Source organism: Paenibacillus sp. FSL H7-0716 (assembly GCF_038002705.1).
GTDB lineage: Bacteria > Bacillota > Bacilli > Paenibacillales > Paenibacillaceae > Paenibacillus_AQ > Paenibacillus_AQ odorifer.
Genome location: NZ_JBBODA010000013.1, coordinates 1 through 57,671, shown reverse-complemented (window position 1 = coordinate 57,671; position 57,671 = coordinate 1). Strand labels below are relative to the sequence as shown.

Annotated in this window: 56 protein-coding genes (1 of these 56 running past the window's edge); 46 read left to right on the top strand and 10 right to left on the bottom strand. The window is 44.6% G+C overall.

All coding sequences use genetic code 11. The annotated features are described in order from the left end of the window. A protein-coding gene (locus MHH60_RS17475) for an A24 family peptidase (protein WP_076137586.1) crosses the window boundary here: on the top strand, positions 1-343 show its 3' portion. 167 nt of this gene lie to the left of the window's left edge; 343 of the gene's 510 nt are visible here — the last part of the coding sequence; its start codon lies off the left edge, out of view; its stop codon occupies positions 341-343. A gap of 18 nt (positions 344-361) precedes the next feature. Next, entirely contained in the window at positions 362-1,936 is a 1,575-nt protein-coding gene (locus MHH60_RS17470) for a DUF6382 domain-containing protein (RefSeq protein WP_076137584.1), read from the top strand. Positions 1,937-1,963: 27 nt separating this feature from the next. Here MHH60_RS17470 and MHH60_RS17465 read toward each other — a convergent pair whose 3' ends face one another. Together MHH60_RS17465 and MHH60_RS17460 are read right to left on the bottom strand one after the other, a co-directional pair. After that, positions 1,964-2,866, bottom strand: a complete 903-nt coding sequence (locus MHH60_RS17465) for a TIGR01777 family oxidoreductase (RefSeq protein WP_305953779.1) — start codon at positions 2,864-2,866, stop codon at positions 1,964-1,966. Between the two features lie 48 nt (positions 2,867-2,914). Beyond that, the gene (locus MHH60_RS17460; protein ID WP_036681700.1) at positions 2,915-3,376 is read right to left on the bottom strand and encodes a DUF2621 domain-containing protein; all 462 of its coding nucleotides are present in this window, start codon (positions 3,374-3,376) and stop codon (positions 2,915-2,917) included. Between the two features lie 172 nt (positions 3,377-3,548). Here MHH60_RS17460 and MHH60_RS17455 point away from each other — a divergent pair, with 172 nt between their 5' ends. The 14 genes from MHH60_RS17455 (at position 3,549) to MHH60_RS17390 (ending at position 19,099) form a co-directional block, all read left to right on the top strand. Further along, a complete protein-coding gene (locus MHH60_RS17455; RefSeq protein WP_076137580.1) occupies positions 3,549-4,658 on the top strand; it encodes a deoxyribonuclease IV in 1,110 nt (369 codons plus the stop codon). A 64-nt stretch (positions 4,659-4,722) separates the two neighbouring features. Beyond that, positions 4,723-5,622: a formyltetrahydrofolate deformylase gene (gene purU / locus MHH60_RS17450; protein WP_036681703.1), complete on the top strand. Its 900-nt coding sequence runs from the start codon at positions 4,723-4,725 to the stop codon at positions 5,620-5,622. 176 nt (positions 5,623-5,798) lie between these two features. Next, entirely contained in the window at positions 5,799-6,548 is a 750-nt protein-coding gene (locus tag MHH60_RS17445; RefSeq protein ID WP_076137578.1) for an SAF domain-containing protein, read from the top strand. Positions 6,549-6,560: 12 nt separating this feature from the next. Further along, a complete protein-coding gene (locus MHH60_RS17440; RefSeq protein ID WP_076137576.1) occupies positions 6,561-7,625 on the top strand; it encodes a hypothetical protein in 1,065 nt (354 codons plus the stop codon). Beyond that, a complete protein-coding gene (locus tag MHH60_RS17435) occupies positions 7,622-9,067 on the top strand; it encodes an ATPase, T2SS/T4P/T4SS family (RefSeq protein WP_076137575.1) in 1,446 nt (481 codons plus the stop codon). The genes MHH60_RS17440 and MHH60_RS17435 overlap by 4 nt, the downstream gene beginning before the upstream one ends. Positions 9,068-9,079: 12 nt before the next feature. Continuing rightward, on the top strand, positions 9,080-10,129 hold the full coding sequence (locus MHH60_RS17430; RefSeq protein ID WP_076137573.1) for a hypothetical protein: 1,050 nt from the start codon (positions 9,080-9,082) through the stop codon (positions 10,127-10,129). An 11-nt stretch (positions 10,130-10,140) separates the two neighbouring features. After that, positions 10,141-11,010, top strand: coding sequence for a hypothetical protein (locus MHH60_RS17425; RefSeq protein WP_076137571.1), 870 nt, complete (start codon positions 10,141-10,143; stop codon positions 11,008-11,010). Between the two features lie 57 nt (positions 11,011-11,067). Further along, positions 11,068-11,277 (top strand): hypothetical protein, encoded by a 210-nt coding sequence (locus MHH60_RS17420; protein ID WP_076137569.1) that lies wholly within the window; start codon positions 11,068-11,070, stop codon positions 11,275-11,277. Positions 11,278-11,282: 5 nt separating this feature from the next. Next, entirely contained in the window at positions 11,283-11,426 is a 144-nt protein-coding gene (locus MHH60_RS17415; protein WP_162636675.1) for a hypothetical protein, read from the top strand. Positions 11,427-11,441: 15 nt separating this feature from the next. Continuing rightward, positions 11,442-11,822: a hypothetical protein gene (locus tag MHH60_RS17410; RefSeq protein ID WP_076137567.1), complete on the top strand. Its 381-nt coding sequence runs from the start codon at positions 11,442-11,444 to the stop codon at positions 11,820-11,822. Between the two features lie 20 nt (positions 11,823-11,842). Further along, positions 11,843-12,340: a hypothetical protein gene (locus MHH60_RS17405; RefSeq protein ID WP_076137565.1), complete on the top strand. Its 498-nt coding sequence runs from the start codon at positions 11,843-11,845 to the stop codon at positions 12,338-12,340. A 36-nt stretch (positions 12,341-12,376) separates the two neighbouring features. Beyond that, positions 12,377-13,027, top strand: coding sequence for a hypothetical protein (locus MHH60_RS17400; protein ID WP_076137563.1), 651 nt, complete (start codon positions 12,377-12,379; stop codon positions 13,025-13,027). A gap of 6 nt (positions 13,028-13,033) precedes the next feature. Then, on the top strand, positions 13,034-15,292 hold the full coding sequence (locus MHH60_RS17395; RefSeq protein ID WP_076137561.1) for a PKD domain-containing protein: 2,259 nt from the start codon (positions 13,034-13,036) through the stop codon (positions 15,290-15,292). A gap of 12 nt (positions 15,293-15,304) precedes the next feature. Beyond that, positions 15,305-19,099, top strand: coding sequence for a hypothetical protein (locus MHH60_RS17390; RefSeq protein ID WP_076137559.1), 3,795 nt, complete (start codon positions 15,305-15,307; stop codon positions 19,097-19,099). Between the two features lie 88 nt (positions 19,100-19,187). Here the strand turns inward: MHH60_RS17390 and MHH60_RS17385 are convergent, their stop codons facing one another. After that, positions 19,188-19,820 (bottom strand): hypothetical protein, encoded by a 633-nt coding sequence (locus MHH60_RS17385; protein WP_076137557.1) that lies wholly within the window; start codon positions 19,818-19,820, stop codon positions 19,188-19,190. A gap of 303 nt (positions 19,821-20,123) precedes the next feature. Here MHH60_RS17385 and tkt point away from each other — a divergent pair, with 303 nt between their 5' ends. Continuing rightward, entirely contained in the window at positions 20,124-22,166 is a 2,043-nt protein-coding gene (tkt, locus tag MHH60_RS17380) for a transketolase (RefSeq protein WP_036681727.1), read from the top strand. Positions 22,167-22,199: 33 nt separating this feature from the next. Next, positions 22,200-22,517, top strand: a complete 318-nt coding sequence (gene ppnP / locus MHH60_RS17375) for a pyrimidine/purine nucleoside phosphorylase (protein ID WP_036681729.1) — start codon at positions 22,200-22,202, stop codon at positions 22,515-22,517. 1,486 nt (positions 22,518-24,003) lie between these two features. Here ppnP and MHH60_RS17370 read toward each other — a convergent pair. Next, a complete protein-coding gene (locus MHH60_RS17370; protein WP_076137555.1) occupies positions 24,004-24,906 on the bottom strand; it encodes an NAD(P)-dependent oxidoreductase in 903 nt (300 codons plus the stop codon). A gap of 235 nt (positions 24,907-25,141) precedes the next feature. Here MHH60_RS17370 and MHH60_RS17365 point away from each other — a divergent pair, with 235 nt between their 5' ends. From MHH60_RS17365 to MHH60_RS17355, 3 genes are all read left to right on the top strand, one after another. Continuing rightward, positions 25,142-26,497 (top strand): glucose-6-phosphate isomerase, encoded by a 1,356-nt coding sequence (locus MHH60_RS17365; protein ID WP_076137553.1) that lies wholly within the window; start codon positions 25,142-25,144, stop codon positions 26,495-26,497. 146 nt (positions 26,498-26,643) lie between these two features. Continuing rightward, the gene (locus tag MHH60_RS17360; RefSeq protein ID WP_076137551.1) at positions 26,644-27,276 is read left to right on the top strand and encodes a YigZ family protein; all 633 of its coding nucleotides are present in this window, start codon (positions 26,644-26,646) and stop codon (positions 27,274-27,276) included. A gap of 3 nt (positions 27,277-27,279) precedes the next feature. Beyond that, on the top strand, positions 27,280-27,861 hold the full coding sequence (locus tag MHH60_RS17355; RefSeq protein ID WP_036681739.1) for a TetR/AcrR family transcriptional regulator: 582 nt from the start codon (positions 27,280-27,282) through the stop codon (positions 27,859-27,861). A gap of 146 nt (positions 27,862-28,007) precedes the next feature. On the opposite strand, the gene MHH60_RS17350 is transcribed toward MHH60_RS17355, so the two are convergent. Then, positions 28,008-28,409 carry a secondary thiamine-phosphate synthase enzyme YjbQ gene (locus MHH60_RS17350; RefSeq protein WP_076137549.1) on the bottom strand — a complete coding sequence of 134 codons (402 nt, stop codon included), beginning with the start codon at positions 28,407-28,409 and terminating at the stop codon, positions 28,008-28,010. A 208-nt stretch (positions 28,410-28,617) separates the two neighbouring features. Here MHH60_RS17350 and cysT point away from each other — a divergent pair, with 208 nt between their 5' ends. From cysT to MHH60_RS17325, 5 genes are all read left to right on the top strand, one after another. Then, positions 28,618-29,433: a sulfate ABC transporter permease subunit CysT gene (gene cysT, locus MHH60_RS17345; RefSeq protein WP_038569140.1), complete on the top strand. Its 816-nt coding sequence runs from the start codon at positions 28,618-28,620 to the stop codon at positions 29,431-29,433. Next, on the top strand, positions 29,430-30,227 hold the full coding sequence (locus MHH60_RS17340; protein ID WP_076104839.1) for a sulfate ABC transporter permease subunit: 798 nt from the start codon (positions 29,430-29,432) through the stop codon (positions 30,225-30,227). The genes cysT and MHH60_RS17340 overlap by 4 nt, the downstream gene beginning before the upstream one ends. 1 nt (position 30,228) lies before the next feature. Next, complete coding sequence (locus tag MHH60_RS17335) at positions 30,229-31,293, top strand: sulfate/molybdate ABC transporter ATP-binding protein (RefSeq protein WP_076137547.1); 1,065 nt, start codon at positions 30,229-30,231, stop codon at positions 31,291-31,293. Between the two features lie 317 nt (positions 31,294-31,610). Further along, the gene (locus MHH60_RS17330; protein WP_076137545.1) at positions 31,611-32,678 is read left to right on the top strand and encodes a sulfate ABC transporter substrate-binding protein; all 1,068 of its coding nucleotides are present in this window, start codon (positions 31,611-31,613) and stop codon (positions 32,676-32,678) included. A 137-nt stretch (positions 32,679-32,815) separates the two neighbouring features. Continuing rightward, positions 32,816-33,601, top strand: a complete 786-nt coding sequence (locus MHH60_RS17325) for an MBL fold metallo-hydrolase (RefSeq protein ID WP_076137544.1) — start codon at positions 32,816-32,818, stop codon at positions 33,599-33,601. A 68-nt stretch (positions 33,602-33,669) separates the two neighbouring features. Here the strand turns inward: MHH60_RS17325 and MHH60_RS17320 are convergent, their stop codons facing one another. Continuing rightward, positions 33,670-33,819 carry a hypothetical protein gene (locus MHH60_RS17320; protein ID WP_162636677.1) on the bottom strand — a complete coding sequence of 50 codons (150 nt, stop codon included), beginning with the start codon at positions 33,817-33,819 and terminating at the stop codon, positions 33,670-33,672. 99 nt (positions 33,820-33,918) lie between these two features. Here MHH60_RS17320 and MHH60_RS17315 point away from each other — a divergent pair, with 99 nt between their 5' ends. Genes MHH60_RS17315 through MHH60_RS17305 form a run of 3 tightly spaced genes read left to right on the top strand, consistent with a single transcriptional unit; the run spans position 33,919 to position 36,162 of the window. Continuing rightward, on the top strand, positions 33,919-34,044 hold the full coding sequence (locus tag MHH60_RS17315) for a hypothetical protein (protein WP_306082285.1): 126 nt from the start codon (positions 33,919-33,921) through the stop codon (positions 34,042-34,044). Positions 34,045-34,087: 43 nt separating this feature from the next. Next, entirely contained in the window at positions 34,088-34,360 is a 273-nt protein-coding gene (locus MHH60_RS17310) for a GNAT family N-acetyltransferase (protein WP_306082284.1), read from the top strand. Between the two features lie 17 nt (positions 34,361-34,377). Then, complete coding sequence (locus tag MHH60_RS17305) at positions 34,378-36,162, top strand: ABC transporter ATP-binding protein (RefSeq protein WP_076137542.1); 1,785 nt, start codon at positions 34,378-34,380, stop codon at positions 36,160-36,162. 71 nt (positions 36,163-36,233) lie between these two features. Here MHH60_RS17305 and MHH60_RS17300 read toward each other — a convergent pair whose 3' ends face one another. Next, on the bottom strand, positions 36,234-37,037 hold the full coding sequence (locus MHH60_RS17300; RefSeq protein ID WP_038569149.1) for a Cof-type HAD-IIB family hydrolase: 804 nt from the start codon (positions 37,035-37,037) through the stop codon (positions 36,234-36,236). 12 nt (positions 37,038-37,049) lie between these two features. Next, a complete protein-coding gene (locus MHH60_RS17295) occupies positions 37,050-37,997 on the bottom strand; it encodes a DMT family transporter (RefSeq protein WP_076137540.1) in 948 nt (315 codons plus the stop codon). A 228-nt stretch (positions 37,998-38,225) separates the two neighbouring features. On the opposite strand from MHH60_RS17295, the gene MHH60_RS17290 reads away from it, so the two are divergent. From MHH60_RS17290 to MHH60_RS17265, 6 genes are all read left to right on the top strand, one after another. After that, positions 38,226-38,939, top strand: a complete 714-nt coding sequence (locus MHH60_RS17290) for a metal-dependent hydrolase (RefSeq protein WP_076128159.1) — start codon at positions 38,226-38,228, stop codon at positions 38,937-38,939. A gap of 59 nt (positions 38,940-38,998) precedes the next feature. Beyond that, on the top strand, positions 38,999-40,810 hold the full coding sequence (locus MHH60_RS17285) for a cache domain-containing sensor histidine kinase (RefSeq protein ID WP_076137538.1): 1,812 nt from the start codon (positions 38,999-39,001) through the stop codon (positions 40,808-40,810). After that, positions 40,803-42,002: a response regulator transcription factor gene (locus tag MHH60_RS17280; protein ID WP_076137536.1), complete on the top strand. Its 1,200-nt coding sequence runs from the start codon at positions 40,803-40,805 to the stop codon at positions 42,000-42,002. Before MHH60_RS17285 ends, MHH60_RS17280 begins: the two co-directional genes overlap by 8 nt. Before the next feature lie 189 nt (positions 42,003-42,191). After that, positions 42,192-43,523: an ABC transporter substrate-binding protein gene (locus tag MHH60_RS17275; protein WP_052096834.1), complete on the top strand. Its 1,332-nt coding sequence runs from the start codon at positions 42,192-42,194 to the stop codon at positions 43,521-43,523. Positions 43,524-43,630: 107 nt separating this feature from the next. Continuing rightward, complete coding sequence (locus MHH60_RS17270) at positions 43,631-44,506, top strand: carbohydrate ABC transporter permease (protein WP_076137534.1); 876 nt, start codon at positions 43,631-43,633, stop codon at positions 44,504-44,506. 30 nt (positions 44,507-44,536) lie between these two features. After that, a complete protein-coding gene (locus tag MHH60_RS17265) occupies positions 44,537-45,364 on the top strand; it encodes a carbohydrate ABC transporter permease (protein ID WP_036681776.1) in 828 nt (275 codons plus the stop codon). Positions 45,365-45,454: 90 nt separating this feature from the next. Here the strand turns inward: MHH60_RS17265 and MHH60_RS17260 are convergent, their stop codons facing one another. Beyond that, a complete protein-coding gene (locus MHH60_RS17260; protein ID WP_036681778.1) occupies positions 45,455-46,456 on the bottom strand; it encodes a lipoate--protein ligase in 1,002 nt (333 codons plus the stop codon). Positions 46,457-46,683: 227 nt separating this feature from the next. Here MHH60_RS17260 and cobD point away from each other — a divergent pair, with 227 nt between their 5' ends. From cobD to MHH60_RS17240, 4 genes are all read left to right on the top strand, one after another. Further along, the gene (cobD, locus tag MHH60_RS17255; protein ID WP_076137532.1) at positions 46,684-47,772 is read left to right on the top strand and encodes a threonine-phosphate decarboxylase CobD; all 1,089 of its coding nucleotides are present in this window, start codon (positions 46,684-46,686) and stop codon (positions 47,770-47,772) included. Between the two features lie 129 nt (positions 47,773-47,901). After that, on the top strand, positions 47,902-48,639 hold the full coding sequence (locus MHH60_RS17250) for an adenosylcobinamide amidohydrolase (protein ID WP_076137530.1): 738 nt from the start codon (positions 47,902-47,904) through the stop codon (positions 48,637-48,639). A gap of 49 nt (positions 48,640-48,688) precedes the next feature. Beyond that, positions 48,689-49,648: an adenosylcobinamide-phosphate synthase CbiB gene (cbiB, locus tag MHH60_RS17245; protein ID WP_076137528.1), complete on the top strand. Its 960-nt coding sequence runs from the start codon at positions 48,689-48,691 to the stop codon at positions 49,646-49,648. 8 nt (positions 49,649-49,656) lie between these two features. After that, positions 49,657-50,337 carry a histidine phosphatase family protein gene (locus MHH60_RS17240; RefSeq protein WP_076137526.1) on the top strand — a complete coding sequence of 227 codons (681 nt, stop codon included), beginning with the start codon at positions 49,657-49,659 and terminating at the stop codon, positions 50,335-50,337. Positions 50,338-50,434: 97 nt separating this feature from the next. On the opposite strand, the gene catA is transcribed toward MHH60_RS17240, so the two are convergent. After that, positions 50,435-51,094: a type A chloramphenicol O-acetyltransferase gene (catA, locus tag MHH60_RS17235; RefSeq protein ID WP_076137524.1), complete on the bottom strand. Its 660-nt coding sequence runs from the start codon at positions 51,092-51,094 to the stop codon at positions 50,435-50,437. 142 nt (positions 51,095-51,236) lie between these two features. Between catA and MHH60_RS17230 the strand changes: the two genes are divergently transcribed. From MHH60_RS17230 to MHH60_RS17200, 7 genes are all read left to right on the top strand, one after another. Beyond that, a complete protein-coding gene (locus MHH60_RS17230; protein ID WP_076137522.1) occupies positions 51,237-51,773 on the top strand; it encodes an AAA family ATPase in 537 nt (178 codons plus the stop codon). Positions 51,774-51,898: 125 nt separating this feature from the next. After that, positions 51,899-53,350 (top strand): MocR-like pyridoxine biosynthesis transcription factor PdxR, encoded by a 1,452-nt coding sequence (gene pdxR, locus MHH60_RS17225; RefSeq protein WP_076137520.1) that lies wholly within the window; start codon positions 51,899-51,901, stop codon positions 53,348-53,350. Between the two features lie 13 nt (positions 53,351-53,363). Next, entirely contained in the window at positions 53,364-54,296 is a 933-nt protein-coding gene (locus MHH60_RS17220) for a D-alanine--D-alanine ligase (RefSeq protein WP_076137518.1), read from the top strand. Further along, the gene (locus MHH60_RS17215) at positions 54,289-55,452 is read left to right on the top strand and encodes an aminotransferase class I/II-fold pyridoxal phosphate-dependent enzyme (RefSeq protein ID WP_076137516.1); all 1,164 of its coding nucleotides are present in this window, start codon (positions 54,289-54,291) and stop codon (positions 55,450-55,452) included. Before MHH60_RS17220 ends, MHH60_RS17215 begins: the two co-directional genes overlap by 8 nt. 95 nt (positions 55,453-55,547) lie before the next feature. Further along, entirely contained in the window at positions 55,548-56,609 is a 1,062-nt protein-coding gene (cobT, locus tag MHH60_RS17210) for a nicotinate-nucleotide--dimethylbenzimidazole phosphoribosyltransferase (RefSeq protein WP_076137514.1), read from the top strand. After that, complete coding sequence (gene cobU / locus MHH60_RS17205; RefSeq protein WP_076137512.1) at positions 56,606-57,154, top strand: bifunctional adenosylcobinamide kinase/adenosylcobinamide-phosphate guanylyltransferase; 549 nt, start codon at positions 56,606-56,608, stop codon at positions 57,152-57,154. Before cobT ends, cobU begins: the two co-directional genes overlap by 4 nt. Continuing rightward, the coding region (locus MHH60_RS17200) for an adenosylcobinamide-GDP ribazoletransferase (protein WP_341161151.1) at positions 57,151-57,671 on the top strand (521 nt) is incomplete at its 3' end. The genes cobU and MHH60_RS17200, both read left to right, overlap by 4 nt.

Below are 57,671 nucleotides of genomic sequence, written 5' to 3'. Positions count from 1 at the left end.
GGGAGCTGCTGTAGGATTTGCAGTCCTTCTGATCATGCATTTAATAGGGGCGGTTGGCGCGGGGGATGTTAAGCTTTTTGCTGGAATCGGCGCGTGGACAGGGATGTTTTTTACACTGCAAGTCGTGATGTACTCCGTACTATTTGGAGCTTTAATAGGCTGGCTAATTGTTTTAAAGAGACGGGAGGCGGTCAGTCGTTCGCGTAAGATCATCAGTAGAATTTCCGGATTTATTTTATGGAAAAGCCCGTTTCTATTAAAAAATAACGATAGTGAACTGTTGAAATTTCCCTTCATGCTGGCAGTAATCCCTGGTTCCATATGCGCTTATCTATACTTTTAGTTCGGGAGGTGATGTTTGTTGTTCGGATTAACCCGTGATTTTATACAACAGGATGGTATATATATGATCCTTGGTGAACCCGAAGGAATAGCTGCGGAGAAGCTTAATTTGATTCAGGCGCGCATGCTGATGAACACCGACATTCCTCATCATTTGAGGCTGCTACTTAGAGAAATAGATATGAAGGTTACTATGGAATACGCTGTTTTACGCAAAAAAATGCTTAGTCATCTACTCAAAGGAGAGAAGCTAAGTATGAACTCGTTTTTCGGGTTATTGCTGCAAATTGCCCAAGGCATGGAAGATGGCAGGTTATATATGCTGCGGGCGGAACAGTATGCTTTGCATGCAGATTACATTTTTATTGAAGGGTCGTTACAGAGCGGTAAAGTATACCTGACCTACATACCCATTCAGGAGAATAAGTCTAGTTCAAAGCTTGGTGAGTCACTCAAGTCGCTAATCATGGTGTTAATGGCATCTATCACAGAGCTTACTGGCAGTGGTGTGCAAAGGTTGCTGCAATATTGCAGTGAAGAGGGATTTACTCCAGCTGGCTTAAAGATTCTTTTATCAGAATTACTGACAGAAAGAGAGCCCGTTACACCAGAAAGACCGGTTCATGAATGTGTAAAGGAATATCTAGTGAAAGAGGCAGCTCTGCCATTAAGAAAAACATATGAGCACCGCGAAGCTAAGGAATTGGAGTTACAAGCGACTGCTACTCCTTGGATCAGCAGCTATCCTAATCTTAAGATAAAAGAGGAGGAGAGCGTGTCTCTAGGCTTGGAGGATGAGCAGGTAATGAATCCACAAGCCTCAAGCTCAAGAACCTATATAGCGTTAGGGTGTCTATTAGGCGATGCACTCCTGTGGAAGTTTCTATATTTGGATAGCCCAAAGCCGTTATGGCTTGCCGTCTGTGGAGTTGTGACGATTGTATTGGCTGTTTTAAGCTGGATGGTTTGGAGCGGAAGGCTGAAGGTTGGTAAAGAAGATGAGGATAGTCTGAGTGAGGATTCTGAAGATACTAACTGTAATCCGAGTCGAAAAGAATTGGAGTGGAATTTTGGCAGGAACCCTGTGGCTTCTATGCGTCCTCCAGCAACAATTCCAAAGGTAACTCCGCAATCCTCAGATTCAGCAGCTAACGTTCCGGCAACCCGTCATGAATCACTAGCAGAGGAACATTGTTCTGTTAAAGCACCAGAAGCCATAGCACCAACAACTTTATTATCACGGGAGAAAACGCCTGAGCAAGGACGACAAATCGAAAAGCTGGATCCGAGTCTTCCTTATCTCCAAAGAAGCGGTGAGGAGGGTGAAGAGGTGGAAATGATCGAGTTAAATCGAACTAGCTTCATTATCGGCCGATCGGCAGAGGTGGCTCAATATGTGGAAAGATCAGAAGGAGCCTCTAGAGTACACGCTGAGATATCTAGAAGCACCAGCGGATATATTCTGAAGGATCTTGACTCCAGAAATGGAACGCTTTTTCAAGGTGAAGCCATGGTCCCGTATAAAGAGTATCCACTAACAGAGGGGACCACATTTAAAATTATAAAAGGAAGCTACACATTCCATACAGTATGAAGGTGAGTTCTAACGATGAATGTGGCTCTACAATTTTTGTTTTTTCAAATCTTCTAAAGCGACTTGAAGTGTAGGGAAGGTAAAGTCAAAGCCATGATTTAATGCCGCTGCGGGCAGGACGCGCTGACCTTTGAGTAAGATTTCGGATAATTCTCCGACTGCTGTTTTTAACAGGAAGGCTAGCAAAGGGAACCAGTGCGGCCGTTTGTAGACTTTGCCAATCGTTCTGCCGAACTCTTCGTTCGTTACCGGATGTGGAGCAGTCGCATTAACAGGTCCGTTAATCGTGGGATTTTGCGTACAGAAATCAATTAGACGGACGATATCCGTCAGATGAATCCAAGAGACCCACTGCTTTCCGGAGCCAATGTTACCGCCAAAACCTAATAAATAAGGAAGCTTCATTTTGGGGAATGCTCCGCTCTCATTGCCGAGCACAACTCCGGTACGCAGCTTGACCACGCGGATACCATGGTAGGTTTCATCTGAAGCCTCTTCCCATGTCTTAACTACTTCTGAAGGGAAATCCATGACCTGGGCTGGTGAGGACTCACTAAAAGTATCCTCTAAAGAGGTACCGTAAATCGCCACGGCGGAAGCCTGAATGATTACGGAAGGCTTTTGCTTCATTTGATCTACTAACTTAGCTGCTGCGGAAACGGTTGCAAGTCGGGACTGCATAATCGCTTTTTTGCCACTTGGACTCCAGCGCTGGCTAAGGGAAGCTCCGGCGAGATTAATTAGGGCAGCTGCATTTTCCACTGGAGCGGGATTAGAACTTAGACTGTCCCAGGTGTGGTAACTCAGCTTATGATGAATTGTTGTTGCGTCTTTTGGTAAATTCCGACCTACAATAGCAACTTCATTACCTGCTTGCAACCAGTATTTTGCTAGTTCGCTACCTATAAAACCGGTGCCGCCACATATCACATATTTCAAAGGAGGGCCTCCGTTCTAAATCGTACAATTCATTAAAAATTACTTAAACAAATGCTGGTAAGCAGAGTAATCGATTTTATTCTTTTCGAGAAAATTGACAAGAAAACGGTTATCGCGCCGGGGTGTGGCAACTATGTAACCTTTAATGCAGTGATCGCGAGTAACTTCTTTTGCATTGCTCTCGACGGCGATCTTTCCGATCTCGGCAGCAATAGAATGCTTCGCAATATCACGAAATGGCCCAGGTACAGGTTGAACAAGCTGGTCCAAAAAGGCTTTTGTTTCGTCACTCCAGAGCGGGCGGCTGCGTTCCACCCAGTAATTTTGCCAGTCTAGCTTTGACTTTCCATCAGCTTTGGGCAGGACCTTTAGGAATTTGCGGAACATAAAAAAACCGCCGATACACATGGAACCAAGCAGCATAAATGTCCAGAAAGCGATAGAGTTCATAAACCAATTGCTCGGTGTGGATAATAAACCAAGTCCTGATTGGATAAACATGCATACACCACCTTTTGGCAATGAGGATTCTCACACGAATTATTCTCATATTAAAGTATAGCTTATTTCCAAAGTTTTGCGAAGCAGAACCCGGCATATTGGCCTCGTCTAGATTTATTTTTCCGATCACGGTAGAATAGGGGGTAATTCGTGAAGGAAAGAGGGAAGAAGTATGCTGAAAATAGGTTCACACGTGTCTTGCTCGGACAAGGGTCTTTTGACCGCAGCAAATGAAGCAAATGAGTATGGTTCCAGCTCGTTTATGATATATACAGGAGCGCCGCAGAATACGCGCCGCAAGCCGATTGATGCCATGTATCCCAACGAAGGGAAGCAGGTTATGAAAGAGAATGGTGTAGAGGAGATTGTTGTCCATGCACCGTACATTATTAATCTCGCTTCCTATAAAGAGAATACGTACCAACTGGCTGTTGATTTTCTGCAAGAGGAAATTCGCCGTACCCATGCACTTGAGGTCAAGCATATTGTATTACATCCAGGTGCGTTCACTGATAAAGATGCTGAATATGGTATTCAGCGGATTGCAGATGGCCTGAATGAGGTGCTTGGAGGCACGAACGAAACGGAAGTGCATATCGCTTTAGAAACTATGGCTGGTAAGGGAACAGAGATCGGCCGCAGCTTCGAAGAAATCGCTTCTATTATTGCTAAGGTCGAACATAACGAACGTCTATCGGTCTGTCTTGATACTTGCCACATTCATGATGCTGGCTATGATATCGTTAATGATTTGGACGGTGTTCTCAACAAATTTGATGAGACTATCGGATTGAACCGTCTTGGTGTAATCCACATTAATGACAGTAAAAATCCATGTGGCGCTCGCAAAGACCGTCACACTCCAATTGGCTCGGGTTGGATTGGCTTTGATACGATTAACAAAATCTTACACCATGAAAAGCTGGAGGGTCTGCCTTTCATTCTGGAGACCCCATGGATTGGTAAAGATGCTAAGACACAACGTCCGATGTATGAGGTAGAGATCGCTTTGCTGCGTGGTAACGTAGCTGAACGCTTTGGACCGGAGTTCGTGCAGGATGTTGAGACATTACGTGAATTTTTTGCCAAACAGGAAATCGATTCCCGTCAATATGTACTAAATGTCTGGGAGTTACTGAAAAATGATGCCAAAGCTAAAAAAGCTGATCCACGTGAACCGCTAGAGCGTCTATACGATGAAGTTGTCGCTGCTCAGCTGTTCCCGCAACTAAGCGAGGAAGCTATTAATCATCGCTTGATTGCTTGGTTAGCAGGCAAATAAGTGCTCATGAACGCTTAAGTATACTTCAGATTGTGTATGTAGATGAGAGGATGGGAAGAGGGTCATGGAATTACACGTAAAGAGAAACAATTCGTCGGGTGTCGAACATTATTCTAACCGGGCGCGTATGCTCATTTCCTGCCCTGACGGACCGGGAATTGTGGCGGCTGTATCACACTTTCTGTATCAGCATGGCGCAAATATTGTGCAGTCGGATCAGTATACGATGGATCCAGATGGTGGAATGTTCTTTATGAGAGTCGAGTTTGATCTACCTGAATTAGGCGATCGTCTGGAAGAGATTCGCTCTCAATTTGGCGGAGTGGCGGAGCGTTTTAAGATGGACTGGAAGATCTTTAATGTTCGTCATAAGAAGAAACTTGCCATATTTGTCTCTAAAGAAGACCATTGTCTTGTTGAACTGCTCTGGCAGTGGCAAGCAGGCGATCTCGATGCCGATATTGCCCTCGTCGTTAGTAACCATTTGGATATGAAATCTTATGTCGAGTCATTTGGCATTCCATTTCATCATATTCCAGTCACAGCGGATACTAAGGCTGAAGCAGAAAAACGCCAGTTAGAGGTCATCGGAGACGATATCGATGTGATTATATTGGCACGGTATATGCAAATTATCTCGCCGTCCTTTATTGAGCATTATCGCCATCAGATTATTAATATTCACCACTCTTTCCTGCCTGCCTTTATTGGCGGCAACCCATATGCCCAAGCGTACCAACGCGGAGTGAAAATTATCGGGGCAACCGCTCATTATGTTACTGAAGAACTAGACGGTGGACCGATTATTGAACAGGATGTGCAGCGGGTTAGTCACAGTGATGATGTTATTGAACTGAAGCGGATTGGACGTACCATTGAGCGTGTTGTTCTGGCTCGTGCGGTGAAATGGCATATCGAGGACCGGATTCTCGTCCATCAGAACAAAACTGTAGTATTTAAATAAAGGTTATTCTCCGGTGAAAGAAGCGGTTATGCCCAAGAGCTTTCACCGGAAACCTTTAATTTAATAGTTCACTAAATCTCTATCCGGTAAAAAAGCATTTTACCAGCAGCTTGGCTATTTATGCCAAGGTGCTTTTTGTCGTTCTCAAAAATCATGTAGTTAAGGAGGTGGAAGGTTTGGCGTTACAGCGGGGACGTTTGTTAAAACGTAATTATTTCTTCGCAAGTCTTATTTTGATTACTGGATTCGGGGGATTGCTAGGTTATGATCTCTATTTCAAGCCCTACGTGCTTTCCCAAACCGTGGTCAAAGTTAAGGTGGGAGCTGGAGAATCTCTACCTAAAAATTATGAGCTGAAAGCAAGTGATTTGTATCTGGATTCTGTTCAGACCAAGGACATACCCTCTGGTGTAATCACGCAAATCGCACAAGTGGAGCATAAAATTACGAATGTGAATCTGACTAACGGTAGTATTTTGACAGCATCACTGGTGGATATTAGTGATTTAGAGCCTTTGCAGGATGAAGGGATATTTCCTATTCCGAAGGAGGCCATCTATGCGATCAATGGTTCGTTGCGAAGCCGGGATAAGGTAGACATTTATCTTGTAGAAGGTGAACGAGAGAAGCAGCGAGAGGTGCTTGGTTCAAATACAGGTAAAAAAGAAAACGAGGAACAGGTGAAAGAACAAAGCTGGCTTAGCGATCCTGCTAAAGAGATCTTTTTATCTGGAGTCACTGTGAACTATGTACGAACAGAAGACAATAATGATGTGCAGGATTCTGAGAAAGGCAACAACAATAACCGATTCACTTCTACTGGCAAAGTGGCGACACCAGAATTGAAGCTGAAGAAAAGTGAGGGTCAAAGGCTAGGGCAATTTTTGGAGCAGGGCAAAAAGCTGTGGATCGTACGGGTAGAGTAGGGGGAGATTGCCTTGAAAATATTTAGTCTGGGCATAGATCAGTTAACGATTAATGATATCAAAAACGCGGGATTTAATGTAATTACACAAAACGTGTATCCCGATCCGGCGCATACCGAAGGTCATATGTTAATGGTTACTAGTGAACAGGTACCTGTTCAAGCGCTTAGCGAGTTGCGACACAAATATCCAAGCTCTATGATCCTGTATTTATATCTGCAAAAGGGAATTCGCGGCTATCAAGCTGTGCATATGTTATGTGAAAGCTTAGGGGTATATTTTATTCCTCCTCGTTCTACCTCGTCAGCAGTGATAGAGAAGGTTCGTTTTATCCTGGAAGAGGATGGCGAGCAACGGAGCAATTTGGTTGGCTTTTTTGGCTCAGGTCCAGGCATTGGTTGCACAAGTGTGGCGAAGCTGTTCGCAAGACGAATTGCTGCGGCAGGTCTACGTGTTCTTGTACTTGGTTTGGATTTATATGATCCCGGGTATGACCGCAAAGCGACGATCAGTCTAGACAAACTGCGTCCCAAGCTTACAGGGAAGATGATTCATGATGAAGATTTCGAACAATTGATTAGACAGGATGGCTATTTGTATCTACCGGGAAATTACGACTACTTAAGTGTACAGGATTATCTGGAGGAGGAGATCGAATATTTCTTGGCTAGAGCTGGAGCAAATGCGGATGTGGTTATTGCTGATTTCGGTTCAATTCCCGAGAGTGCTGCGTGGTATGTCGGTATGCAAAAGTCGTTGTTACGCATGATTGTCACTCATCCTAAACATGAATACAGATTAGAACCTCTACTCGAGCTTGCGGGGCATATAGATCTGCGTCCGCAGGATTTCCAGCTGATCATTAACCGCAGTAATGTGGATGAAATATCTTCGTCCAAAAATATGGCCCTTAGATTTGGCACTGAAATCTTGCTGGAGCTACCGTATTACCAGCCCTTGCAGGAAAGCTTGCCACTAGGCAAAAAAGAGCTGCAGCATGTGGATGATAAGGTACATTCTCTATTGGTGTCGTTGGGATTAGCGCCAGAGGCCAAAAAGAAAGGGATATTTCTATGATTGAAACTCTCGCGAGTCGTCCACTCTTTTCTCTAAAACAAAGCGTGTTACGCACTAGCAAACCGGGCAAGGAAGACTTTTATGCTTTTTTACAAAAAATGAAGACCGAGATGAACGAAGGATTAGAACGTGAGGATGACGCTTACTTCGAGCTAAATGCAAAGGCATTAATTGGCGATCCGCAGGCAGTTAGCTTTTTTATGAATGAAATTGAGAAGTACTTACGAAAAACACCTTTTACTGGAAAGGTTCCAGAAGCGTACCGAACGGCGGCAGAGGCCCTGTATCACGAGTGGAAGGGTTTTGGACCAGCGTATCGTTGGTTTACGGATCGTGCATACAGCGAGTCAACCGGATTACAAATGATTGGGAAGCAAATTTTTTATAGCCATAAAGGTGAGTTTATAGCTTATCCGTATGAGATGCCTTCACTGGATCGGGTCGAGCAGCTGAAGCGTTCCTTGCTAAAAAGTGATCCCAATAAAAAGCTGAACAAGGATAATCCTTCGGTGGAGTTCAAAATGGATGATCCGCTTTGGCCAGGTAGATTTATTCGGCTTGCGATTTGGGTATCACCTAGGGTCTGGGAGGGTTTTACTACGATATCACTGCGGCGACAGGTTGTGGAATTTCTGGATTTGGAGGATCAAGCGGGTACGGAATGTATCCCTGTGGAGGCGGTTGAGTTCATTCGGGCGTTATCGTCCACGTTTCGCAATACCATTATTGCGGGTGCTGTAGGGTCAGGGAAAACAACCTTTGCCAATACGATCGTTGGTGAGCAACTGCTTGGCTCTTCCTCCTGCATGGGAGTAGTGATGATAGAGAAACATCCGGAATCCATTTTACCGTATCAGATTAAAGGCCATCGGATTATTCCAATTCAAGCTGCGAATGAGGAACTGATGGAGGTGGGAGTAGAGTCGCTGCGGCATGACCCGAATATTTTGTATATGACAGAGATGCGTTATAACGAGTGGGAATTTTATTTGTGGAGTGGGGAAAAAGGATACGACGGGATTACCGGAACCTTCCACACTGTGGATTCGGAGGACATTCCTTATCAAGGTGCGTTTGCTGTGTCGACAAGAATTGGCGGGAGTCTTAAGGGGCATTTGATCTCTGCGCTGAAATCATGCGAGCTAGTGTTTATTTTGGAGAGTGTTCCGAACGGGAAGAAGCGGCTGGCGCGAATATCAGAAATCTTTTACGAAGAGGATAGAAATTCAGTGTTTGCTAATGATCTTATGCGCTGGGAGCCGGAGAAAATGTGTTGGTCTTACAATGACAAGCTGACGAAAAATCTGATGCTGAAAATGACTAAGAAAAATGCGCAGGCTACGCAGATTGTCCAAAAAGAGCTGGGACGACTTGCTTCAACAAAGCCGATGGATCAGCCGCTTAAAGAAAGCTTGAAATCTAAGATAGTACTTAATGAGTGAGGAGGTGCTGCTATGGATTTACTATTGTATATTTTTCGTTTTGTCCTTCATTTATGGGTTGTGTGGGGACTGTGGTTACTCACCAAACTGCTCATCGAAAGGCATTTACGGCAGGTAGTCCAGAAAGTCGATTTTCGAATTAAACATAAGATGAGTATTTTTGGCAAAAGAGTTAGTTCGGTAAAAAAAAGGCTGTGGCTCTACCGCCATCTGGACAAGCTTCTCTATTTCGTACACCGAAAGTATGAGCCGGGCATTAGCGTAATGCGTTTTGTTATGCATACAGCTATTTTATTTATTGCGGTTTTCTTATCAGGACTACTGACACTTAGTGAGCTCCCTGGAAGGTTGAGTTTTAACAATCCCTTTTTGGAGGGGATTACTTTTAATGAAGGACAGCCGATTCAGGGGGCGTGGAGATTTCCGCTTTTTATAGCTGCAATATCTGCGACGATTCCTTATTTTCGTATGAGATACATCTATGTACAGCGGAAGGTACATGGAAGCTACGATCTCCTCGATGTAGTCAAAATCTCCACCAAATTCACTCATTTGTCGGTAGATTCGATTCTTGATCGTACAGCGGATTTTCTAACAGATAAAAATGTACTAAAGAATCCTCTGAAGCTGCTTGGTGCCGCATTTTCTAATTATAGTAATGAGAAGGAGCTTGTTGAGGAGGCAGGGAGATTCTCCAGTGCGATTGGCACCACCTTCGCTTTAGAGTTTATATCAGATTTGCTCTATGCCGAGAAGGAGGGAACCCGTTATTTAAAAAGCTCGCTAATGCTGTTGAATCGTTCTATGGAGCAGCAGAGAGAGACGATTTTAACTGTAAAAGCAGGAAGCAGAGATGCGATCAGCCTTGGCTTATATGGGAATCTTTTGGTGCTGGTATCTACAGTTGGAACCTTTATGTATATGCTGAAGCCCGATGTCTATTTTCAACTGCAGTTCGAAACTACGGTAGGCCTTTCCTTTTTGATGGTGATCGTCTCCGGTCTTTTTATCTCTTTTGTGATCAGTACTATTCTTGCCAGGCCCAAACTGGACTACCACTAAGGTGATGAACTATGGATAGATTATTACTACTAATTACAGTGATCGGGATCGTGTATATCGCATTACTTGTGTTTGTGAGCAGCAGCAGTAAGCAGGAACGATATCTTGTCCGACTGGGCATCCGGTGGAATTCGCTGGGTGAACACGTGCAGAGTGATAGATTTCAGCAATTGTTGAATGAATGCGGTTTATCAATTTCGGCTCGAAAAGTTACGCTATTTCGTTATTCAGCGGCAATCATCTATTTATTTAGCCAAGTCGTCAGCGATTTCATTCGATCTGTTCCATTTTCATTCTATGACCCTCTAATTGCTCTACTTATTCTCGTAATCAGCAGTCCGATGCGTTATCTTCCGCTTGGTTGGGTGTTGGCGTGGCTTCACCAAAAGACGAATATTCAAAAAGATGGCGAGTTGATCTCCTTCATTCGTCTCTATGAGAATAATCGCCTACGTAAGCGCGGATATGTGCAGTTTGGTGCTTTTTGTGGGAGTACAGCGGGACATTTTCAATATATACGTCAGGACTTGTATGAGCTGTCAGAACGGGCAGTAGATGAGGGAGTGGAGGGGGCGATTGAATGGTTTTGTGCCAAATTTCCGGATAACCATCATTTTATTAATGACATCCGGTCCATTTTACTGGCTACAGAAGGCATGGATGATGACACGGAAGCTGCAAACTATTTACGTGAACAAGGCAAGATTATCTCCAAAATCTCCAGCGATCAGTATTTTAAAAAATGGTCTTTCATCGGTGAACTATCGACGATTATTAATGTTATTCCATCGATTGCTACTTTTTTGATGATCGTTGCCATGGCGATGCAGTACATTTTGCTAATCAAAGGAAATTTTAATGGAGTCGGCATGTTCCAGTGAAAAATTGTATATTCAACCTTATTTTTAAAACCTAAAATAAAAAGGGAGAAATTAACAATGAAAAAAGACGCTATTTCTACAGGTTTATTTATCGCTATCGGTTTTTTGTGTGTGGCCATCGTAATTGCCATTTTGATTCCTCTGGTGCGTGACGTGATTAATGCTGCCGATGATAATAGACCGACGATCCCGGGGGTATCTCTAACTCAACCGCTGGATTCCAGCCAGACTGCACTAACTATGTCCATGACTCACGTTTCGGTATAAGTCTGATGAAAAAAGACTCTATTTCCGTCGCTATGTTTTTGGCTATTGGCTTTGTAATTGCGGGGATGTTTGTCACGGTAGCTACGCATATGATCGGCAGCAGTCAGGACGACATCATCTCACATACTAAGCAAGTGGAACAGTATTAGAAGGAGGCGTGTCTAATGAAGGAGACCGTCCTCCGGGCATTGTTCATGTGGCTAGTCCTGTTTATTATCCTGCAGCCTATCTTCTCCTACATAGATTATCTGCTAGATTTACAGGTCAAAGCTAATACGTCCTATATCACACAAAAAGCAGCAACAGAGGGGATGGTTACAGCTTCTATGCGGAATGAAGTGATTTCAAATCTGAAGGCGATTGGATTTTCTGAAGCTTCGATAGAAATTACGAGTAGTACAGAAACCGTTCAAGAGCGAAAGCAACGAATGGATGTGTATGTAACCGCGCCGCGGATAAAACTGTTTCCTTATAATTTTTCTACGGTTTCGCAGCCGACTCGATATTATGGGCACGGATCAATTATGAGTGAGTATCTCGATTGACTAAGGGATGAGCGTAATTTATGGATTACATTATTAAGCTGGCATTTGTGCTACTGATCTTTATCTACTCCTGGTTCTTTCAGATCCAGAATCAGGAGTGGGACCAGCTGCGCAGCATGTTAAAAGACGCAAATAATATCGCTGTTCACGATGCCGCACAGGAATTAGATGAGACCGAATTGACTCGTGGTCGTCTGATTATAGATCCTACAGATGCGTACGATACTTTTCAGCAAACCCTACAGAACAATCTAGGCCTTGATAGCGGCCTTTCCCCCCAAGCGGGCAGCCGTTTTAAGACACAAGTAAAGATTGTAAAGTTCGATATTATTGATGATTCCGATGGCGTGACGTTTCCACTTTTATACGAGGATAGCGAATATGGCATAACCAAATACATCGCAGGTCCTTCGGTTATTGCCGTCATTGAGACGGAGCACCCGGTTCTGATCTCCCGATCCAAAACACAACAGCCCATCAGGGTGCCAGCAGTTCAAGAGTATAAGATCAATAAGTAGTGAAAATCCAATTAAAGAAAAGGGAGAGATTCAGTGATGAAGAAGACCATTGTAAGGGCAGTTTTGACTACGACAATGTTATTTAGCATGGTATTGGGGCAGAACGTGATTACTAACGCAGCAGCGGTTACACCAGTAGTTACAGCTACATCAACAGCTACAGTAAAACCTGCTGCTACACCAGTACCTATTATGAGGGATAACTTAAGTAAATATGGTTTGAAAAAGGATTTGGAGTTGCCGGTTACGGTTACGGCGGGTGGGCTTAGTTATACGCTGGAGAAGTTTATGATTTATGATTTCAAGTCAAAAGATGCACAAAATCTAGTGAAGAAATATGATTATGATTCTTTTGGAGTAATGGTTAGCAAACCTAAATATTTAATCTGGACTAAGATTACGATTAAGAATAACAGCAATAAAATTGTTAAAAGATCCTTAAATGATCAAAAAGAAAAATGGATTTTAAGTTTACAAGGTAAGGGACAATTAGACCAAATTTGGCCAAAAGTAAATGTGGAAAAATTAAATAATAAAGAAGCGTTTTATTATTACACTCTTAAGCCAAGTGAGCAATTAACTACTTATCAAGCATATTTATATGATCAGGATTTCAACTATTTTGCCATCCGCTTGTTCCATGATGGCGGATTCGACGAAAAATTTATAGTTAATTCTACGGAGTAAGTATAAATGAAAAAAATAATCATCTCATGTCTATGTTTTTTATTGCTCATTCAGCTTATGACAGCTATTTCAGTAAAAGCAGCCGAGACGAAATTGACCTCGGTTGGTGTCCCAATTACTACAGGTTTACAAGGATCAAACAATGCTGCTAAAGACTTCTATTTGGAACTTCCTAGTGGAGTATCTAGTTCTTCAGTTAAGACAGGTACTTTAAAATATAGTGGATCTAACGAAAAAACTAGCCTCTCTCTTGAGAACGGGAAAATTAAAGTGACATTACAAGGAGTTGCAAATCAAAAATATATAAAAGAGGTTCAGGGTTATAGAGCATCCTTTGAGTTGCTATATAGGACCGATATTTATAATTCAATATGGTTATACTCTGACGGAAGAAGATGGCAAATAAATCAGTATGATGAAAAAAGAGATAGTTTGGTGACAGATGATAAAGTTGCAACTGATAGTTATCCTTCTAAGAATCCACCAATAACGGTAGTAACTGCAGGACCTTATCAAGATAAAGATTACCTAAAATGGTATAACGGATCTAAAACTGAGGTTATCGATTCTCAAAATATCATTGAGTCTACTATAAAACCTCAAGTAGTTAAGAAATCTTCTTATGCTCAAGATCCAAAGTTTAAAAATGGAAGAATTATTTTGAACTATACGATTCCTGCAGGAGTACCTTGGGATCCTGAAGATAATACGGATTTAACTGGAAAAGCAGAGGGACGAAGATATAAAGCATTCGCATCCTATTATTACACCGCAGACGCTAAAGTCACCACCTACAGCTACGGGGGAACAGTCAGCTTTGAATATGGTCTCCCAGATGAAGCTACTCTTACAGGTTCTGCAATTCTAGAACAACCTAATCCAAACCCAATTAAGTTTGATAATAAGAATGTGCCAGTTAAAATTGCTTTGAAGGGCGAACTCGTATCCTATAAAGATACTTCGAACATTTCAGAATGGATTTTTTATGCCAAAGAGAAAGGTAATGAAGGCTCACTCCAGACAAAAAAGGTGTATACCAAAACTCTAACGGCAAACGAAACTTTCAGGTTTGAAATTCCGAAGGAGAAAGTGGCAGTTAAAAGTAACTACAGTCAAGAGTACGAACTAAGTATAGTAGTGAGATTTAAGAATGAAGTCGTGACCAAAAGAAGTAAGTTCGATTCGTTAAAAGAATCTTTTACAGTCAAAGCAGGAGCGTATACAACCTCAGGTCCTCCGGGAGGAGGGTTTCCAGGTCCTACATCACCGCCAGAACTACCGAGAGAGTTAAAACCTCCAGTAGCCCTTATAAATGCACCGAAAACTGTAAAAGCAGGACAAGAGTTTGTAGCCAGTGCAGCAGGATCGTATGACCCCGATGGTTATATTACGGATTACTTTTGGGATACGCCTAATGCTAAGGGAGAATTGAGCACTTTGCCAAGGGGAACGCTTTGGTATGATAAAGACCATTTGGGGGAACAAACCCTTGCTTTGACTGTGATGGACGATGACAAAATGACTGGAAGTACTAGCACTGAGATCAACGTCATCGAACCAAAACCAGATGCATCTATCAGGGTAGATGGTACATTAAAGCAAAATCGAAAGGTTATCATACAAAGTTATGTTAGTAGCCCGACCCACTATCCGTTAGTGGATGCTAAGACTAAAATCAGCATCACAGCCGTATCAGGTGGAACGAATTCTGATATTAAATATAGCGGATCGCTGAACGGGGTATATAGTAAAGATGTGCTATTCAAGAAGCCTGGGAAATATAAAGCAACCATTTATGTGGTGAATACATTAGGGCTAACTGCGAGTAACGAAGCAACTTTTGATATAGCACCAGACCAGAAACCTTTTGCGTATTTTACGATGGCTGGAACAGCGTATCGCAATCCTTCAGATGGTAATCAAGCGACCCTATCAATAGATGATATGTCGTACTCACCAGACCAAGATATTGTGGCTCGAAGGCTTTGGGAGTACCGCTACGATTCTGATAACAACGGAAATTTTACGGATGAACCATGGGTTGTTTTTAATAATGAGAATTTAGATCGTTTGAATCTCAAGGTAAAGGAAGTCGGAAAATACGAAGTAAGACTAACTGTATTTGAAGAGTTTGGCCAGCCGACCATCGAGGAGTTTGTGACGCAGGCTGATCGGCAATCCATTGATTCAGAAGCTACACAAAATGTGATCGAACGGATCTTCACGGTTAAAAATCAGGCACCTGATGTCGATTGGTCATGGTAGAGAGGAATAGAGATGCAGAAATTTAAAAAAACAATTTCAACGTTTATGGCCCTTGTATTACTACTTCTTTCATTCCCTGAATTTTATTCGGGGAGTGCAAAGGTAGAGGCGACAGGTGACCCAAATATCATCAATTTTATGGATATCCGTCTTGAAGGATTTAATAAAACAACTCCTTGGGAGCCGGCTATGGGGAATATAGGATCTTTAAGTTTGAATATGCCTGCTATGACCCTAACCAATATTACTTTTGATCTAACAACAAGAATACTGCGCTACGATTATGTACCTGATGCACCTGTAGTTTTAACATCAGGTTATATTAATTGGTACTATGATACGCAGCGTACTAGATTTCTTAATATTTACAGTTATATGTACAGGACAGATGGAAGTGGTAATACTGATTATGCTACTGATGCCTCATGGAGAATTGAAGAAATGCCACCTGTGAAAAGTTCGGATAGTCTTCAGTTTAACCTTGACAGAAATACAACCGCTTTTTATGAAAGTTATGCTTATCCAGCGAAGTATGGCATTCCAAAAGCCCTTAGAGTCGCGCTAAGAGCAAGTGATGCGCAACACCAACCTAACGAATGGATGAATGGTTGGCATAACAACGTATATTATGATTGGGAGAACATACCTCTAGTAATAAATTCGGCACCTACTCTTACAGTGACTACACCAAGTGAGCAGCAGCTACTAAATGAGCCAGGATTCAGTGGTATGAACCTTGAGGGATATGTTCGAGATGTAGACAATAATGATCTAGTCGTTAGTGCTGAAATCCCTAATGTGTTCTATAAACAAGTCAATGTCCAACAGGCACTAAATAATAAATGGTTTTCCATCCCAATAGATGTTTTGGCAGACGGAATTCCTCCCGGACGCCACAATATCATTATCAAGGTTGTGGATCCCTATAATTATAAGGATGAGAAATCGTTGGTCGTTAATGTATCCTATAGGCTTAGGAATAAATCCTATATATTGATTAACACTCCTATAGACGTATCAACCATATACAAGGACTATGAAGGAGATTCTAAATATCAAGAACGCTATAGATACGATCATAACCCGTATTTCTTCGATAATTCGATGGGTATCATTTCGGATAGTGGGTTATGGCGTTCAGAAAGGTATACCTCCTTTCCATATAGCGGACTCTATAACGCAACCTTTCAAGCACGAGATAATCCTAAAAACGATGACAGATTCGATGTCTATCGTTTATGGAGCCGAGATAATTTATCTTCAATGACCTATCATGTTCATCGGAAGCCCATTGCATTGTTTGCTGCCAAACTGGCGTGGGGATCTCTTCTGCTAACAGATAGTTCCTACGATTTGGACCACATCACGGCTGTTAATAAGGGACTTATAGCTTGGCAATGGCAGTATAAAAAAACTGATTCTGAAATATGGACAGATGGTCAACCGCCAGCTCAATTACCGAGTTCTGGACAATATGACATACGCCTTAGAGTACGTGATGTCGATGGCGAAAAAGGGTTAGGGGTCTGGAGCGACTGGTGTGTAAGGACGGTGGGGGCTGCAGGTAATCTACCTCCCGTAGCGTTATTTAGTGTTGATCCTAATATTGTTTCCTATCGTAAAGCTACTACCATAACAGACAAATCGTTTGATCCGGATAATGATCCATTAGATGTGTATTACTGGACGGTTATCAAAGACGGTTGGAACAAAGTTTGGGAGCATTGGGGTGGAGCTACAACGCCACCTAATATCGCAGCTTTTGGGATCGGTAATTATCAAATTAGTTTACAAGTGCATGACAACCGAGGTTTATGGTCAGATTGGTATCGCCAAAATGTCCAAGTGATTAATCACCCACCCGCAGCAGCATTTAACATGCCAGCTGAAGTATATCGAGATACTGTAATTACAATGGATAATCTAACACCAGATCCTGATGAAGATGGAGATTCGCTTGCTTATTTATGGTACACCAAACTCAGCAATAGTCCTTATTATTATGCTGGCAGTAACCGCAACCAATCTTTGACGATACGAGATCTTATTGCTGGAAACGGAATTTCACCGCAGCAGGCTATATCAGAAGGATGGGAAATGCGCCTTAAGGCAACAGACGTACCTAATCCCTCGAGTATTGGAGCTTTAAGTTCCAATGCAACACGTGTATTTACTGTTAAAAATCATGTTCCAACAGCTGCTATTAGTCGCCCATCGGCAGTATTCCAATATGATACCCGACAATATACATCTTTTGATGAGGATGGAGATCCCTCAGATCTCGCTAGTCTGCAATACTTCTGGAAAGTAACAGATAGTGATGGCATTACGCAATGGTTTCGAACTCCTAATATTGATGTTAATTTTCCTGAGTCCGGTATCTATACATTGGAACACTGGGTTATCGATCAGATCGGTGATAAGTCTAATATAGCTACGTTGAAGGTGAATGTTACTAAAAATCTAGCGCCCTCAATGACATTGATAACCCCGGTGGGAACCGTAACCAATCCATCCGTAATAGATGCCGAAATACAAGGAGATCCATTAATAAAATGGAATTATACAGACCCAGAGAGTGATCCGCAGGAGAAGTACCGTTTAGAATTTTTTTCAAAAGACGGACTGTTAGTTAAGACAGTTGAGAACCTTGACACCACAGGTCAGCTGCGGCAGTATCAACTCCCTAACCATACATTCAATCGATTTGAATACTTCACTGTATATGGTCGGGCTTATTCCAAGTTATCCTGGTCAGAAATATCTAACGAAAAAACGTTTATCATCGACAATCCGCCGCAGCCTGGATTCACAGTAATCACGGATACAGGTAGAGATGCTGCCAAAGAGCCAATTTATCGCACGGATCTTCTAAATATCAAGAGCAAAGCGACGGATCTAGACCTTCCAAAAGGAGATACGATCAGCCATAAGTATGATTTGAAATCATCTAACGGGACGGAAGGATTGGCTAGTACTCAAGCTGAATTTACGAAGAAATTCACCTCAAATGGCGTCTTTACCTTTAAACAAACCGTTACGGATTCTCTAGGACTGTATCGAGAGCTATCTCTGAGTATCACTGTAGCCAACCGTAAACCGACCGTAACGATAACGTACCCAACAAGTACTGACTCAAGTAAGCCTATGATCGCAAGTACGCTTACACCAATCATCAAGTGGGATTATCAAGATAAGGATGGAGATGAACAACAGCGGTATAAGGTACAAATTATCAACTTGGCGACAGGGGGAGTTAAGGCTGAGTCTGGCGAACAAAACTCAAGTGTCAAACAGTGGCAAGTGCCCGCGGGAATATTGGTTGAGAACGAAAAATATGCCGTGGAAGTGGAAGCTTTTGATGGTTATAACTGGAGTAATATCTCAGCGCGTAAATATTTTATGGTTAATCTGCTGAGTATTAAAGGTGGGGTCCAGCACACAGAGGAATGGAATAACAACCGTAAAGGCTACAATTTGAACAAGAGCGGTAATGAGGAGAGTCCAAGAGGCTACAATGTGTTTTGGGCGGGCGAACGGTTTATTTTGGAAGGGACAGCAACCGGCTTGCCCGATACTGTTGAGGTGGCAATGACGGGAGGTTATTCTACGCAACTAATTCCAACGAACAGTGACAAAACCTTGTGGACAGGCGAATTATATGATCCGGCATTTGTGAAACTTCCCGATGGTCCAGTGACCTTTACCTTCACAGCTAAGAATGAGTACAATACCAAAATAGATACAGTTACTGTTGTGATTGCTGGCGATTGGTCTGAATATTTTCGGAACCATCGTGTGAAGTAATGAGATTTTTACGGCTGTATCCTTATTCCATTTAAAAAGGGCTACGCGGAAATACGATCCGCATAGCCCTTTTTTTACGAGCAACAACTTATATAACTCCTTCAGTCCGTTCTTCATTCATTCTCATCATTCTTGTCGCAACGGAAGGTGTATGTAAAGGTATATTCGTCGAACGTGTAGAGGCTCTTTGAGCTCTACGCACATAATAGGATAACTTGCCGCTGAATATTTTATGGGAACAGAGTGAAAGAGCGAAATCCTCCGGGGTAACAAAGCAGGAAGGCTTATTCACAGGCTGAACTGCGGTATTTTCAAATAAGGAAGCAACAAAATGAGAGCAGAAATAAGCGTTCTCTCGATCTATTTTAACATTTAGAAGTACGCCGATCAGGCCTAAAAGATGGTATTTATAACGTTCCTGATTTTTCATCATCCCTTGGACATGATTGTACATAGCATCGTATTCCGCGGCACTAACACGTAACTGATAAATAGAGCAATTTGCGCTGCTATAGAAAGGGTGAATGAAATTTTCTTGAATCAGACCCGCGACGAATGGATTGTGCATTTTTTTTCTTCCGAAGCTGTACACCTCACGTAGTTCACTATCAAAGGCGATCGAAGCATGGTTCAGATCAGCTTTTGTAAACCACTTAATGAAACCACTGAAGGCTGTACCTGTACCGGTAAGCACAATATAAACATCCTTTTTCGAAGTCATGTTCAGAATTCCTTTCCACTTGGAGATATTGGATAATGAATGAAAATTTTACTTGAGTAACTCCATCTTACTTTATATTCGAGCATTGTAAAACAAACTTTAGTCGCAATAGAAAACTAGACCATAGGCTAAGTAAAAACCCGTCTCATGACATAGTTACTTTTGCGTATATAAATGCGTAGATATTGCAAAACATAAGCTGTAAAACAAAGAGTTTTTAAAAACAATTGGAATTGCTTCCACACTAGTGATACAATAAGAGTCAAAATGACATTCTTGAGATTTCAGAGGAGGAACTATTAAATGAGTGAACAAGAACAAGCGATCCAGAAGGAAGAAAACTCAACAGTAGATAACCTGTCTATCACAACAATTCGTACGTTGGCTATTGATGCTATCGAAAAAGCGAATTCCGGCCATCCAGGTATGCCAATGGGTTCTGCACCAATGGGCTACCAACTGTTTGCAAAAACAATGAATCATAACCCTGATCATCCAACATGGGTAAACCGCGATCGTTTTGTATTGTCCGCTGGTCATGGTTCCATGCTTCTGTACAGCTTGCTGCACCTTAGCGGCTATGATCTTCCTATGGAAGAATTGAAACAATTCCGTCAATGGGGTAGCTTGACTCCTGGTCACCCGGAAGTTGGTCACACAGCTGGTGTTGATGCAACTACAGGTCCGCTTGGACAAGGTATTGGTATGGCCGTTGGTATGGCTATGGCCGAAGCTCAATTGGGCGCAACCTACAACAAAGAAGGACATAACGTAGTTGACCACTATACTTATGCTATTTGTGGTGATGGTGACCTTATGGAAGGGATCTCTTCTGAGTCCGCTTCTCTTGCTGGTCATTTGAAACTCGGAAAATTGGTTGTATTGTATGATTCAAATGATATTTCCCTTGATGGTAAATTGAATCTTTCTTTCTCCGAAAATGTAGCTCAACGTTTTGATGCTTATGGTTGGCAAGTTCTGCGTGTAGAAGACGGAAATGACCTTCCGGCTATTGAAAAAGCTATTGCTGAGGCGCAAGCTGAGACTAGCAAACCAACTTTGATCGAAGTGAAAACAGTTATTGGTTATGGTAGCCCTAACAAACAAGGTAAAGGCGGCCATGGCGGTACTCACGGTTCTCCGCTTGGAGCAGAAGAAGCTAAGCTGACCAAAGATTTCTACAAATGGGTTTACGAAGAAGATTTCTATGTGCCTGATGAAGTTCGTGCACATTTTGCAGAAGTGAAGAAAAACGGAATCGCAGCTAACAAAGCTTGGGACGACAAATTTGCGGCTTACAAAAAAGCATATCCAGAGCTGGCTGCACAATTCGAAACAGTAATCAATGGCGATCTTCCAGAAGGCTGGGATGCTAACCTTCCAACTTACACTACTGAAGATAAAGCAGTATCGACTCGTGTCGCTTCCGGTAGTGCGCTTAACGGTCTGACTGCTGGCGTTCCTCAGCTAGTGGGTGGTTCCGCTGACTTGGAAAGCTCCACTATGACGCATTTGAATGGTTTGACATCCTTCACACCAGAATCTTATGATGGCCGCAACATTTATTTCGGCGTACGTGAGTTTGGTATGGCTGCTGCAATGAACGGTATTGCCCTGCACACTGGTCTTAAAGTATTCGGAGGAACATTCTTCGTATTCACAGACTACCTGCGTCCAGCAATTCGTTTGGCTTCGATCATGAAATTGCCAGTAACCTATGTACTGACACATGACAGTATTGCAGTTGGTGAAGATGGTCCTACGCATGAACCAATCGAACAATTGGCTTCCCTGCGTATCATCCCAGGTCTGACTGTTATTCGTCCGGCTGATGCTAACGAAACTTCTGCAGCATGGGCTTATGCTATGGAAAACAAAGAGAATCCGGTTGCTTTGGTTCTGACCCGTCAAAACCTGCCAATTCTTGCTGGAACCGTAGATGGCGTTCGTGAAAACATCAAACGTGGTGGTTATGTTGTCTCTGATTCCAAAAATGGCACTCCACAAGCACAACTTATTGCAACTGGTTCTGAAGTACAGTTGGCAGTTAAAGCGCAAGCTGCTTTGGCAGAAGAAGGCATCGATGTTCGTGTAATCAGCTTGCCAAGCTGGGATCTGTTCGAAAAACAAGACAAAGAATATCGTGATTCCGTAATTCTTCCAGGAGTCAAAGCCCGTCTTGCTATCGAAATGGCACAAACCTTCGGATGGGAACGTTACACTGGTGACCAAGGCGATATCCTAGGCATCACTACTTTCGGAGCTTCCGCGCCTGGCGATAGAGTTATGAAAGAATATGGCTTTACTGTAGAGAACGTAGTTAGCCGTGTGAAAGCACTTCTGTAATTAACTGAATAATCATTAGGGGGAGAACAAGTAATGAGTCAGTTTAACAACGCAACGATCGAAAAAGCAGCCAATGTATATTATGGCGGACAAGTAACCAGCCGTACGGTAATTTTGCAAGATGGATCTAAGGTGACACTGGGCATCATGTTGCCGGGTGTGTATGAATTTGGTACAGATGGTCCTGAAATTATGGAGATTCTGTCCGGCGATCTTAAAGTGCTGCTTCCCGGCACTGAGGTATGGCAGGAGATTAAGGGAGCGTCAACGTTCAATGTTCCTGGCAACTCTAAATTTGCGTTGGAAGTATTTGAAGTAACTGATTATTGCTGTTCTTACCCGGTTCTATAGAAAACAGACTTTTCTAAGGGCTGTCCTATAAGTAGCTTTTTTCTATGAGTGAGACGACCCGGATTCGATTTAAAAATCGTAAAGTCAGCAAGGCAGCGGTTCTCCCGTTATTGGAGGATCGCTGCTTTTTGTTGTGGCTGGTGATTGCTTGATGTTCAATTATGTATTCACCATTCTCTTTGGAGGCTTAAGGACTCAAATGACGTTAGGGCTGGATCGGATCATTAACAAATTAGCACTGGGACACCACCATCCTCACTGCGTTCGGACTCAGATGACGCTATTAGCAAATTTATAGTCTTTTGAGCAAGTTTTCGGACACCAGTGCAGCTATTCCATAGAAATAGCCTCATAATTGGCGCTTTTTATGCCAATAGTGACTATGGAGTCCGATAGCATGCCGAATGTGGGATTATGCTGCAAATAAGGTCAGCTGAGTCCGAAGGCGCTGTGTCATCACCAGCTTAGCATCGGATCCGCACCAACCCACTGCGTAGGGACACAGCTGACATTAACACTGCATCAACACCAATGTAGCCTCGAATCAACCCCAATCCTACCGCTAAGGACCCAGATGACGCTATTAGCAAATTTATAGTCTTTTGAGCAAGTTTTCGGACACCAGTGCAATTATTCTATGGAAATAGGCTCATAATTGGCGCTTTTTATGCCAATAGCGACTATGGAGTCCGATAGCATGCCAAATGTGGGATTATGCTGCAAATAAGGTCAGCTGAGTCCGATGGCGCTGTGTCATTACTAACTTGTGCACCGGTTAGCGCCAACCCACTGCGTACGGACCCAGATGACGCTATTAGCAAATTTATAGTCTTTTGAGCAAGTTTTCGGACACCAGTCAACTATTCCATGGAAATAGGCTCATAATTGACGCTTTTTATGCCAATAGCGACTATGGAGTCCGATATCATGCCAAATGTGGGATTATACTGCGAATAAGGTCAGCTGAGTCCGATAGAGATAGCTGTGTAACGCAGAGGTTACTTAGTTAAAGGAGCTTGAGGTTTGGAGCGAGCGAGGGAGAGGTTCCAGAAAATACGGGATATACCGTAGTCATCAAGCAATCAACTTGGTAACCATGTTGCAACCATCCAGTAACTTCTCAAGTACCTACCCAACATTTCAGCACTCATTCAGTAACTTTTTTCGAATATTTAGCAACTCATCAGTAACTCCACCAGCAACTATCAACCATTTCATCATTAATACAGTAACTTTTGCGACTAACCAGTACTTCGCGACCTCCTTAGTAACTATCCCACCAACACCGCCACAACGTTCGGAGTAACTCCACAGCAACCAATATTTTCTTGCACTACAACTGCTAATTTGGTATTATAAATACACAAACAAACGTTCGTATATTTAATTTCAAAATGGGATTGTCCATAAAAAAAAGACCGCATCGCAATAGCATGTGCGAGGCGGTCGTAAATGTTCTTATGAAGAAGGTTTTGAGCTCTTGAATTTATTTATTGGATACATTTGCACCCATCTTTTGGCCGATCCACTCTTCGTAACATTTCACTACGGCAGAGAGATCTTCTTCACCATAACCTTGGGTGAAGCCAGCTTGGAACATGCTTTTAGCCAAGCCCAGCATAGGAGAAGGAACGCCTGTTGAATCGCTGTGGGCAGAGGCAAGCTTCAAATCCTTAAGCATTAGAGCAAGGGAGAATTGATTGCTGAAATCATCTTCTATGATTTTACGGCCTTTAAGCTCAGCTTGTTTGCTGCCCGCAGAACCAAGTTGTACCAGTTCCAAGAACTTGTCTGCTGGTACGCCTGATTTAACAGCAATGGCGAATCCTTCGGCTAGGGCAACATTATGAATACCAACCATAGCATTGTGAGCCAGCTTAGCCACAGCGCCGCTGCCGTTCTCACCCATATGTAGCAGCTTCTTACCCAAAGTATCAAAGATATCACGATGTTGTTCTATGACCTCAGCACTACCGCCGACCATGAACACTAAGGTTCCTTCAATCGCTGCTGGTTTGCTTCCAGTTACTGGCGCATCTAGAAAATGCCCACCGCGAGCTTCTACAGCAGCGGCAATCTCACGAACTAGTCCTGGTGAAATTGTGCTGGAATCAATAATTAGCCCACCAGGCTTCACAGCATCAAGAATACCATCTTGACCATAAAACACTTCACGAACCGAATCATCATTGCTGATCATGGTAATAATAACATCCTTACCCTCAGCCGCTTCGCGGGGCGTGAGAGCAGTCTGGGCACCTTCTGCTTCAAGAGGTTTACATTTGGCTGCCGTACGGTTGTATACCGTAACCTGAAAGCCGCCAAGTAGTAAATTGGAGGCCATAGGCGCACCCATTGTGCCGAGTCCGATAAAACCGATTTGTTTCATTTATATAGCCACCTTCCGTTTTCTTTATTCTATCACGGCACTTTGTCCAGCACCACAGCACACCTATGTCTTTTGATACAGGAAACGCTTCCAAGGAACTTTGGAAAACTTGGTTCTAATGCCCTCTATGTGCCCTAAGACCTTGCCAGTCAAGGCAAATTAAAGTATCCTAATTATAAAGTTGTAACAAACGGTTTTAAATTTAAAGAGATAAAACAGGAGGTTACCATTACCGATGTCTAAGAAGATTAATTTTGACTACACAAAAGCTCTTTCGTTTTTTAACCAACAAGAAATCGACAACCTTGCCGCCCCAGTTAAGCTAGCACACGAACAGTTGCATAACAAAACTGGTGTAGGCTCTGACTACCTTGGATGGATCGATCTGCCGACAGCTTATGATAAGGATGAATTTGCTCGCATTCAACAAGCTGCTAAGAAGATCCAAAGCGATTCCGAGGTACTGATTGTAATTGGTATCGGAGGTTCTTATCTGGGAGCACGCGCAGCTATTGAGGCGCTATCGCATTCTTTCTACAATAACCTTTCTAAAGATAAACGCAAAACTCCAGAAGTTTATTTCGCTGGTAATAACATTAGCTCTACATACATCACGCATCTGCTTGATCTAGTAGAAGGCAAAGACTTCTCCGTGAACGTAATCTCCAAATCAGGAACTACTACTGAGCCAGCAATTGCTTTCCGCATTTTCCGTGCTGCTCTGGAGAAGAAATACGGCAAGGAAGAAGCTCGTAAACGCATTTACGCTACTACAGACAAGGAAAAAGGTGCCCTTAAGAAATTGGCAACTGAAGAAGGTTATGAATCCTTCATCATTCCAGATGATGTAGGCGGACGTTACTCCGTATTGACACCTGTAGGCTTGCTGCCGATTGCTGTAGCTGGCATTAACATTGAAGAAATGATGCAAGGTGCTGCTGCCGCTGCGGATGAGTTCAACAATCCAGATGTAGCTACTAACCAAGCTTATCAATATGCTGCAGTTCGTAACGCTTTATACCGTAAAGGTAAAACAACTGAAATCCTCGTCAACTATGAACCTTCCTTACACTTTGTATCTGAGTGGTGGAAACAATTGTTTGGCGAAAGTGAAGGTAAGGACTTCAAAGGAATTTATCCTTCTTCCGTAGATTTCTCTACAGATCTACACTCCATGGGTCAATTTATCCAAGAAGGTAACCGCAACATTTTTGAAACGGTTATCCAAGTAGATCAAGTAGCTCATCATGTTACGATTGAGAATGATCCGGATGATCTGGACGGCTTGAACTTCTTAACAGGAAAGACTATGGATTTCGTGAATAAGAAAGCTTTCCAAGGTACAATGCTTGCACATACAGATGGTCAAGTACCTAACCTTATCGTTACTATTCCTGATCAAACACCATACACCTTTGGATATTTGGTGTACTTCTTTGAAAAAGCCTGCGGTATCAGCGGATACTTGCTCGGTGTTAACCCATTTGACCAACCAGGCGTAGAAGCATACAAGAAAAACATGTTCGCATTGCTTGGCAAACCAGGTTACGAAAAAGAAAAAGCAGAGCTGGAAGCAAGACTTACTGAATAGTATTGCAGTAGGTTTTACAATGGCTATTAATCACAGAACATTCATACTAATGTAAGTCACCAGGAGCAGTCCATAGGTAATCCAATACCGGGACTGCTCCTGACATTATATGAAGACATCATATGTAAATAAGGACTGGAATAATTATGTTAGAACAATATCAAACGGTCCGCTCTTCCGGCTCAAAAGAAGTTGTGATCCGTAAATCTCGCTTCATTGGTCATGTTATGCCAGTGGAGAATGAAGAAGAAGCTTTGTTGTTTATCGAGGACATCAAGAAGAAACATTGGAACGCAACGCATAACTGTTCTGCTTATGTGATTGGGGAGAGAGACGAAATCCAGAGGCAATCGGACGACGGGGAGCCGAGTGGTACAGCCGGCAAACCGATTTTGGAAGTAATCCGCAATCAGGGAGTTAAAAATGTCGCAATCGTAGTTACCCGTTATTTCGGAGGCATTATGCTGGGTGCCGGTGGGCTGATTAGAGCTTATACGGATGGAGCAGTGCTTGCGCTTGAAGCAGGAGAAGTAATCACCCGTGTACTGAGACGAGAGGTATTCGTAGAGATCGAGTACACTTGGCTGGGCAAGGTTGAGAACGAACTTCGAGGAAGAGGGATTCAGACTGGCGAGACTTTGTTCACCGACAAAGTAACGCTGTTATGTTTGCCGCGAAATGATGAGGGTGAGACTTTTATGGCATGGATGACAGATCTAACCCAAGGGCAAGCCCTGATAACAGAAGGGCGGCGGATTTACTACAGCGAAGGGGATTAGTATATGGCAAGGAGAGCAGTGGAGCAGGAGTTGTCGAGGGAAAGGATTCTAGAGGCCGCTAGGCATCTGTTTATAACCAAAGGGTATCGGGCAATTTCAATGCGAAGTATTGGTCAGCATTTGGGATATAGCCACGGCTCTCTCTATTATCATTTCAAGGAAAAGGCGGAGTTGTTCTACGCTATTGTTGTAGAGGATTTTAATCATGTGGCTGCTTTACTCAGCCAAGTAATGAATAAACCGCCTGAAGAAGGAATGACAAGGGTAGAACAGCTGATTATGGAATTTATTAGATTTGGAATAGATCACCCCTATCAATATGAAATTATGTTCATGATTCGCGATGAGGAATTGCTAGCTTATTGTAGAGCAGAACAGGGACGATGTTTTGATTTATTCTCAAGTATTGTGCGCCGTCATATGAAGGAAGAGGGATATGTGTCTGAGGACTGGCAGAATGTGCCGTTAACAATGTTCTTGTCTGCACACGGATTCATTTCTTATTATATCCAGGATAAAGTATCATTTGACGATGTGAAAGAGGCAGCGTTAGCTCATATAAAGGTTTTATGTCGCAGCCTTTAACATGCTGTTTTTTTTATAGATCTTCACTTTAAAGCTGTGCATTGGTATAACACTGCTTCTCTGCTTGATGAAAGTATTACTAGACTCTAGTTATTATCAAAATGGCCGCTCCGCAGCGATAACGGAAGCGGCCATTTGTATGTTTATTATCCCTCTACTATTTTTAAGAAACATTGCCGGCGTCTAGGGCCATCGAACTCACAGAAATAAATACCTTGCCAACGACCGAGAATTAATTCACCTTCGTGGATGATCAGGGTCTGGGAAGGCCCGGTCGTAATAGATTTAAGATGAGAGGCAGTATTGCCTTCCGCATGCCGATACTTCGGATGCTCCCAAGGGTAGACCTCATCCAAACGCATCAGAACATCATGCTTCACATCAGGATCCGCATTTTCATTAATAGCAATACCAGCAGTGGTATGGGGACAATAAACTACAATCAATCCGTCTTGAATTCCACTTTTTTTTACATAAGAAGTGACTTCCCTAGTAATATCACGTAATTCATCCCGCTTTGTAGTAGTGATCTCCAGAGTATGCAACATAATACATTCCCCTTCCTGTGAGGTGCCATTTTTAGTGTACCTTTGATACCTATATTTTAACCCAAATTCACTTGAAAGTAATTGACGGCGGTGAGAAGGATTTGGTAAAGTAGTAATAATATAAAACCAAGTATATAAATAGGAATAATTAATGGGGATTTTGGTTAGTATACCGACCGGTTATCCGGAGGTGGGAGGGCAAAAATCATTGAATTCGCTGCTTAGACACAAAGGCTGGACTTGGGGTTTCCGAACTACAATTTTGCTCTATTTTGTAGTATTGATCGTGTTGCCCATACTCGGGGTCTATTACAACTCTTTTTCTCTTGGTTTTGGCAATTTTGTGGAAAGCGTCAGCGACCCAATTGCTTGGAAGTCGGTGCTGCTAACCTTAAAGCTGGCGATTATCGCTACTTTAATTAATGTCTTGTTAGGAACTATGATTGCTTGGGTCCTTATTCGTTATCAATTTGCTGGTAAAGCGCTGCTAAACAGTCTGGTCGATTTACCTTTTGCACTGCCAACAGCTGTCGGAGGTTTGATGATTCTACTGCTGCTTGGACCAGGGAGCCTTATCGGCAAAGCAGCTGAGGCACTTGGATTTGAAATTGTTTTTCATCAACCGGCTATCGTAATTGCTATGGTGTTCGTGACGTTTCCATTCGTGATTCGAGCGGTTCAGCCCTTGCTGGAGGAGTTGGATCCATCCGAAGAGGAAGCAGCATATACAATGGGTGCCAAGGGGGCAAGGGTATTCTGGCAAGTTATTCTTCCATCAATGGCGCCTGGGATGATCAGTGGTGGGATGCTCGCATTTTCTAGAGCACTTGCGGAATTTGGTGCAGTGGTACTCGTCGCAGGTAATATTCCGGGCCGTACGCTTGTATCTTCTGTTTTTATTTTTGGTGAAGTTGAAAGTGATAATCCGGTCTCCGCCGCAGCGGTTTCTGTTATTCTCTTGACCTTATCCTTTCTCATTCTTTGGCTGATTAATATGCTGCAGATGCGGGGGAGACGCTCATGAGAAAATTATGGATTGCTCTTACTTATTTAGTGTTTTTTCTGCTGATTGCTGCTCCATTAGGAAAAATGGCTATTGGTGCTTTTAGTGAAGGATTTGGTGGTTTCTGGAATGCTCTGACTAGGCCCGAAGCGCTGCATGCGCTTATGATGACTGGGCTTGTTGTGATAGTAGTTACGTTATTAAATACATTGTTCGGTATTATGATGGCTCTGTATCTTGTTCGGGCGAACTGGATCGGCAAGCGTCTAAAAGGATTATTGAACAGTATTGTGGATTTGCCTTACGCGGTATCCCCTGTAATCGGAGGATTGATGATTGTCCTGTTGCTGGGTCCCGATAGTACCTTGGGAGCGATTTTTGAGGGGATTGGACTAAAGATCGTTTATGCGATTCCCGGGATGATCATTGCCACTTTATTTGTTACCTTTCCTTTAATGGTGCGCGAGGTGATGCCGGTGCTTCAGGAGATTGGTTCACAGCAGGAGGAAGCGGCTTCGACATTGGGCGCTCGTAGCTGGACTATTTTTTGGAAGGTAACTTGGCCTTCGATTCGTTGGGCGGTTGTGTATGGTGTCATTCTTACGGTGGCACGTTCACTTGGAGAGTTCGGCGCGGTGCTCGTAGTTTCGGGGAACATTATGAACAAAACTCAGACGGCGACAACTTTAGTCTATCAGGATGTTGAGAATTTTAATGTGACGGCTGCTGGAGGAATAGCGCTAGTTCTGGCTGCATTTTCCGCAGGTCTGCTGCTGTTGATGGAATGGACCAAGAGAAGAAAGGAAGTGCAGTAATATGCATGTAGAAGTGCGGGGGTTAAACAAGCATTTTGGAGATTTTCATGCGGTCAAGGACGTCAATTTCACCATTACAAAAGGTCACCTGATTGGTTTGCTCGGCCCAAGTGGAGGCGGGAAAACCTCAATTCTACGTATGCTGGCGGGACTGGAGTCACCGGATACCGGAGAGATTATTTTTCATGGTCAGACGGTGAACAATCTTCCTCCTCAAGAACGTGGGATCGGCTTCGTCTTCCAGAACTATGCACTCTTCAAACATATGACTGTATTTGATAATATCGCTTTTGGCTTAAAGGTTAAAAAGGCTAACAAAACAGCTATCCGCGATCGCGTTATGGAACTTGTAGAGCTTACAGGGTTAAAAGGGTTCGAGAAACGTTATCCGCATCAGCTATCAGGGGGACAACGTCAGCGTGTGGCTTTTGCACGTGCGCTTGCGCCTGAACCACAGCTGCTGCTTTTAGATGAACCTTTTGCCGCTATTGATGCGAAGATCCGCCAGGAGCTGCGCGCTTGGTTGCGTGAATTGATTGAGCGTGTAGGTATCACCTCTATTTTTGTAACCCATGACCAAGATGAAGCGATTGAAGTAGCGGATGAAATTATGATCATTAATCAAGGACGCTTGGAACAAAAGGGTACCCCGTGGGATATTTACAAGGAACCCAAAACACCGTTCGTGGCAACGTTTATCGGCGAATCTACGCTGATTGAGAACGCTTCTGAGGTTAAAGGCTTTACAGGTGCGGGGGACGGCAAACCTACCAAAGCGCTGATTCGTCCTGAATATATTGAAGTGGGAAACCTGCATGAGTTCAAGATGGCTTCTGCTACGGAAAAAGGTGTTGTGAAACATCTGCATTTCCGCGGCAGCGAATGGCTCGTTGAGGTTGAAGTAAATGGCCACAAGCTGGTCACCTACCGTTCGTTGGAGAAAGAAACCTTGCAGCCGGGTCGGGAAATCTCAGTACTGGTACATCGGGCTTATCTGTTTAATGATGAGCGCAGCTGGATCCAGGAGAACAACCTGAAAGAAGATCCAATGCCGATTTTTATTTAAAAATAAATAAAATGATTTTCAATTTTTTTGGATAGTAGCGAATGTGATTCGCTAGGATTAGAGGAACTGATGTGAAGGTCAGAAGTAATGAAGTGGAAGTTTGGAACTGTAGGAGCGGAGCGACCGCCTTTGTTTCCGGATTTAATCCGCTGAGGATATAAAATTAATAAATCTGGGAACAACAGCGGCCGAAAGTCCAAACATTCCGCGTAATTACGGCAAATACCGAACGTGGGTTACTTGAATTTTAAGTTTCAGCCATAGAGCTACTTTCAAGGAAATATTAAAAATCATTACCTCGAAGGATGTGGGCCGCAATGAATGTCAAAAGGAGCAGACAACTGCACGGATGTTTTGCTGCCCTAATGCTGGCCATACTCACGCTGACAGCAGTCGGTTGCGGGAATGAGAAGGCAGCTACGACGATGGCAGAGCCTTCGAAGCAAGGGGATGTTACGCTGGTAATTGGCGCATACAGTGTGGCTAAGGATGCGATGCAGGATATTTTGCCGTTATTTGCTGCCAAGTGGAAGGCGGATACGGGTCAGGATATTAATTTTCAGGAGTCTTATGAGGCTTCAGGGACACAGGCGCGAGCGATTGCAGGTGGATTTGAAGCGGATGTGACGCTGCTAGCCATGGAAGGTGATGTCGAGAAGCTAGTTAAGGCTGGACTCGTAGCGCCGACATGGAAAGAGCAGGGTGAACAAGGCATGGTGACACGTTCAGTAGTAGCTCTTGGTACCCGCGAGGGAAATCCTAAAGGCATTCGCGATTTTGCGGACTTAGCCAAGCCGGGGATTAAAGTATTATATCCAAACCCGAAGACCTCTGGTGGTGCGCAATGGGATATCAACGCGATCTATGGGGCTGGTCTGAAGCTGTCAGAGGAGCAGGAGGGCGCAAAGGATCCAGCAGCAGCCAAAGCTTTTTTGGAAAGCATTCATGCCAATGTAGAGTCTCTGGATAAGAGTGGCCGCGCTTCTATGGCAGCCTTCGAGTATGGAGTGGGGGATGTAATTGTCACCTATGAGAATGAACTGCTGGCGCGGATTGCCCAGGGAGTCAAATACGAAGTTATTATTCCTAAAAATACAATTCTGATTGAGAATCCGGCGGCTGTCGTAGAGAAATATGCGGATGAGCATGGGACACGCATAGCATCAGAAGCACTGGTTGATTTTTTGATAACCCCACAGGCACAAGAGATCTTTGCAAAATATGGCTTTCGTCCCGTGGATAAACAAGTCTATGCCGAGCACAAAAGCGATTACCCTGATCCGGCGGGCCTCTTTGATATTAACTATTTAGGAGGCTGGGATGAGGTGCGAAGCTCACTTTATTCCAAGCGCGGAATTTGGTATCAGGTACTTGCCGGAATATAAGGTAGAGGTATAGTAAAAAGTCATCCCAACAGTTCTTCTGTGTGGGGATGGCTTTTTTTGGTGGGTCTCTTTAAGATAGAGAAAGGGTAATTTAGATTTAAGACTTCGTTGAAGAGAACCTGAAGGAGAGATAGCAGATGGATACGTTGGTGTTTTTGGGTACAGGGGATGCCATGGGGGTTCCTCGGGTATATTGCAGCTGTGTGACCTGTACAGAGGCAAGGGAACAGGGAAAAAATATTCGCCTGCGCTCTTCTGTACTTATAGATAATGGCAGTGATTTTTTAGTGATCGATTGTGGGCCTGACTGGCGGCGTCAGATGGAGGCGCAGGGAGTACGCAATATGCGCAGACTTCTGGTGACACACGCTCATTTTGATCATATTGGTGGGCTGCCGGAATGGGCGGATTCTTGCCGCTGGATGGGATATAAGGGCCAGCTCTATGCCCCAGCAGAAGTAATTCCGATTATAGAGCGGCAATATCCATGGCTGCGCAATCAGATCGAGATGATTCCTTGTGATGAAGGCATAGAGCTAGATGGCTGGACAATAGATACCTGGAAAGTGAACCATGGCAAGAATGGATACTCGTATGCTTTTCGTCTGGAGAAGGAGGGCTATGTATGGGTGTATTGTCCAGATTCCATTTCTCTTGGAGCTGAAGAGACACGCCTGATGCATGGAGCTGACTTGCTGGTATTAGGTACAAGCTTCTATTACGAAGCCGCGGAGTTATCCACTCGTTCTGTATACGATATGACGGAAGCGGCGGAGCTACTGCAAACGGTGAAGCCTCAAAAGGCAATTTATACCCATATGTCGCATGATGTGGATATGAGAAAATCATATATTTTACCGGAAAATGTTACGCTGGCCGAAACGGGGATGAGAATACCCTTAGGGTCTTCGGAGATCGGCTGAAATTTAGATAAAAAAGAAAACTCCCTTCTTTTGCTGGAAGGGAGTTTTCATGATCCTATTTAAACCTGTTATATTCCGCCTTGTTGAATCCGTTTAATTAACTCTTCAAGCCAAGAAATGGAGTGGTCCGCTTTAGCTGAGATATTCACTAAATCAAAAAGGGACATCATTCGGGCAACTTCCGCCTGTTGATGTTCCTTTTGTGATTTCTTTTGCATTCAGTATTCAGATCCCCATTTATACTATATAATCAAAAAGCATATCGTATTATTTTTACATATTTAGAATAATTATCATCGCCAGAGGAGGCGTATGAAGTGGCTGACTCCAAGGATCCATTCCTGCTTGATTTTCCTGAGAGTTTTGAAACAGAGAAGCTGCTCATTCGTGCCCCTGGCTTTTGCTCAAGTATTACCCCCACTAGAAGAATCAGAGAAAGTTAATAGAGAAGGCAGACTGGAGTTTCTAAAAAGGTATAAGCTACATATGCGTATTTTTAGAAGGGATACGGAGGGTTTTATCGGCTGCATTAGCCTGCATCATCTAAACTGGAAACTCCGCAGTTTTGAGATTGGTTATTGGATCCGGAGCACCTATGCAGGCAAAGGATATATGACAGAAGCCGTAAATGGAATCACCAATTTTGCCATACGTGCGGGTTTTACACTGGAAGGGATCCTGCGCAGTGCGAGTCTTGGGTATGACGGGGAACGGCATGATAATAAGGTGTTCGCTAAGGTTAGAGGTATAGAATTTTAAGTGAGAGGGCTGGTTCTTTGAAGCAAAAAGGCGTATTTTCAAGATTAAGTACATATATGTTAAGGCACAAGCTTTTGTATACGATTTTATTATTTACGACTTTATTTGGGATTGTTCTAGATTTAACGATTGCTTGGCTGCTCTCAGTAATTACGGATGCTGCGGTTAGACTCGATGTGAAAGCTTTTAAAGGGCTGGTTATTTTCGGATTAATCTACTTATTAGTGAGTGCAATTAATGGTTTTATCGATCGATATTTCAAAAATAAAATCTCTGCCAAGATCAGAAATGAGCTGCGGTTGGATATGATGCGGCATGCCTTAGCTCTTCCTCAGTCTTATTTTGACCGTAATCATTCCGGGGATTTGTTGTCCCGCTTTACCAATGATAATCAATCTGTGGGTAATGCTACAGGCGAAGTAATGATTGATCTAATCCGTAACCCTTTACTAGCCCTTGCGGCTTTTGGTTATTTGCTCTATATTAACTGGCTACTGGCATTGATCTGTTTTGCAATGGGGCCTTTGATGTTCCTTACGGGAAAAATCTTCGGTTCAGCGATGCGTGAGAACAGTGTGAAGATTCAGACTAATATGAGCAAGATTACTTCCTTTTTACATGACATTCTAGGCAGTAGTATGGTGTTTAAATCCTTTAGCATTGAACGCAGACTAATGAAGCAGTATCAGGAGCATAGTGAGAATATTACTTCTGAAGAATTGAAGCGGGGAAGAATTGAGGGAGCTACTGGCTCATTCTCTTCTTTTTTGGGAAACTTTACGTTTCTTCTGGCGCTGGTCGTGGCTGGTTATTTTGTGGCAAAAGGATCACTTGAGGTTGGTGCGATGATTGCTTTCATCCAGCTCATGAATTATTTAGTAATGCCGTTCTCGTCATTGCCGGGACTGATCAATTCGATGCAGCAATCACTTGGGGCGGCGGGGCGGATCTTTGAGGTGTTGGATAGCCCGGTGGAGGTTGAGACCCTTCCAGAAGTGGACACAAAGCAACCAGAATTTGAGAGTATGGTAATGTCGTCGATCTCTTTCTCGTATCCGGGAGCAGAGAGACAAAGTATAAACAAGATCAGCTTAGAGCTTCAAAAAGGAGCACAGATGGCGGTTGTGGGACCCAGTGGTGGAGGGAAATCTACGCTTTTCAAACTATTGCTTGGATTGTATGAACCCGATGAAGGCGAAGTAATAATCAATGGGCAGCGGATCAACGAGATGAGTCTGGCTAAGCTTAGAAGTTATTTTTCCTATGTGCCGCAAGAGGCAGGTCTTTATACGGGAAGCATTCGTGATAATATTCGGAATGGAAATCCAGAGGCGGATGAGCAAGAAATTCTGGAAGCATTGCGAAAAGCGAATGCCTATGATTTTGTAATGGAATTGCCTGAGGGACTGGATACTGATATTGGTGAGGAAGGCTCACGACTGTCCGGGGGACAACGTCAGCGGTTATCCATTGCAAGAGCAATTCTGAGAAACGCTCCTATTCTGCTGTTGGATGAAGCTACTGCTGCGCTTGACAATGAATCAGAAAAACTGGTGCAGCAGGCCATTCGTAAACTAATGGGAGACAAAACTACACTCGTTATCGCGCACCGTTTATCTACGATTCAGAACGCTGATATCATTCTCGTGATGGAGAATGGTGAAATTGTGGAGAGTGGAACGCATGATGTACTGCTTGCTGCCGGAGGAAGATATAATGATCTGTACTATTCTCAGCTAGAGCAGGAAGAAGAGAGTGGAATGGGACCCGAGAAAGTGGAATTAGCTTCTACAGGAGTTTGAGTGGTGGAATAAAAAAGGGTGTAGCAACGTCATGAAATATGGCGTTGCTGCACCCTTTTGCTTAAGGAAATTTAGTTTACTTTATTAAGAATGAATTTATCAATCGCATATTTCACGCCATCGTCATTGTTGCTTAAGGTCACGAAATCAGCAATTTCTTTCAGAGCAGGAATAGCATTCTCCATAGCGACGCCAAGTCCGGCAGCTTCCAGCATCTCATGGTCGTTCCAAGAATCACCTACAGCGATGGTCTCGGAAAGCTCACAGCCGTAATGTTTGGCTAGGAATTCAAGTGCAATGCCCTTGGTTCCTTCATGATGCATGATTTCTAGAAAGTGTGGTTTGGATTTGGTAATATGCACGGAATCACCAAGCAATTCATGCAGGATTGGAGCCAGTTCATCCAAGAAATCAGGATCATCGATAATTAGCATTTTTGGTGTTTTTTGCGGAACAAGCTTTTCCCAGTCAGGCTCAATAAAATATTGCGTTTTATTCAAGTCCGTATAGTCTTTGATCTTTTGGTTGTCTTCACGGGCATATAGCTTGTCGTCAATGTAAGTTTGCAAATGCAGATTATGCTCCACGCAGTAAGTGAACAGCTTGCGGACTGCATCTTGCGGGACGTAACGCTCATACAGTACTTTTTCATCGAGCAAGTTCTTAACGAGTGCACCCTGGTAAGTAATGATAGGTACGTTTAGTCCAGTTTGACGGGCAATGGCTTGAGCGGAAGCGTAAGCTCGGCCTGTAGCAAGGGTTACAACAACACCTGCGGCAACAGCCTCTTCAAGCGCAGTTTGGGTAGCGGGTGTTACTTCCTTGTCATCATTAATCAGAGTGTCATCAATATCAATCGCGATCAATTTGTACATTTGTCTCTCTCCTTATCTCTTTCTAAATAGATGTAATTTGGAAAAATAACTCTTCTTATGTTGATTCTGACCCGGTTCCGGGCTCAGCTCTGCCATAAGCATAGCCCCCAGAATACAACCACAACCGAGCAGAGCGGACAACCCGAGTGTTTCCCCGCCAAAGGCTAAACCCGTCAGAACGGCAAATACCGGTTCTGTGGCATAAATAATGGCTACCCGTGATGGGGTAGTATATTTCTGACAGGCGGTTTGAATCCAGAAGGCAAAAGCGCTGGTTGGCCCGATGGAGATCAGCAGAGCCCAAAGCACATCTGGGTCCTTAATCAGCTCCCCGCTGTGGGCGAGAGGTGTTGCCCCTTCAAAAATAAGCGAGGCAGCAATACTGAACAGCCCAACGAAAGCAAGCTGCAGAGTAGCTAGCGGCAACGCCGGATAATGAGGTGCATAAACGCCAGTATAGGCTACCTGTAACGCAAAAGCTATGGCACATAGAAGAATCAAGGCATCGCCTTTATTCAAGGATAATGCAGAGCCCGTGAAGGTCAACAGATAAAGCCCGATTGCGGCGAGTGCCGCACTGAACCAAGTGTATCGTGAAATCGCATGCTTCAATAAGGCTAGAGACAGAAAGGGTACTAGGACAACTGATAGCCCGGTAATAAAGCCGGTATTAGAGGTTGTTGTATATAGAAGTCCCATAGTCTGAAAGCCATAGCCCATAAACAAAAAAAGGCCAAGCAGCAGAGAATCGCGTACCATGAGGAAACTTAGCTGTTTCCAATCCTTGCGGTAAAAAATAACTGTGATTAGAGCCAGCAACAGGGCAGCGCCCATAAAGCGGATGCTATTAAACGCGAGCGGTGGCAGCACCTTGACAGCATTTTGTACAATCAGAAAGGTACATCCCCACATCATCGCCACCAATAGCAGGCTGGAATCGGCTATACGGGAACGCTTCACTACTTAGGTCATCCTTTCTTCAGCAGCTGCCGTCTCTATGTAGACGACAAGGACAAGTTGTCCAAATTGTATCGTATATTCATGGGGAGGACAAGATAGAAATCGCGTAAAGGCTTATAGACTAAGCGATTTCAGCGTTTTATGTAGACAAAAAAACCGGGTCTTGATATACTTCGATAACCGCACATTTGTTCTTGTTTTTGCATCTTAGAAAGGAGCGGTTTCACTATGATGGGCAGATCCCATTTAATTATCAGCACCGGGGTTACCCTATCTGTTATGAGTTTGATGGCCCATGAGATTACAATCCCGGTTATTGCCGTCGCGGCATTAAGCTCGCTCCTGCCAGACATTGATGAACCGAATTCGTTACTGGTACGCAAGGCGATTCCTGACTTTCTGCTCAGGGTACTACAGGTTGCTTTGATAGGAGCAGCAATTTATCTTTATTTTGCAGGAATCGTTGAAAGCCCTTGGAATATTGTACTGGCCCTACTTGTGGGGAGTGTGACTTTCCTGCCGGGAAGAAAGCTGCGGCATCTGGTGATGGTACTAATCGCTACTGCAGTATTTGCATACGGAGGGGCATATGATCCTTGGAACTACATAGTAGCTTGTATACTCGTAGTTACATCACTTGTCCCGCATCGTGGATTAACTCATACCTTATATGCTGTTGCAGGCTGGAGTACTTTATTGTATTTTGCTTCATCGGGTATACAGGATGGTGGCAGTCTATGGATAGCAGGCGGCATGTCTTATGCGCTTCATCTATTAGCCGACTCTCTCACCCAAAGGGGAATTACGCCCCTGCCACCCATTCCATTTAAGCTGCGTCTAAAGCTAATGAGTACAGGCACGAAAAAAGGTGGAGCTGTAGAGAATGTTTTTATCCTGCTGACACTCGCCCTAGTTGTATATGTATTTATACTTTCTCCTTGAGATTTACGGATATGAAGCACATAATGAATTACCGCTAGAACACACAGGAGGCGGCTGTTATGCGGGGGGATTCCTTAGTGAAGTGGTTTGGAAGATTGCAGATTCGTAATAAAATTATCCTTATTTTTATACCGTTGATCATTTTTCCATTGCTTGCTTTAGGCTTGCTCTCAGGGCAGATGTTCAGCCGTTCGATGATCGAAAAGGCTAAGTACAATTTTAAAGATGAATCCAAGCTCATTATGCAGCAAATAGATACGATTGTAAAAAACACGGAGAGCAGTGCCAACATTATTACTACCGACATCCATCGGATGTATGCTGAACGTCCGTTGTTATCCTCGACGGTGGAGCAGACGCGGTTTCGCAATTTAATGCAGAGCCAGCTTTCTATCGATCTGATTATTTTTCCGGATGTCGATTCTGCTGTGTTCGTAGATACGGAAGGCCAGATTTATTCCTCTTACGCCTACGGTAATCCTAACGAGCAGAAGGTATTCAGCAGCGATATGCTGGAGAAGGCTAAAGAAAAAGGCAGCTACGGAGTCAACCGTTGGCTTCCCATGGAACAGAGGGATTATCTGGTTAGTGATCCGGCAGTTCCGGTGCTCACACTAAGTAAAGTCGTGTACAATCTTAAAACGGGCAACCTAATAGGTACATTATTTGTGAACGTAAAAGAAGATACTCTCTCTGCTTTTCTGGAAACCGCTAGAGAAACCTCTTCGGACAAGAAATATTTTGTAGTAGACGGAACGCAAAGGACCGTGTCTACTCCTGATAAATCAAAGCTTCTACTGAAGCCTGAGGACAGGCTGAACGGCAGTCTTAGGAAGACGGGAAGCTCTGTCTCGGAAATTATCGGCAGGGGGAGCGGGCGAGAGCTGGTCACAGTGACGTATTATGATAAGCTGAATTGGAAGCTTGTGAATACGATTTCGCTGCAAAAGTTAACCGCTGATATTCATCGCAATATAACGTTAACTATATTCGTGGGAATAGGATGCCTGTTACTGTCTCTGCTGCTTGCAGGAAAGCTGTCACAGATTATCGTAAATCCGCTTCTTCAGGTGACGAAGGCGATGCGTAAAGTAAGGGAAGGCGATCTGAATGTCACCTCACCAGTGACTACAGAGGATGAGACGGGGCTGATCTCCACCGTATTCAATTCTATGGTTGGTCGTATTCAGGAGCTGATGCGGACGATTACGAACGAACAAGTCCGGAAACGTGAATATGAACTAGCTCTGATTCATGCCCAGATCAAACCCCATTTTCTGTACAACACACTGGATACGATTTATGTACTCAACGATTTGGAGCTTAATGAAGCAGCTCGGGATACGACCAAGGCACTGGCAGACTTCTATCGGGTTGTTCTTAGCAAAGGGAACGAGGTTATTCCACTGTCCGAGGAAGTATCAAATGCAGCTGATTATTTGGCTATTATGCAGGTTCGAAACCCCGACGTATTACGTTACGAGATTAATATCCCGAAATCTCTCGAAGAAGTCAAGGTACCCAAATTGTCCCTGCAGCCGCTCATCGAGAATGCAATCTACCATGGATTAAAAACAAAGGGCAGTCAGGGGCTAATCTCAATAGAGGCTTATACACACGGAAAAGAAGTTATCATTACCGTGGAGGATAACGGTGTTGGCATGTCAGAGGAGCAGGTGTCCCGGATTGTAGAATACCGTTCACGAGAAGGAAAACCGGCATCCATTGGTATATACAGCGTTCATGAACGGATTAAGCTTTATTTTGGAGAACCATATGGCCTATCGGTGGAAAGTAAACTGGGAAAGGGTACTGTTATGAAAATGACGATTCCCGGAACGGAAGCGCAGGGGGGCAGCATAGATGTATAAAGTGATGGTTGTAGATGACGAGCCGCTGTTTCGTTATTATATGCGGACCAAGCTGGATTGGAGTAAATATGATTTCAGTGTCTGTGGTGAAGCGTCAAATGGCAGAGAAGCGCTGGAAGAAGCGGAACGGACGAAACCTGATTTGGCTTTAGTGGACATTAGCATGCCCTATATGGACGGTATGGAGCTGGTTACCCGGTTACAGACCAATGCTCCTGATATGCTGATTGTTTTTGTAACAGGGCACAATGAATTTGATTATGCGCAAAAAGCGATTCGCTTAGGTGTACAAGATTATTTATTGAAACCGTTTAACCAGCAAGAGTTTAACGAGATGATGATCAAGGTGAAGCAGCGCCTTCAGTCACATAAAATAGGTGCACGCAAAGCTGGGAAGCCGGAAATAATTGCAGAAGGAACGGCTTCCAATAAGCTCTTTCCACTCCAAATGGACGAGGAGAATTCCTCTGAAGGGATAGAGGGGTTCTCCTTTCCATCCAAAGAAATCACTCATCTTGGAATCCAGGATGCCATGCTGATGGCGTTAAAGATGGGGGATGGCGATGCAGCGGCGAAGGACATAAGCAAATTAATTGAGATTCTACGACGCCAGAGAGGGGGAGGCAGCTATTCCTTTACTCTATTAATGAGTATAGTATCCCTTTGCCTTGCCTATGCTGGAGAAAGAGGGATCAATCCGGAAAGTCTCTGGAAACCAGCAGGTTCATCAGAGCAGCGGCTACGGGAGATGGATAACTGGGATGAGACCGAAAGCTGGATAAAAGGCTTGTACAGTAAAGTCATTGATCAAGGTCGTGAGCACCGCCCCTCTAAGTCTTACAATTTATTCATTGCCGCCAAAGAGTACATCCGGGAGCATTATTCCGATTGTGAGCTGACAGTTGACCAGGTGGCGAATGGCGTGTATGTAGATACCAGCTATTTACGGAAGGTTTTTCGAAAAGAAGGTGGAATCTCTGTACTTGATTTCATTACCTATACTCGTATGAAGCAGGCCAAGGAACTGCTTGCTGGAGGAAATGTGAGACTGTCTGAAATCGCCGGTAAAGTTGGCTATAATGATCCGAATTATTTCAGTAAATGCTTTAAAAAACACTATGGCATGCCGCCGTCTGAATTTGAGCAGCTGGCTGCCCGTTCCCGCCATATTGGCGTTAATAATGAAATTTAATAAACAAATTTGGTGGCGGCTCTCTGGTGAGGCCGCTTTCATTTTGTCCTGTTTATTACCGATTGTGCCCGATATGGCTCTTTTTGGGTCTTCAAGGCTCAAATATAATAGAAACAGGACGATGAAAACGCTAACAAATAGCGGATTCAACTAGCTCCACTAAATAGAGCATCAGAAAGGGGATTCATTATGAGCAACAAGTTATTCAGAACACTGGGGGTTGCAACCGTTTTATCCTTAGCTTTCTCACTTACAGCCTGTGGTGGTAACAATGCCGGAAACGGTGGTTCAACCTCTGAAGGTTCCAATACGACCGCTGGGAATACCGATAAGAAAATTCAAATAAAAATTTATGCACAGCATTTTGACGAAGATACTTCAAAGCCATTTGATTATGCCGTAGAGGAATTAAAAAAGGAAATGCCGGAGGTGGAGATTGTACTGGATGAGGCTGTTCAAGATGGCTACCAGAAGCTGAAAACATATGCCGCGACTGGGAACATGCCGGATATTTATGAAACAGACTGGCCTACGCTGCAAACCTTCGCCAAATCTAAAAATGTCGAGCTGCTTGATGAATACCAAGCCACCAAAGATTTCAAAGCGAATCTAAACACAGGGAATGAGTCCCGTCTGATTGCCCCAGACGGTCATGTATACGCATTCCCGTATACGGGAATTGAATTCCAAATGTTGTTTTACAACAAGGATATCTTTAAAGAGGTAGGCATCGAGATGCCGATCAAGACGATCGATCAGCTGGCTGAAGCGGCTAAGAAGCTTTCTACAGCAGGGTATACACCGCTCTCCATTTTCGCGAAGGAGAAATGGATCACTACTTCTTTTTATAGCGGACTTGTGACTCGTGAGGAGACGAAAGGGTTTGGCCCACTCGAAACGAAGGGAACGACAACATTGCCTTCGCCTTATGTAACAGCAGCAGAACAAATGAAGAAGCTGGAAGAAGCAGGCTTGTTCGACGTCAATGCTACGAATACCAATTATGATCAAGCTTCCTCTTTGTTCTACCAAGGAAAAGCTGGCATGTTCGTCAACGGGCAGTGGGAAATCTACAGCAGTGCTGAGAAGCTTGGGGATAAAGTGGATTGGATGTACTGGCCAGCTAAGGACGAAGCGACTTATGAGAACAACAAAATGTACATTAACGGTGCAGGAGGTCCTGGTGGCTTTGCCGTTTCTCCAAGCAGCAAGAATGTAGAGACTGCAGTGAAAGTAGCTAGTTTCATCGCACAAAAATATAGCGAATACAAATATACACAGCTGGGTAGCCCGATCGTAGCGACTAAAGTGGATAAAGAAATGACCGGTGAAGTGCCTGCCATGATGAAAAGAATCGCTGAAGAAGTGCTGCCAAACGTGAAGGGTTACGCTAATGCGGTAAGCAGTGTTCAAATTAAAAATGCACTGGACGACAATACACAAAATATGTTGATCGAAGGATTCTCGGCTAAGCAGTTCACGGATAACATGAACCGAGTGCTGAACAAAGAAAATAAATAATTAGAGAAATAAAATAAATAAAAATTGGTCCATGCCCTGCAGCTCACCCGGATCGAGTCCTTATATCGGGTGAGCGGCTTGGCAAGGAAGGAGTGGAATCTTACCGCATGCATAAATACTTAGGTAATAAGAAAGCCATAATGCTGTTTCTGCTTCCCGCTCTGTTGATTTATAGCGTAGTGATTATCTATCCGGTGCTTCAATCCTTTTATCGTAGCTTTTTCGAGTGGGACGGGCTCAGTACGGCTACTTTTAACGGATTGTCCAACTATGTAGAGATGTTTGATGATCCATTGCTTTTGACATCCCTTCGTAACGGCCTTATTTTTGCACTGGTACTCGCTGTATTTCAGATCGGATTGGGAACCATTCTTGCACTTGCCTGTGCCGATCCGCGAATCAAAGGGCGTAAGTTGTTGAAAACAGCTTATTTTATCCCCGTAGTTCTGTCGGTTACGGTTGTTTGTCAGCTATGGATTGCCATCTACGATCCGAATAACGGATTGATCAATAAGCTTTTTGAAATTTTGCATATTCCTTATCAACAAAACTGGCTCACTTCGCCAACCACATCCATTATTGCGATTGCCTTTGTTAATGCTTGGCAGTTCATGGGTTACCAGTTCAGTCTTTTATATGCGGGGGTTAAATCTGTCCCTGAGCAGTACATGGAAGCTGCCACGATTGACGGTTGCTCCAAATGGATGGCGCATCGTAAGGTGACGATTCCAATGATGAAGGAGACGTTCAAATTCTGTCTGATCATTGCCATTACTTCAGGAATCGGTGCTTTTGTACAAATGTTGATTATGACTAACGGCGGACCGGGAACGAGTAACTATACGCTTACCTTTATGATTTATCGTTATGCATTCTTGGAAAGCAACTACGGCTATGCCTGTGCGGTATCGGTTGTGCTTGTCCTTCTGTCGCTTCTGGCCACCATTATTATCAACAAGACATTTGACCGAAATGAAGCATAAGGCAGTACGCCGGAAAGGAAAAGGAACGTTATGAAAAAAGTGAGAGCATTGCTCATACAGCTTCCCTTATGGATTTATTTTATCATTTCCATCTATCCGCTATTATGGATGATTTCTTATTCTCTGAAAAATAACGATGAGATTTTTGTCACCAACCCTTTCGGATTTCCGACTAATTTCCGGATTGAAAACTATGTGGCCGCTTGGTCACAGTTCAATATACCGCGATATTTTACGAATAGCTTGGTAGTCTCTACGATTTCAACGCTACTTATTATCATATTATCGCTGATGTTCTCATTCGCAATTTCCCGGCTGCGGTGGAGATTCCGTGAAGGGGTCAGATTGTATATGACGATCGGAATGTTCATGCCGCTGCAGGTAATTATGATTCCACTTGCCATACTCGTACGGGATTTACATCTGACGAATACCTACGGTGGGCTGATTGTTCCTTATGTCGCCATTGGATTGCCGTTCTCTTGTCTGGTATTCTACGGCTTTATGAAGGGTATCCCTGGGGAGCTGGAGGAATCCGCTTGTATGGACGGCGCGAATGTATACCGGATGTTTCTGCAGATTATTGTGCCGGTTGTAACGCCAGCTGTCGCAACAGTAGCCATTTTTCAATTTCTGAACAACTGGAATGAATTTTTGCTGGCTTATATTCTGATCTCTGATGAGGGGATGAAAACACTGCCGCTGGGTCTATTGTTCTTCCAAGGCCAATACAGCACAGACTGGGGTGGCATGGGGGCGGTTATGACGATGGCGAGTCTGCCAATGGTTATTGTCTATTTGTTCTTTAGTGAGCAGGTAGAACGGGCAATGACAGTTGGATCTGCTGTAAAAGGATAAAGCGAAGAGTATTAATTCATGCAAAAGAGGACTTCTGGCGAATGCGCAGGAGTCCTCTTTTTGATTCAAATCATGACCAGTGAATTCATCCTATTCCTCTAGGAAGACCAATCCGATAAAATCCTCCGGCTCAATACGACCGAAATAATGCTTCAAATCGAGATCAGCTAATGCTTCTCTAACCTCAGCCTCGTCATAACGTTTGCCACGAAGTGCATTTTCAACATCTACTACGTCACCGACTCCGAAGAAGTCACCATAGATTTTGATGTCTTTAATGAGGGAATCTTCAATATCCATCCGAATATCAATAATTCCGGCAGGGAATTTGCGCGTGTGCTTAACGTTGCTTTTTGGTGACAGACCGTAGTTCCAGTCCCAGTTCTGGTAGTGCTCCTTGGAGATCTCGTTAATTTTGTCCCAGTCGGCTTGTTGCAGCTTGTACTGAGGAACCTCAGAAGAATCCATGCCAAAGATCGAACGCAGCAGGCCGGCGCGGAACTCCTCGATCGTCATATCTGTACCCAGCAGCTCTTTGATATTCGCTACACGACTGCGTACGGATTTGGTGCTCTTTGATTTAAACTTCTCTGGATTCACTTTTAGAGAGGCTTGTACATCATCTAAATTAAGATTGAACATCAAGGTACCATGGCTGAACATACGTCCGCGTGTGGAGAACTGAGCGTTACCGGAAATCTTTTGCTCACCAACTTGCAGATCATTCCTTCCGCTTAGCTCGGCGTTAACGCCCATGCTTTGCAGGTAATCGATGACCGGTTGGGTGAATTTCAAAAAGTTATGAAAGGATTGGCCGTCATCCTTGGTAATAAAGCTGAAGTTCAAATTTCCAAGATCGTGATAAACAGCTCCACCGCCGGATAGACGACGTACGACCTGAATATTATTATCTTTTACATACTCTTGGTTAATTTCTTCGATAGTATTCTGATGTTTCCCGATGATGATGGATGGGCTGTTGATATAAAAAAGCAGGTAACTCTCGTCCATCGGCAAGTGCTTCAGCGCATATTCCTCAATCGCCAAATTGATGGATGCGTCAGTAATCCCTGTGTTATCAATAAAAAGCATAGTGAATTCCTCCGTCGCAGCAAAATTGATTACAACCTTCATTTTAAACCAAAAGCGGTTTTTTAACAAAAGAGATCACATCTTTGAGATTCATGTCGGTTTGGGGGAAGCAGGGGATTTAGCTGGTTCCTTCTGCGAAAGCATTGACGTTCTTCCGGCAAAGAGTCAATAATGGTGGCAATGACATACATATCGTGCTAGAGAAAGTAGATAGAGGGAGTGTAATTATGCTTGAAAAATATGGGCATGGCGGTGATTTGCTGACGGCAGCGGAGCTCTATGGAGAAGCTGGGGGCACATTTCTCGACTATAGTGCCAACATCAATCCGCTCGGTCCTCCACCGCAAGTTTTGGAGCTGCTCAGAACAGCACTGTCGACGGTGGTGGCATATCCGGATCCTGGACACCGACGCTTTAAACGTCTGCTGGCGGAAAATCTTGGCGTAGATAATAGCTGGTTAACTGTAGGCAACGGAGCAGCGGAATCTATGGCTTTGCTGCTGCTGGCGATAGCTCCGCAAAAGGTTGGCATCGTGGAGCCTTGTTTCTCTGAGTATCAGCAGCTTTCTATACAATTTGGCGCTGAAGTATTATCGGTTCAGGGGACAAAGGAACAGCATTTCCGCGCTGGAGTGGAGGAGATTGCCGGGCTGCTTGAACAGGTGGAGCTGTTATTTCTCGGACAGCCGAATAATCCCAATGGCGTTCAGTATGCGGTGGAGGAACTGCGCTTGTTAGCGCAGAAGGCTGAAAGCTGTGGGACTTATTTGGCTGTGGATGAAGCTTTTATTGACTTTATCCCGGAGTCAGAGCGAAATACACTCCTGCCGGAGCTGGAGCAGTTTCCGCATACGGTTCTGGTGCGGTCGATGACGAAGTTTTATGCAATTCCCGGACTGCGTCTCGGGTTTGCAATTTCGCATCCGGAGCTGGCGAAGGCGATGAGCGGAAAGCAGGTCACCTGGAGTGTGAACGGCTTGGCGCTGCTGGCAGGGGAAGCCTGCCTTACAAGTGGACGTGACTATGAACAGCGCACGCGTGAGCTTATTGCAGCAGAACGCGAAACGCTGCGGCAGGGTCTTATGCAGCTGGGCTGCGATGTCCCACCGGGAGAAGCCAACTTTCTGCTCTGTGGTTTGCCATCACCATGGAGCGCGGCTGAGTTTCAGACTAGGCTTGGCCGCGCAGGTATACTAGTGCGCAGCTGCGCTATGTATTCAGGGTTAGGTGCTGAGCATATTCGAGTTGCCGTTAAGGGACATGAGGATAATGCCCGCCTTTTGCTGCAGATGGCGGAGATTCTAGCGACTAAGTGACAGGTGGATGTAGTGTTTAATGACTCTATGTGCGGAGCGAGCTGACAGTGCGATTAGCGGGGCATCCTTTCGCGGATGGTTGTAAGTATTCAATGAAAGAAATGAGCGGTGAAAGGAGCGGGATCGGCTATGGTGGAAGTGAAGATTCCATTTAATCTTACAGGGGGAATCAGGGAGTATCGTCCGGCCGTCTGGCCAGGGCTTGCTCTGCAATGGAAGGATAAGCATCTGCTGCTGGAGCTGCCAGCAGAAGCTGATGGTTTATCGAGCGCGTTCTACGGCGGAGGAATGAACCGGCTGCAGCGGGCCGTCAATTTATATGTTGATCGCAATTACGAATGTAGTGATCCTGTCCAGGATATGGAGAATAAGCTGCACGATTGGGGTTATCCTTTATCCGGCTGTGCCGGTCTGATGACGGCTGTGCCGCTAGAGCATGCAGCGGTAGCTGAAGAGGACACGGGTTCAGCGGGGATTTTTGTTTGCGTTACAGCCGCCGCAGGAAATGCTGCGCGCGCAGGTGTGGAACGTAATGTGCTGGCTGTGTATCGGCCGGGTACGATTAACATCATGCTCTGCATGGATGGCCGCCTGACACCGGCGGCCATGGTCAATGCTGTGCAGACAGCTGTCGAAGCCAAAGCTGCTGCGCTGGCAGATCTCGGGATTACCGATCCCGAGAATGGCCTGATCGCAACCGGCACAACTACGGATGCTATTGTGCTCGCTGTGAGCCAAAGCGGGCGATACAGCGCCGAGCATGTATATGCCGGAACAGCGACCGATCTTGGAGGCGCTATCGGCCGGCTTGTATATAGCGCTGTGACGGGCAGCCTGCTGTCGGTGCAGGCAAGGAAGGACAGCTAATGAGAATGGATAGCTGGAGATGTGGAAGCTCGTTCAGAGGTGATCGCTTGTGACAATCGCTTTGGTGTTGCTTGCGGCTTATGTGATTGACCGGATCGTAGGTGATCCTCGTAACCTGCCTCATCCCGTAATTGGTATGGGCAAAGCAATCACGGCTCTGGAGCGGGCGATCCGTCGTTTATGGTCCCGCCCGCAAAGCCTGCGCAGAGCAGGGGTGTTACTTCCGCTATGTGTGGCGGGCGGTGCTTGGGCACTGACAGCCATCCTGCTATGGCTGCTGTCATCTATCTCACCGTGGCTCGTCTGGATAGCCGAGGCTTGGTTGATTTCAACCACGATTGCCTCCAAGGGACTAAAGGATGCAGGAATAGCGGTGTACGTGGAATTGCAGAAGGGCGATATCCCTGCTGCCCGCAAGGCGTTGGGGATGATCGTGGGACGTGATACTATTTCTCTAGACGCCCCGGAAATTGTCCGTGGAACGGTGGAGACCGTAGCAGAAAACATTGTAGATGCGATTATTTCTCCGCTTTTCTACGCGCTGATTGGCGGTGCGCCGCTTGCTATGGCTTATCGGGCGGTCAATACACTCGATTCAATGGTCGGTTATAAGAATGATAAATACCGTGATCTCGGCTGGGCATCTGCCCGGCTCGATGATGTTGCTAACTTTATCCCGGCACGAATTACGGCATTGCTTTTGGCGCTATGTGCAGGGATGCTTCGTCTGGATTGGCTCAGATGCCTGCAAATGGTGAAGCGGGATGCACATCTACATCCAAGCCCTAACAGCGGTTATCCAGAATCAGCTGTGGCTGGCGCACTAGGCATCCGACTCGGAGGCGAAAATGTGTATCATGGCGTCGCTTCTTTTCGGGCTTATATGGGTGATCCGGTACGTACGATGGAACCGGATGATATCATCCAGACCTCGCGGATGATGATGCTCTGCTCTTCAATATTTGTAGGTCTATGTGCGGTTGCGGCATGGATATGGATTGGAGGCTGAGCGCCGGTATGGCAATTCCCTCTATAGAGCTTGAGCTGGTGCTTATCCGACACGGGCAGACGAAATGGAATGTTGAGCATCGTTACCTGGGACATACGGATCTTCCATTGCTTCCTGACGCAAGTGAGCGGCTGTCCCAACTTCAGCAGCAGATCTGCATGCAGGCTGAGTTATCAGGTGGTTTTTGGCGTGTGTTCTGTAGCGATTTGCTAAGATGTCGGGAGACCTTGGCTTTCGTAGTACCTTCACGAGAGCAGGACGCTGTTTACGATCAGCGGCTTCGTGAAATGAACTTCGGAGCTTGGGAAGGCTATACCTATGAGCAGCTGAAAGATAACTCTCTATATAGACGTTGGATTGATGATCCTTCAAAGGTTATACCGCCAGAAGGAGAATCATGGACAGAATTCGATGCACGGTTGCGTAGTTTCCTGTTGGATCTAGGTCAAGCTGCTATGGCTGCATTTGGATGCTGTGCTATCAAGGAGAAAAAAAGTGAGGTTACATCGAATAGAGTATTGGTAGTGACGCATGGGGGTGTAATCAGGAATTTACTTGCACAGTTAGTTCCTGACCTCACATTCTACAGTGCAGTGGCTCCTTCTCCAGGGAATGTAATGGTACTAAAAATACTCTGGCAGCATGGACAATGGTCAGCTGATAAAGCTGATATTGTGGAAAAAGGATGATTACATGAAAAAGGGTTCCACATCATTAGGAAAACCTAATAGGTGGAGCCCTTTATGTTTGAACTATCGTTCGCAGTCAGCTGAATAACGTGGTTAATTAGAGGTTAGGTAACCATTCCTTATAGGTATCTGCACGTGATTGTAATTCATTATACAGCATGCTGGCATGGTAACCGTCGCACACGGCATGGTGGAATTGCCCCGAGATGGGTAATAGTATTTTTTTGTCTTGCTGAAAATATTTCCCTATCGTAAAGATGGGAAGTAGGTAGGTTCCTTCGTTATACACGTTCAAGTTAAAGCTCGTGAAGCTGACCCACGGAATGCTAGAGATAGGGAAGGTGTTCGGTGGTTCGTTTGCTTTAGCGATAAATTGTTTCACGCTTCCGTACATTTTCATATCATCGAGATAACGGTTATAGAAATCATTAAACTGTTCACCGTACGAAGTCCAGATGCTTGAGAAAGTTTTATCATCAGCATGGAAAATTGTAAAACTAGGTGACAAGCTATCCCAATAACCTATTCTACCTTCAGAATCAAAACATGTGCGGAATTCACTATGACGGTTCACCACCGTAGTTATCATGTGGATTAGTGCTGGGTACAGCTTAATTCCCATATGCTTAAGCTCTGACAGTAGAAGGGTGATATCGATATTTACGGTCATGCTATAGGTGCATCTGACATTGTTTAAATAATGTTCAAAATAGGGTTTTCTACTCCAGTTATCAATGACAATCGGGTTAAAACTCATTTATTATGACCTCCTAAAATTATTTCGTTTTTCATTTTAGGAGGTCTGCTGGACTGATTTCACCATATCCTTATCACAATCCCTTGAGAAAGTATTTTGTAACGATGAGTATACCATCAAGCGGAAGGGAGATGCATTTATAATGCTGAGCGAAAAGTTGGTTATTGAAAAATTGCTTCAGCAAAAGCGTACGAGTGTTGTTTCCATCGTAGTGATGATGTGCGGGGTAGCGGGGTCGGGTAAAACAACCTTTGCTAAAAAGCTGGAGAAAGAGGGATTCGCCAGACTTTCGATAGATGAAGATATTTGGGCCACGCACGGCCGTTTCGGGGTGGATTATTCAGAGCAGAATTATGAGTCCTATAAGGAAGAGTCGGAGATAAAGCTGCGGGGGGAGCTTGTGAATCTGCTTCAGGGAAAACACCATGTTGTCATCGATTTCAGCTTCTGGCAACGTCAGAGACGGAACGATTACAAGCAACTCATTGAGAGTTATGGTGGCGTGTGGGAACTGATTCACTTAAAGGTTCAGCCAGATGAATTGCGTCAGAGACTGCTTATCCGGAGTGAACGTTTTGACGCCAATGCCGCATTTCCGATTACTGAGGAGATACTAACCCGGTTTTTAAATGGTTTTGAGATTCCTGCTGGAGAAGGGGAGCTTGTGATTGAAGCATAGAGCTGTAACTTGATTTTTTGGGCATTTGTCCTCTCATAGAACCACAGCCGGATTAAAATCCCATGGCTGTGGTTCTTTTTTTAAGCGAGTGATTGTGCCATGATAGTCATGGGGGCGATTGAGAGATGTTTAAGGATTTTAAGCTCATAGCCGGACGGCCGGTGTATATACAAATTAAAGACTATATGAAGCACTTAATCATAAAAGGCGGTCTGCAAGGCAATCAAAAGCTGCCCTCCACACGAGAGCTCAGCACATTGCTTAAGGTTAGCCGCAACTCCGTAATCTCTGCTTATGCAGGGCTTGAGGATGATGGCTTTGCTTATGCCGTGCAAGGGCAAGGAAGTTATGTTGCAGCTACGCCGCCCGGCAGTGAAACGATCTCTTCCTGGACGATGGACTGGAAGTCACGTCTCAATGATCACGCGGTGCTGGCAGAGGAACTGGATATCATGAAGCGCGGGATCCGAGCGGAGAAGGGGACGATCTCCTTCACCAGCATAGCGCCTGATGAGAGTCTTTTTGATCTGGATAATGTGAAGAGATCCTTTATGGATCGGATGTCGGTAGAAGGCAACGTTCTGCTAAATTACGGCTATGCCAAAGGGTATAAGCCTTTAATAGACTATTTGAAGCAGTATATGGAGCACAAGGGCGTTGAAATGAGGGGCAAGGATATATTGATCACCAATGGTTTTACTGAGGGATTCGATATTGTATTATCTGCTCTGAGTAAAAAAAATGGTTCGGTCATTTGTGAGAATCCGACGCATCATACAGCGATCAAAAATTTGAAGCTGAACGGTTTTGAGATCACCGGGATTTCGATGGAGCGTGATGGGATTGATTTGGCGGAGCTGGAGAAAGCATTGCAAGAGCAAGCTTTTGACTGTGCATACTTCGTCCCTTCTTATCATAATCCAACCGGAATTGTAATGTCTCCAGAGAAAAGACAGCGGCTAATGAAGCTGATGAATTGCTACCAAGTCCCGGTGATTGAGGATGGTTTTAACGAGGAATTACGATATTCGGGCTCACATGTGGCTCCACTTATCGCAGCAGCAGGCAGCGGCAACAGCGTGATTTATCTCGGCAGCTTCTCCAAGGTATTATTTCCGGGACTACGTGTAGGTTGGGTGCTGGCGGATCAGGAGTTGATCAATTCCCTCGAAAGCGTCAAGCGTGCACGTACCATTCACACCTCGACGCTGGATCAATCCATTTTGTATCAGTATTTATTGGGTGGTCATTTAGAGAAGTATTTGAAAAAAGCCAGAGCGGAATACAAACGAAAGTATGAATTAACCCTGCAATGCTGCAAGGATTTTATTCCTTATACGGCGCTGTCAGGGGACGGTGGCCTGCATCTTTTTGTAACCTTCGCGGAGGGCTTTAATACAAGGACGCTGTTGGCGGCCTGTCATGAGCAAGGGGTTATTTTTACAGCAGGAGATATATTCTTTACAGACGGTAAGGGTCAAAATACGATACGGATCGGTTTCTCCAGAGTGACGGATGAGGATATCCGCAAGGGGATTGAGATTATTGGCAGAACTGCTCGACAACTAATGGGATAAAGAGGTGCTTGAGATGAAGGTAGGCGTAATTATGGGCGGGGTATCCTCAGAGTATGAGGTATCCATGAATAGCGGTAGAGAAATAATGAAGAATCTAGACCCCAATAAATATGAAATTATTCCAATTGTGATCACCAAGCGTGAGGAGCTTATTGAGCAGGCAAAAGGGATCGATATCGCACTGCTTGCACTTCATGGAGCTTACGGCGAGGATGGTACGGTTCAGGGAACGCTGGAGACGATGGGGATTCCGTATACGGGCAGCGGGGTTTTGTCTAGCAGCATTTGCATGGATAAAGATCTCTCCAAAAAGCTTATGCGCTGCGCAGGCGTCAATACAGCAGATTGGCTATGCTGGGACAGCATAAAGGATTATTCGGCTGAAGAGGTGGAACGGCTCGGATATCCTGTTATGGTGAAGCCATGTTCAGGCGGCTCGAGTATCGGAATGGAAAAAGTGAGCAGCAGCGAGGAGCTGTTGTGTGCAGTGCAGAAGGCTTTTGCCTGTGATCAGTCGATTTTGATTGAAAGCTACATTCAAGGCCAAGAAATTACCTGTTCTATTCTAAACGGAGAGCTGCTGCCTATTCTGGGAATTACCTCAGCAAATGCCGAGTGGTTCGATTACAGTGCTAAGTATGAAGAAGGCGGGGCAGATGAACGGGTCATTGAATTGCCTACTGAGGTGCATGAGCGGGTACGCGAGGCTGCCTTGAGCTGTTACAAAGCACTAAAATGTAGCGTGTATGCACGGGTTGATATGCTGCTTAAAGAGGGGATTCCTTATGTGCTGGAGGTGAATACGTTACCAGGCATGACGAAGGCCAGTCTTTTACCCAAAAGCGCGCAAGCGGCAGGCTACACCTTCAGCGGACTGCTGGACGAAATCATCTCCCTTTCCCTAACGGAAAAGAGTGCAAAAGAAGAGGTGTACAGCCATGCATAATGAATTGATTGCTCCACGTGTGCGGGAGATTGCACCCTCGGGGATTCGGGCTTTTTTTGACCTAAGTGCGGGGAATCAGGATATTATATCGCTGGGTGTAGGGGAACCAGATTTCGTTACACCGGAGCATGTAAGAGCTGCCTGTATTCGTGCCTTGAACAATGGGGAAACGATGTATACACCAAATTCCGGTTTACTGGAGCTTAGAGAGGAGATCGCTTCTTATCTGCACACAAGTTTCAAGCTTCGTTATGAGCCAAACGATGAGATTATGGTTACGGTGGGAAGCAGCGAGGCTGTGGACTTGGCATTACGAGCTTTCATTACACCCGGGGATGAGATTATCGTCCCTTCTCCGAGCTATATCGCATATTCGCCGATTACCCATTTGAACGGGGGGGTTACGGTGGAGGTAGAATCATCGGCCGAGCAGGGGTTTAAGCTTACTGCTGAAGCGTTGCGGAAGGTGATTACCCCGCGTTCCAAGCTTCTTATGGTAAATTTTCCGACTAATCCTACAGGTGCAGTAATGACTTATGAAGACTGGCTGCCGATTGCACAGATTGTAAAAGAGAATAACCTACTGGTCATTTCAGATGAAATTTATGCCGAGCTTACGTATGACAGTCAGCATGTCAGCATCGCCTCTCTTCCCGGGATGCTGGAAAGGACGATTGTGATTAGCGGCTTCTCCAAAGCTTTTGCAATGACTGGCTGGAGAGTGGGTTATGCTTGTGGCAATCGAGAATTAATTGCTGCGATGCTAAAAATCCATCAATACACTGCGATGTGTGCCCCCGTGCTCGGTCAAATTGCTGCGATTGAATCATTGCGCAACGGAATGCAGCATAAGGAACATATGAAGCAATGCTTCGATGAGCGGAGAAAGCTGCTGGTTAGTGGATTTCGATCCATAGGACTACCTTGCCATGAACCTGCGGGTGCGTTTTATGCCTTTCCTTCCATCGCTCATACCGGAATGAAATCAGAAGACTTCGCTTTGCAGCTGCTCAGGGAGGTCGGTGTCGCTGCGGTTCCGGGTCATGTTTTTGGAGCAGGCGGAGAGGGTTATATTCGCTGCTCTTATGCCGCTTCCTTACAAAAATTGACGGAGGCGCTGGAGAGAATCGAAGATTTTATGAAAGTGAAGTTGTAATTCTAGAAGTCCCCCTCTATCATAGATGGGGGCTTTTCTGCGAATATGAGATAGAATAGGTTATACGGATACATTTAATAGGAGGTCGTAATTATATGCTTTCAGATATTCAAGACGTAATTAAACAAATCATTCCGGCTGATGATCAGTCCATCCTCAAGGCGGAGCATCGGCTGAACATTCTGACCAAACCTCCGGGCAGTTTGGGACAATTGGAACCTCTGGCTGTTAAGCTCGCTGGAATTTCGGGTACGGAGCAGCCTAGTTTCACCAAACGAACAGTTGTTGTGATGGCTGCTGATCATGGGGTGTGCTGCGAAGGGGTTAGCGCATTTCCACAGGAAGTCACGCTACAGATGGCCCATAACTTTCTCAGCGGTGGAGCGGCTGTGAATGTATTGGCACGTCAAGCTGGGGCAGAGGTACAGTTTGTTGATGTCGGCATAAACGGCGATCTTAGTCATGTCGATCTGATTGATCGTAAAGTGCGCCGGGGAACGGATAATATGGCTGTGGGACCTGCGATGAGTCGTGAGGATGCCATGAATGCTCTTCTTGTTGGGATAAGCGTTGCGCAGGAAGCGGTTAAGAACGGAACGGAGATTTTTATAACAGGCGAAATGGGCATTGGAAATACTACGGCTAGTGCTGCCATTCTATGTGCTCTCAAAGGAATAGCCCCTGAAGTAGCTGTGGGACGAGGAACGGGAATTGATGATGAACGTTTACTACATAAAATTGCAGTGGTGGAACGCGCCTTAAAGGTAAATCAGCCGAATTCAGCAGATCCGTTGGATGTATTATCTAAAGTTGGCGGACTGGAAATCGCTGGCTTGGCGGGACTGATTCTTGGTGCGGCTGCTAATCGGACACCTATCATTTTGGATGGTTTTATTTCGGGGGCGGCAGCGCTTGTGGCAAAAGCCCTTGCACCTGAATCCATCGCTTATATGATAGCCTCTCATGTATCAGGAGAACGGGGTCATAAGCTAATGCTGGAGCAGCTTGGACTTGAACCGCTGCTTAACCTAGGTCTACGATTGGGTGAAGGAACAGGGGGCGTATTATGCCTTCATTTAATCGAGGCGATCTGCCGCATTTTGAGCGAAATGGCAACCTTTGAAAGTGCAGGCATCTCTGGAGCTGGTCAACGATGAGCATTCTTGTAACGGGAGGCGCACGTAGCGGGAAAAGTGGTTTTGCAGAAAAACTGATACAGTCACTGGCAGATCAGGCCTTCTATGTAGCAACCGGACAGGCCTTTGACGACGAAATGAAGGAACGGATTGCTCTGCATCAGCATCAACGAATGGAAAGTGGTTACGCTTGGGAGACGCTTGAGGAACCGTATGATTTACCAGATCTGCTAAAGCGATTATCGGGTGAAAAAGCGGTGCTCGTAGATTGTTTGACCTTATGGTTATCCAATGCATTATTGGCCGTGGAGGGTTTTGAAAATAGACAAGAGCTTGTTGAGAGTGAAATAACAAGACTTGAAGACAGTGTGCGTTCTTTTCAAGGGACGCTTATTCTGGTCACTAATGAGGTTGGCGACGGGATTGTTCCAGAGTATGCGCTTGGCCGATTGTATCGTGATCTGGCGGGACGAATGAACGCCCTGATCGCTCGGCAATGCGAACAGGTCTTTCTAGTAACTGTTGGAATTCCGATTGAGCTGAAGAGCAGGGAGTATCGTTTATGAGGGAGCGTAGGGATGCGGCCGTAGCTGCTTTTCAGTTCTTATCCCGATTTCCTGTAAAAGGTGATCCGGGATTCTCTCCTGAACTGTTGCGCCGGAGTGTAATCTTCTATCCCATGGTAGGCGCAGCAATTGGGCTGTGTGTAGCTGCTGGAGCAGCCCTGACGGGATTGCTTTTACCTGCTTGGCCAGCAGCTGTGCTCACTCTGATTCTGTGGGTAGGCCTCACTGGCGGGTTGCATCTTGATGGCTGGATGGACAGCGCAGATGGTCTGCTCAGCTATCGGCCACGGGAGCGTGCCCTGGAGATTATGAAGGACAGCCGTGTGGGTGCGATGGGCGTACTCGCCTGCGTGCTGCTCCTGCTGTTTAAAGCTTCTTTGCTGGCAGCTCTAATCGAAGGCTACGCCTACTACGAGCTGCCGCTGCTCTTGGTACCAGCGGTCTGGAGCCGCTGGTATATGGTGCGGGCAATGGTGCGTTATCCCATTGCCCGTGGAGACGAGGGGCTGGCCGCGAA

Excerpts from the sequence above, each read along its gene's own strand:
- MHH60_RS17460 (WP_036681700.1), bottom strand. The coding sequence starts at position 3,376 with ATGTTTATCCAATCAGGACTTGGTTTATTATCCACACCGAGCAATTGG.
- MHH60_RS17455 (WP_076137580.1), top strand. The coding sequence starts at position 3,549 with ATGCTGAAAATAGGTTCACACGTGTCTTGCTCGGACAAGGGTCTTTTG.
- purU (WP_036681703.1), top strand. The coding sequence starts at position 4,723 with ATGGAATTACACGTAAAGAGAAACAATTCGTCGGGTGTCGAACATTAT.
- MHH60_RS17435 (WP_076137575.1), top strand. The coding sequence starts at position 7,622 with ATGATTGAAACTCTCGCGAGTCGTCCACTCTTTTCTCTAAAACAAAGC.
- MHH60_RS17430 (WP_076137573.1), top strand. The coding sequence starts at position 9,080 with ATGGATTTACTATTGTATATTTTTCGTTTTGTCCTTCATTTATGGGTT.
- MHH60_RS17425 (WP_076137571.1), top strand. The coding sequence starts at position 10,141 with ATGGATAGATTATTACTACTAATTACAGTGATCGGGATCGTGTATATC.
- MHH60_RS17420 (WP_076137569.1), top strand. The coding sequence starts at position 11,068 with ATGAAAAAAGACGCTATTTCTACAGGTTTATTTATCGCTATCGGTTTT.
- MHH60_RS17415 (WP_162636675.1), top strand. The coding sequence starts at position 11,283 with ATGAAAAAAGACTCTATTTCCGTCGCTATGTTTTTGGCTATTGGCTTT.
- MHH60_RS17410 (WP_076137567.1), top strand. The coding sequence starts at position 11,442 with ATGAAGGAGACCGTCCTCCGGGCATTGTTCATGTGGCTAGTCCTGTTT.
- MHH60_RS17405 (WP_076137565.1), top strand. The coding sequence starts at position 11,843 with ATGGATTACATTATTAAGCTGGCATTTGTGCTACTGATCTTTATCTAC.
- MHH60_RS17400 (WP_076137563.1), top strand. The coding sequence starts at position 12,377 with ATGAAGAAGACCATTGTAAGGGCAGTTTTGACTACGACAATGTTATTT.
- MHH60_RS17395 (WP_076137561.1), top strand. The coding sequence starts at position 13,034 with ATGAAAAAAATAATCATCTCATGTCTATGTTTTTTATTGCTCATTCAG.
- MHH60_RS17390 (WP_076137559.1), top strand. The coding sequence starts at position 15,305 with ATGCAGAAATTTAAAAAAACAATTTCAACGTTTATGGCCCTTGTATTA.
- MHH60_RS17385 (WP_076137557.1), bottom strand. The coding sequence starts at position 19,820 with ATGACTTCGAAAAAGGATGTTTATATTGTGCTTACCGGTACAGGTACA.
- tkt (WP_036681727.1), top strand. The coding sequence starts at position 20,124 with ATGAGTGAACAAGAACAAGCGATCCAGAAGGAAGAAAACTCAACAGTA.
- ppnP (WP_036681729.1), top strand. The coding sequence starts at position 22,200 with ATGAGTCAGTTTAACAACGCAACGATCGAAAAAGCAGCCAATGTATAT.
- MHH60_RS17370 (WP_076137555.1), bottom strand. The coding sequence starts at position 24,906 with ATGAAACAAATCGGTTTTATCGGACTCGGCACAATGGGTGCGCCTATG.
- MHH60_RS17365 (WP_076137553.1), top strand. The coding sequence starts at position 25,142 with ATGTCTAAGAAGATTAATTTTGACTACACAAAAGCTCTTTCGTTTTTT.
- MHH60_RS17360 (WP_076137551.1), top strand. The coding sequence starts at position 26,644 with ATGTTAGAACAATATCAAACGGTCCGCTCTTCCGGCTCAAAAGAAGTT.
- MHH60_RS17355 (WP_036681739.1), top strand. The coding sequence starts at position 27,280 with ATGGCAAGGAGAGCAGTGGAGCAGGAGTTGTCGAGGGAAAGGATTCTA.
- MHH60_RS17350 (WP_076137549.1), bottom strand. The coding sequence starts at position 28,409 with ATGTTGCATACTCTGGAGATCACTACTACAAAGCGGGATGAATTACGT.
- MHH60_RS17340 (WP_076104839.1), top strand. The coding sequence starts at position 29,430 with ATGAGAAAATTATGGATTGCTCTTACTTATTTAGTGTTTTTTCTGCTG.
- MHH60_RS17335 (WP_076137547.1), top strand. The coding sequence starts at position 30,229 with ATGCATGTAGAAGTGCGGGGGTTAAACAAGCATTTTGGAGATTTTCAT.
- MHH60_RS17330 (WP_076137545.1), top strand. The coding sequence starts at position 31,611 with ATGAATGTCAAAAGGAGCAGACAACTGCACGGATGTTTTGCTGCCCTA.
- MHH60_RS17325 (WP_076137544.1), top strand. The coding sequence starts at position 32,816 with ATGGATACGTTGGTGTTTTTGGGTACAGGGGATGCCATGGGGGTTCCT.
- MHH60_RS17320 (WP_162636677.1), bottom strand. The coding sequence starts at position 33,819 with ATGCAAAAGAAATCACAAAAGGAACATCAACAGGCGGAAGTTGCCCGA.
- MHH60_RS17310 (WP_306082284.1), top strand. The coding sequence starts at position 34,088 with ATGCGTATTTTTAGAAGGGATACGGAGGGTTTTATCGGCTGCATTAGC.
- MHH60_RS17300 (WP_038569149.1), bottom strand. The coding sequence starts at position 37,037 with ATGTACAAATTGATCGCGATTGATATTGATGACACTCTGATTAATGAT.
- MHH60_RS17290 (WP_076128159.1), top strand. The coding sequence starts at position 38,226 with ATGATGGGCAGATCCCATTTAATTATCAGCACCGGGGTTACCCTATCT.
- MHH60_RS17285 (WP_076137538.1), top strand. The coding sequence starts at position 38,999 with ATGCGGGGGGATTCCTTAGTGAAGTGGTTTGGAAGATTGCAGATTCGT.
- MHH60_RS17280 (WP_076137536.1), top strand. The coding sequence starts at position 40,803 with ATGTATAAAGTGATGGTTGTAGATGACGAGCCGCTGTTTCGTTATTAT.
- MHH60_RS17275 (WP_052096834.1), top strand. The coding sequence starts at position 42,192 with ATGAGCAACAAGTTATTCAGAACACTGGGGGTTGCAACCGTTTTATCC.
- MHH60_RS17270 (WP_076137534.1), top strand. The coding sequence starts at position 43,631 with ATGCATAAATACTTAGGTAATAAGAAAGCCATAATGCTGTTTCTGCTT.
- MHH60_RS17265 (WP_036681776.1), top strand. The coding sequence starts at position 44,537 with ATGAAAAAAGTGAGAGCATTGCTCATACAGCTTCCCTTATGGATTTAT.
- MHH60_RS17260 (WP_036681778.1), bottom strand. The coding sequence starts at position 46,456 with ATGCTTTTTATTGATAACACAGGGATTACTGACGCATCCATCAATTTG.
- cobD (WP_076137532.1), top strand. The coding sequence starts at position 46,684 with ATGCTTGAAAAATATGGGCATGGCGGTGATTTGCTGACGGCAGCGGAG.
- MHH60_RS17250 (WP_076137530.1), top strand. The coding sequence starts at position 47,902 with ATGGTGGAAGTGAAGATTCCATTTAATCTTACAGGGGGAATCAGGGAG.
- MHH60_RS17240 (WP_076137526.1), top strand. The coding sequence starts at position 49,657 with ATGGCAATTCCCTCTATAGAGCTTGAGCTGGTGCTTATCCGACACGGG.
- catA (WP_076137524.1), bottom strand. The coding sequence starts at position 51,094 with ATGAGTTTTAACCCGATTGTCATTGATAACTGGAGTAGAAAACCCTAT.
- MHH60_RS17230 (WP_076137522.1), top strand. The coding sequence starts at position 51,237 with ATGCTGAGCGAAAAGTTGGTTATTGAAAAATTGCTTCAGCAAAAGCGT.
- pdxR (WP_076137520.1), top strand. The coding sequence starts at position 51,899 with ATGTTTAAGGATTTTAAGCTCATAGCCGGACGGCCGGTGTATATACAA.
- MHH60_RS17220 (WP_076137518.1), top strand. The coding sequence starts at position 53,364 with ATGAAGGTAGGCGTAATTATGGGCGGGGTATCCTCAGAGTATGAGGTA.
- MHH60_RS17215 (WP_076137516.1), top strand. The coding sequence starts at position 54,289 with ATGCATAATGAATTGATTGCTCCACGTGTGCGGGAGATTGCACCCTCG.
- cobT (WP_076137514.1), top strand. The coding sequence starts at position 55,548 with ATGCTTTCAGATATTCAAGACGTAATTAAACAAATCATTCCGGCTGAT.
- cobU (WP_076137512.1), top strand. The coding sequence starts at position 56,606 with ATGAGCATTCTTGTAACGGGAGGCGCACGTAGCGGGAAAAGTGGTTTT.